The following is a 56,739-nucleotide window of genomic DNA, read 5'->3' on the forward strand; positions in this document are numbered from 1 at the left end:
TTGGGGTTGGGGTTGGGGTTGGAGTTGGGGTTGGAGTTGGGGTTGGGGTTGGGGTTGGATCTCCACTATCACCTGCAAATATGAAAGAGTCCTCCGTCCCTTCGATCAGAGGATTACTAAAAATGTCTTCAGTCAACGTAAATTTATAGAGGTCTCCTGATTGGATAGTATTACCATCTGCTGAAGCAGCTTCATCATCAAAAAGAAGGGTTTTACCGCCAGGTACCTTCTCGATCGGTCCTGAGAGTTGAAAGTTTTCGATAACTTTATTGATCCAACCCACAAAAGATCTAACTCGAACAGCACCCATCGTTGCACGATCTGTTGGATCAAAAGCCAAAACTGATTTACTGTATTTTCCAGCACCTTCCCCTGATTTTGAACCACCGCCTGTAAAAGAATTTACCCCAACAAGGACCGGAACTCCACTCTTCGTGTTGACAAACACTCCACCACCACTATCACCTCTAGTTATGTTTCCCTCCAGATTTGTCGGAAACGGTTTCTCATCATAGTTGAAAGGGTTGCCCGCTAGGTCAGGATTGTCGAAGTCAGAGGTAATCATTGTCTCCTTAACGAATCTAGCTAGTTCAATCAAATTCTGAGCAGCAAGTTTTTTATCGCCTTGAGTGCCTACAATCGCACCAGTTGAACCCGTCCCTGTCATGCCAAAACCAACGTAAGTTCCAAACCTCAAGTTTTCCTGCCGTCCAGTATATAGAGGTGCAGGATTAACACCCACGACTGGCTTGCTCTCATCAAGCTTGAATAAACCAAGGTCAAAACCAGCACGAAGAACTCTGCTTTTGGTCAACCACTCAGATTTCATGACACCCCCAACAACATTATATTTATTACCTCCAACCTCGAAGATTGCAGCATTCGCGTCCTCAAAATCAAAACCTTTCCCATCAATCTTTTCAATCTTTTTCTCTAAACAATGTGCTGCTGTTAATACCCAAGTTGAGCGAATTAAAGTTCCTGAACATACTTGCCCGTTACTGTTGGGAGAGAAGATATTTAGCTTTCCAACACTGGGATAGTTGTTAGCCAAATCCATGTACTCGGTGAAGTAGCGATCGTCGCGAATCGTAATGGCTTGTGCAGAATAATTTAGCTGGTCAGCAGAGATCGCAAAAAATGTAGAGATAGCTCCAGAGAGAGTAATAAAAAATTTCCCTGTCAGTTTTTGTGTAGGCATAACCTGTTCTCCAAAAAGTTGTTGTTGGTAGAGTCCGTTTTTGAAGTTAAAACGTCAAAATGCTTAAATAGTTTGAGGCTGAAAAAACCTCAAACTGAATGATCTAACTGTCCGTTTGCTCATTTTTTGAAGCTACAAATAACCTCTAATACCAAATCAAGGATTTTTGACAGTCCGCTCCAACCGAATTGTTAGACCATCTGGGTTTGAGAGTATTTCCCAAAATCCACTTGTAGCTGTAACTACTCTAGTTCTTCTGACCCCGCTTGCTATAACGCAGCATCATGAGACCAGATAGTAAGATTGCACCAAGTGTACTTGGCTCTGGAACTGTTTTAGTTCTTGGAGTTGGACTTGGAGTCGGAACAATTAAGTTACTGCGATAGCATCAGTTGAGGCTTGAACGTACCTAATCAACATAGATTTATGAGCTCCACAGAATAGGAATATTGGTAGAGCACTTTTTTTAACCAATTTCCAAAACGTCTCCAATAACGTCTCATAACTTCTAACGAAAAGGCTAGTATTTTTAAGTAAGATCACTTAAGCTTCATGAAATATTTGTTACATAAGGACAAGTTATACCGCAGTTGATAGTTAGAGCAATGATGTGCTACTTGGTACTTAGCTCTCTTTAGTCACTTTTACTGAGGCGAAATTCAAAAGCCTCTTCTAGGTTGGAGCTCGAATTTCATGACTTTAAACGTGGCAAAAGAGTACAACCCAGGCACAGCAGAAGTTCCAGGTTTTGCTTCTGCCAAAGTAACAAAAGAGGGCTATCGAAATCCAATACTCCTGATTTATCTCTTTCCGGTCATTACCATCCGCACTCCACCTTTAGGAGCGAGGGTGAAGCCACGGCGTTGGAGTTTCACAGGCTCGTTTTCTGCCAAGGTTAGTTGATATTGAGAGAGAACTGTGGCTAGAACCAGCTTCATTTCTAGCTGCGCCAAGGCATATCCCAGACAGCGCCGACTGCCGCCACCAAAGGGGAGATATTCGGAAGGAGAATATTGCCGCTCTAGGAACCGTTCTGGCTGGAACTGTTGAGCATTGGGATACAGTTCTTCTCGGTAATGCACTAGATAAATGCTGGGGATAAAAGTGGTTTCAGGCGCAAACTCCTGGCCTGCTATCTGCACAGGTGATTTGGCAACGCGAGGGAAAATTACTGGGAGAACGGGGTACATCCGCAATGCTTCTTGGCAAACGGCATTGAGGTAAGGAAGCTGAGCTAGCTCCATTGGAGATGAGCGATCGCCCATGCTGTCTAGTTCATGCAGTAATTTTTCTCGCACCTGAGGGTTGCGATGGATTTGATAGAAAGCCCAAGCCAGAGTGGTTGCTGTTGTTTCATGCCCTGCAAACAAGATGGTCAGGAGTTCGTCGCGGATCCCCTCATCGGTCATGGCTTGCCCCTGCTCATCTCGCACCGCCATCATCAGACTCAGGACATCCTTACGACCTGTTTCTCCTTGTGTACGTCTCTCTGCAATTTCTGCCTGAAGGAGAGCATGTACTTGGCGTTGCCGCTGCCGCATTTGGCCCCAAGGACTCCAGGTTCCCCAATCTTTTTGTAAGAATTTCAGAAATAAGAAGCTAGAGCGGAGTGGAGAATCCGTCATATCTAGCCATTGCGTGAGGAGGGGTTTAAGTTGCTCGTAGCGCTCTCCTTCACTCAAGCCAAAGACGATTTGCAGAATGATCTCTAGACTCACTCGCTGCATGGCAGTCCGAGCTACAAACGTTTGCCCCACGTGCCATTGGCTGGCAACCTGTTCTGTGATCAAACAGATCTGTTGGGCGTAGGTCTGGAGCCTTTCTCCATGAAAAGGCGGCATTAACAATTTGCGTTCGCGACGGTGGCGATCGCCATCCATCAACATCAGAGAGTTACGCCCAATTAGAGGTTCCGCGATCGCATTGGCTCGACCAATATCAAATTTGGCATCTTGGCTAAAGATGTCTTGGATCGCTTGCGGATTGCCTACCACGATTGGTCTTCCTAGACTCCCCAGCCGCAACGTGAACATATCCCCATACTGCTGGCTGTATTTCTGCTGAAATTGGATCGGGTCAGCAATCCAATTGAGCAATTGCCACCAAGCAGGTGTGTTAACCGGATTTGGTAATGGGCTCGACATGATCTCTCTGCTGATTATTGATCTATTTTTAGAGCTACTAATTCACCAAATTGGATTTGTCAGGTTAAGTGGGCAAAGCCCATCCAACCCCAAGACTAGTAGCGCCTCATGATCTGGCGCGATCGCTCAATCGGGAATCACAATCTCATTTAATCCGGGGGGTTCAGCAGGATACTGAGGATTCATAGATTCTAAAGTATCGGCGATCGTGCGAGCCACTACCAAATTGCGATACCACTTCTTGTTAGCAGGAATTGCATACCAAGGCGCATATTCCGTCGAGCAAGAATTGAGCGCATCTTGAAAGGCTATTTGGTAGTCGTCCCAAAGGAGACGTTCTTTGACATCATTTATCGAGAACTTCCAGCGTTTATCGGGTTCTGCTAAGCGAGATTCGAGGCGGCGCTTTTGCTCATCTTTGGAGATGTGGAGAAAGAACTTGAGCACCGTGATGTGATTCAGAGCCAACATGTGCTCAAACTCATTAATCAACTGGTAGCGCCCTCGCCAAATCTGTTCTGGCACTAACTGCTTCACCCGCGTCACCAACACATCTTCGTAGTGCGATCGGTTGAAGATGGCGATCATGCCTCGTCCCGGTGTGCGTTGATGATACCGCCAGAGAAAGTCGTGATTGAGTTCTTCAACACTAGGTTGCTTAAATGACCAAACTTGGCAGCCTTGGGGATTCACGCCTTGAAACACATTCTTGATCGTGCCATCTTTGCCACCAGTATCAATGGCTTGCAGCACGATCAATAGGCTTTGTTTTTGCTCAGCAAATAAGCGGGCTTGCAGTTCTTGGAGGCGTTGCCTTTGTCGTTCTAATTCTTGTTCTGCATCTTTTTTATTTTGGTAAGCATTCGACTCGTTAGGGTCGAGATCGGCTAGAACAATCGGGTGCCCAGGACGGACGCGATACCGGGGATAATCTGGCCTAGGATGGCGATCGCCGACATTATCCTCCGGAGTCATCACATCTGCGATCGCATCGGTGGCTTGATTGGCGGCTTTTTGAGCCTGATACATCTCTGCACTGATGCCATTCTCTGCCGCTGTCTTCTTGGCTGCCTGCTTCTTCTTGCCCATCTGCTTTCCCTTGGCTTACCAGCTTGACTCACCTGAGTAAGTGCATCACTTCAGGCTGTCTGTTTTCTAAGGTGAAGCGATCGCTTTCTCTTTACAATCTAGCGATCGCTCTCAGCCTTATTCTAGCGACCACACTCAGTCGCACTGTCACCTAGCAAGCTTTCTCAAGATCTACATATTTCACCGAACTGGACTTGTGGAACGGGCTTTGCGCACCCCACATAACTCCAACCGTTTACCAAGGGCTGTAACCTAGCTGGTCGATTCCTAACAATCCTTTTTGCTGTTCATAGCGCTGCAAGATTGCTAGCGTGTACTCGGCAACGCTGGGGTAGCGGTGTCCGCCATAATAGCTGGCTGTAGTGTGGTTATAACGATAAGGCTTGCCGCTGTACCAATGGGAAGCCACCCGACGAACGGCGATCGCTTCATCCCCGTTACTGGCAACTAAAGCGGCTTGCCAATATTGATTGAGTTTGAAGTCAATCACTTGGAGTTGGAGTTCAGGGCTGTTGAGAAATTCTGAAGCTGTAATGGAGTGACCTAGGGCTTCTTTCGTCCAACTGGGGATGTTGGCAGGCATGACCTGACCGTAGCCCAAGGCTCCTGAATGGCGGTTCACAGCTCGAAAATTAGCGCCACTTTCTTGTCCAATAATGGCGCGGCGGAGCGCAATCACTTGAGGAGGAAGCGAGGGGGTCGTTGATGATGGTTCTACCTGAAAATCATAGGTGCTGGCCTGAGCAGCAGGAACCACCACGGGCAGAGCTAGCCCTCCCATCAACAAACCTCGGACGACCAGAGTGGTTACGGCTGTGAGGGAGCGCGAACTTGTCCACTGTTTTAGCAAAATCTAACCTTCCTAAAATCAACTTCACACGGCATAACTTGAGTGACCAAAACTCAAGTCTCCTTACGATGCCTGGGCTCCTAAACCAGCAAATCGGTAAATCTACGGCTATTGGCTCTCTGCTGAGAGAATTTAGTGGGAATTTGTGACGCTGCGATCGCTGCAAGACTGATTCTGTGGTTCGAGTTAGCGCCAGAATTAAATCAAGAGCCGATCGCGTGTGATTGAGCTAGCGATGTTTGGGGCGATCGCTGAAGCGGAATCTTCGTGCTTATACTGAACTGAATGGAATTCCAGATTATGAGAGGCTGCGAATTAGCTTGAAGCAATCAGTGAACTACGGTGTTGAATGAATCAGGATAATTTTTTAATAAAGACTTTAATTTATGCATAGCTTTATTCCTCCGGAGCGGTTTTTCCCCTATCTCACCTGGACAGAAGTTCAAGCCATGCCCGATAAAGCCAATGTGGTGCTAGTGCAGCCTCTAGGCGCGATCGAGCAGCATGGGCCGCATTTGCCGCTAATTGTGGATGCAGCGATCGGGGAGGCTGTTTTGGGTAAAGCGTTGCAGCAGCTAGAGGCGAGCGTTCCTGCCTATGCCTTACCACCGCTGTACTATGGCAAGTCCAACGAGCACTGGCATTTTCCGGGCACAATTACGCTCAGTGCTCAAACTTTATTGGCAACAATCAGCGAAATTGCCGAAAGTGTCTACAGAGCGGGATTCCGTAAGTTAGTGCTGATGAACTCCCACGGTGGACAGCCCCAAGTACTGGAAATTGCGGCGCGGGATTTGCATGTCAAGTACGAAGATTTTAGTATCTTTCCTTTGTTCGTTTGGCAAGCTCCACACATTGCCAAAGAACTCCTCAGTCCTCAAGAACTGAAGTTGGGCATTCATGCGGGAGATGCGGAAACCAGCTTGATGCTGGCGATTTTACCAAACCAAATTCGGATGGAAAAGGCGATCGCGGAATATCCGCCAGAGCAGCCCGGAAGTCTTTTGAGCATAGAAGGTAAACTACCTTTCGCTTGGACTACGCGAGACTTGAGCCAAAGTGGAGTAATTGGTGACCCAACGACTGCCAGCGCCGAAAAGGGCGATCGCCTCCTGGAGTCGCTGGCAGCAGGTTGGGTCCAAGTTATCCGAGATGTGTATGCGTTTCAGCCGCCTCAACAACGCTAGCAGGACCATTTGCTAAAACTTCTCGACGCCGCCACACTTGGCTGATTCCCAAACCCGCTAAGGCTAGAAGCCCCCAAGCAGTCGTGGGTTCAGGGACAGAAGCTGAAGCCTGGCTGGTAGATCGCAGGGCTGTCAAAGTTGCGGAGTCTGGAGCTGACGCAGATTTGAGGGCCGCAAAGGTTGAAGTTGCCAAATCTGCGCTGGCAGGTTCAGGTGCGGCGAAAGCTGCTGCGGTTGTCGGTGAAGATAGAGCAACGAGGTTGTCGAAGGCGAAATTACCAATCAATTGGTGAGCGACTGTGGTGGGATGGATTCTATCCCAAAACAAATACTCATTGGGGTTACTACAAATGCTGAATGGTTGTTGAACAAAACAAGAATCGGTGACATTGGTCAAGCCAAACTGAGACGGTTGGTTGATGACCTGCTGAAACAAAGCATTGACATCAAGCGGAATGATATTGGCATCAAAACCAGGCGATCGCTCTAAGCGCCTCATTTGGCGAAAGAGGAAATTATTGTGAGCTTTGGATAAGGCGTTCAGCCTCGGGGCATCAGTGGTAGTACGGGTTAGCGGTAAAGTGCCTAAATCTGGTAGATTCACCACCAGAATATTTTGTGCTCCAGCCGCCTCTAGCGCACTAACTGCTGTAGTAATGTTGGTGACAGAGGGCTTGGGATTGGTAAAGGGTTGAAAAGTACTTTCTGTTGGTAGATAGTCATTCGCACCAGCCCACAGCACAAAGAGCGCATTCGGATTAGCAGGAAGCTGCAAGCTAAGAAACTGGGCAATTTGCTGTTGCAGCGCTGGGAAAAGGGGAACTACAGTATTGGCTGTGCCTGAGGTGGCACCCCCAAAAGCAAAATTGGCTCCTTGCAGCGGCGGGTTTTGAGCCGAAAGCTGAGTGATAGAGACAGGGCTAAGACCCAATTGACCTGCTAAGTATTCCGCCCAAACAGGGCCATTGCTAAATCGCTCAGCATAAGGAGGGCTAGGGGGCACTAACCCGGCTGATGCTCTATAGGCGTTACCAGGATCGCTCAGACTATCGCCAAAAAAATACACTTGATTGAAGCTTAGGGTGGCGGCAGTGCTGGGCTGGCTAATTAAGGTCAAGCTGCCGATCGCGATCGCAGCTCCCGAAATTCCTGTTAGTACTGTTCTCATAAAGCCTGTTCAATCTAACTTTGTAGAAAATTCGTTGCAAGAACGATCTTTAGTTTGTAGCAAGCTTTACGTAAAACCACTCAGTATTCGAAATAACTTCACAGGAAATTCACCACTCAATCAAAAACCGATGTTACAACAGGGGCTAAGGAAGTGAAGTCTCAGTTATGTCGCAAATGCGATCGCCAGGATGAGCTTCCTGCCCCTACCCTATCCACAGTCTAAAAATTGTAACTTTAGATACTATTCCTGTCTTGATTTGATTACATTGGAGTTAGAAGACATTTCAACTTCTGCATTTCAGCCACGGTTTTCCAGTCACAGTATTTCCAGTCACAGCATTTAGTTCTGTCAGTCGAGGTTTTAACTATGCCTGAGCTTACCTGCACAGTTCCAGTTCCCCGAACTCCTCAAGAGTTGGACCAAGCTATTAAGCGCTATCGGAATACCGATTTACACGGCTACGAACTTTTCTGCCAATGGCAAGCCATCTGCGAAGGCTCAATGCAGCAAGACTTTTCTGAGCCCGGTGCAGACACGGTTCCCGGTGAAGACAGCTATTAAGCCTTTGCTAACATAATTGGCAGATCTTTCCTGAAAAGCTAAAGCTCTAGAGCGTAGGTAATACAGTAGCGACCCCCGCAGGGTCAATGAATTACCAAGCTCTAGAACAGGTCATGAGAAATAAGTTTTTGGTATCTCTAGCAGGGCTGGCGATCGCCTTCATCGGTTTCACGGCTGCGACTGCTACTGTGCCCAGTCCTTATCAATGGCTGCTCTTAAGCAAACTAGGCGCTCAACCCAATCCCAATCTTTGCCAAGATGCTGCCGCCATGAGGCGTTATCTGAATAGTGGTGGCAATCCCAATGCAATGACTACCCTCGGCCAGGGAAGTACTGAGCAGCAAGTCTCTTTATTGGGCTGTGCCAATCCACAGGTAGCAGAGTTATTGCTGGCTCAGCCAGATTTAGATTGGTATCAAGCCTTATATGATGCTGTGTCCCGCTATAGTGGCAACAGCGGCAAGCTCACGATAGAAACGCTTCTCGAAAAAGGAGCTGATGTTAATTATAAATTTGAGTCCGGCAAGACGCTCCTGCATCTAGCCAAAACCCAAGCGATCGCCCAATTGTTAGTCACAAAAGGGGCGGAGATTAACGCCAAGGATCTAAACAACAGCACACCCCTGCATGTAGCTGCCACGGACGCAACCACCAGAAACATCGTTAAGCTACTTTTAGCACAAGATGCCGAGGTGAATGCCCGCGATCGTGAAGGCAAAACGCCATTACATGCAGCAACAGCAACAATCCAAAATACAGAAACCGTGAAGCTCCTGCTAGCTTCTGGTGCTGAGGCTGGAGCCAAAGCGCAGGACGGCAACACTCCCTTGCATGGAGCCGCCATAATGCGCCTCGATGTGGCAGACCTACTACTACGCCAGGGAGCTAACCCAATGGCTAGACGTAGAGATGGCAGAACCCCACTCTCCTTAGCCGTCGAATTCTCCTCGCCAGCAATGGTAGAACTGCTGCTGAGCCAAGGAACTAATGTCAATTTGCCAGATGGTTATGGCATGACTCTGGTGCATTGGGCAGCGAGATCTAGCCAGATGGAAACTCTCAAGCTAGTTTTGGCGAGAGAAGCTGATGTTCGGGTTAAGCGCAAAGACGGCATGACTCCTCTAGCGATCGCCGCGCAATTTCCAGATGCGAAAGGAGACAAAATCAAGTTGCTGCTGGCCCAAGGCGTAGATGTAAATGCCAATGATAACCAAGGCAAGACAGCCCTACACCATTTAGCTGCCACCCCTGCCATTGAAAAAAGAAAAGCCTTTGAGCTTCTCTTAGCCGCAGGAGCGGAAATTAACGCTAAAGATCGCGCTGGCAATACACCGATACAGTTAGCTAAAAAAGCTGGTCTTCAAGGAGAAATCAGCCTTCTCAGAAGTCGTGGCGCAATTGAATAGAGCCAACAACTCACAAGACTAATGCGACACCAAACTCTGGTCTATCCGCTTAATTGCCCGCTTAATCAGCCTGACTCCCTTAGGATTACCGTGAGCTAAACACAGCTCTTCGGCGTGCTGCAAGTGATCTAAACCTTGATCCACATCTCCTTGCTTGCTCAATGCTACACCTAGGTTGTAATGAGTTTCCGCAGAGTCAGGAGCCAGATCGAGCGCTTCTTGAAATTCCTCGATCGCCTTATCTAGTTTTCCTTGTCGCCCTAGAGCAACACCAATCTGATAATGCATTTCAGCCGAAAGCTCGTAGGTTTGCTCCAAGCTGAAGTGATGAGATCCATGCGTTGCCTGTTGCGGTTGCTGTTGCTGGCGTAGGTGCTCAGCAGCTTTTCTAGCAGCGCTAGTGAGTTGAGCTTGAGATTCCTGCACTTTTTGTTTAGCTGTCTGAGCCGTGTCAGCTAACTTCGCTTGAGATGACTGAACAACCTCCTGAGCTGAGTCAGCCATATGAGTTGCAGAAGTCTTAACTTGTTCAGAAGCATCCTTGACAGTGCTAACTACTCCTTCGATGGCATGGGTGGTACTTGGGCTGTCGTCATTGCTAATGGCCGCTCCAGCAATACCTCCCACCACAGCACCGATCGTGGCTCCGACGCGACCCGCAAATAAGCGTCCAATCGCAGCGCCTGCGACACCACCACTCACAGCCGCCGCAACTGTCGTTGTGACTGGATCTGTGCCGAGTTGCTCAGCCAAAGTATGACTTTCTGCATGGTCCAAGTGGGATGGCGCGGTCGTAAGGTCATCAGCCTCAGAGGGGTGGTTAAAAGGTTGGATGCCACTGCTAGTCATAGTTGTCTCCACTTGCTAAAAATCGGCTCGCTGCGATGTCTCGTCTGATAAATATTTATTATTTGCTTACCAATCTACCGAACTCACGCAGCTAGTTCACCGAGCAAAAGAGAGACTGTTGCACCCTGTGAGTCAGCCCACGGTTATACGCCGTAATAGGCAAAGCCCGAGAAAAGTGAAGTAAGGCGATCGCTCACCAACCGCTCACTGACCCGATTCAATTCTGATGGTTCTCTGCCAGCTAGGAACCAGAGCGCGACGCGCTGAAAGAAGAGTTTCTCAGTTCACAGAACCAGGATGGTTTAAGATGTCTGCTGATGCAATTCTATTTAATTGCTCTTAACGTCCAGCTTGGGGTTGTGCCTCAGCCTAGAGCAGGGAACTTTATGGGAATACTTTGTTTCAATCAGTGAATTGGTTGAAGAATTTGAACTGCCGTGGGCTGCATCAAGCCAGTTTTGTTTAGTCCTGTTCTTGTGCGTCTGAAGGAGTGTTCCACCTTTCCATGAGATTTTCGCGACTGTTGCCCTCTGTATGTCATCAGAGCCAAATTCCCAAGCCTCCCTCTTGGAAGTCTTACTACCGCGGTTTTGTAGCTACTGCTGCCTTGACAACCAGCCTCATCAGCCAAACCGTCTGGACCCAACCCCCTCAAGCCCAAGCAGCAGCCTACTGTCAGCTTTCAGCCGAGGCGATCGCGCAAAAAGAAGCAGCTCGCCAAGCAGCCATGAAAGGGGAAGAGAAAGCTAAAGAGCGTTACAAAGCTTTAGTTCGTGAGCATGCAGCTCAAATGCAGCAGTGCCGTAGCCGTACTTGGCCGCAAACACAAGCCGTTTGGTTGCGCCTCTATCCCTGCGATCTCCAGCCAGGGGCGCTAGAAAGCGTCATGGATCGCATCATCAATCGTGGCTACAACCAAGTCTATGTAGAAGTTTTCTACAACGGGCAAGTCTTGTTGCCAATGGCGGAGAATCCCACAGCTTGGCCTTCAGTGGTCCGAGTTCCAGGTTCGGAAAAAGCTGATTTGCTAGCGCAAGCAATCCAGAAGGGCCGTGAGCGAGGGCTGAAAGTCTATGCCTGGATGTTCACGATGAACTTTGGCTATTCTTACTCGCAACGTCCCGATCGTCAGCAAGCGATCGCTCGCAATGGCAGCGGCGAGACGACAACGACCACCCGCAGTATTTTTGACCCCAACGGGGAAACGGGGGTGGTGATTGCAGATGAAACTTTTATCGATCCTTATAGTATTCAAGCCAAACAAGATTACTACCAAATGGTGCAAGCGGTAGTCCGTCGCCGTCCAGACGGGGTGCTGTTTGACTACATTCGCTATCCCAGAGGCACAGGTGCCGCTTCGATTTCCAGTAAAGTTAAAGACTTATGGATCTATGGCGACTCAGCCCAGCAGGCTCTATATCAACGCGCTTTGAACAATAAAGGTTTAGAGCTAATGCGACGATTCTTGGGGCGCGGGTATATTACGGCGGGCGATGTAGCTGCGGCAGATAAGCTGTATCCGCAAGAGGCAGAGCCGATGTGGCAGGGGCGCACTCCCTCTAGATTACTTAAGGCATTGCCCGCCGCCCAACGCCAACCCGTGCTGCAACAGGAGTTGTGGCTCTTGACAGTCGCTCATGCGCTGCAAGGAATTGTAGACTTCTTGAACCTGGCGATCTCACAAGTGCAACAGCAAGGAATTGCGTCGGGAGCTGTCTTTTTCCCGGATGGCAATCAGACAATTGGGCAAGGGTTTGATTCTCGATTGCAGCCGTGGGAACGCTTCCCAACTTCGATCGAGTGGCACCCAATGTCCTACGGCGTTTGTGGTGACCCTAGCTGTGTGGTGTCTTTGGTGCGGCGGGTGGTGAGTATGTCTCCTCCAGGGACCAGAATTACCCCGGCGATCGCAGGAGCGTGGGGACAGTCTCTTGGCAACCGTCCGTCTCTGGAACTTCAGATGCAAGCGATTCGCCAAGCTGCTCCACAAATTAACGCAGTGAGCCACTTTGCCTATTCCTGGCAAGAACCTCAGTCTGACCGCGATCGCAAATCTTGTAAAGCGAGGTAGAGACAGAGCTAGGGCTGGTTCTCTCTGGCCCTCTCTGTGGCCCCCGTACTGGCCCATTGAGCGATCGCTTGAGTTAGCCCTGGCAAAGTGTATTCCTGCGCTTCAACCTCGACTCGGCCAAAGCGTTCTAGACAAGTTTTGGAAGTTTGGGGACCAATGGAAGCAATACAGGCCCTTTGGAGTTCGTCAATCAGAAATGAATGTCCTAGGGCTGCTTCGACGAGCTGGCAGAAATGTTTCACGGTTTTGGAGCTAGCGAAGGTGACGATATCCACAGAACCCTGTTGTAAAGCATTGAGAGCAGCAGGGGCGATCGCACCAGGGCAACCCGACTGGTAAGCCGCTACCTCCACCACTTCCGCACCTTGAGCGGTGAATTCTTTCACCAGGACTTCTCGCCCCCCACTCTCAACTCTAGGAAATAGAATTTTTGCACCTTGCAGGCTAGCTTCGGGAAAGTGAGTCACCAAGGAATCTGCGACAAAATCGGGTGGAGTGAAATCTGCGTTCAGGCCACGTTGCCCCAGGCTGGCAGCGGTTTTCTGGCCCACTACGGCAATTTTGACTCCTGCCAAGGTCCGCGCATCCTTGCCTTGAGCGGCCAAACGCTCAAAAAAGTAATCCACAGCGTTGGTTGAGGTGAGCACCAGCCAGTTAAAGGTAGAGAGCTGGGCGATCGCTTGATCCAGCTCATCCCAACTCGACGGTGGACCAATCTCCAAAGCGGGCATTTCTACCACTTGGGCACCAATGGCTTGCAAGCGATCGCAAAACTCGCTCGACTGACCCACCGAGCGAGTCACTAAAACGGTCTTACCCGCGAGGGGCAGTGGGGTTGTTAGGGCTTGTTCAGGAGTGCTAACCACAGTTTCAGTTGTAGGTAACAGAGAATGCAGCACCAAACCGTTCACAGAGTTTGGCTGTGTATCATTCTGCCTGTTTATGGGCGATCGCAGGTAGTCCCGTAGTCCCACAACTTCACCAATGGTAATTACGCAAGGAGACAGAGACACCCCTGTTGTTTGCGCCACAATGGTTGCCAAGGTGCCCACCCAAACTTGTTGCTGGGGTCGTCCTGCCCAGCGCACGATCGCGATCGGGGTATCGGATGATTTTCCTTGTTGCTGCAACCGCGCCACAATCTCAGCTAAGTTTCTGCCACCCATTAGTAAAGTGAGGGTTTCGATTTGAGCTAAAGCAGACCAATTGAGTGCTTCTAGGTCGTGAGCGGTGGCGACAGCAAAGCAGCGGCTCAAGGTTACATCGGTGAGGGGAATGCCTGCAAATAAAGGGGCCGCGATCGCAGAAGAAATCCCTGGCACGACTTCAAACGCACAATCAGCCGCAACCAAAGCCTGAATTTCTGAAGTAGAGCGACCAAAGATAAACGGATCACCACTTTTCAATCGCACTACTTGTTTTCCTTGCAGGCAATGCTCCACCAACAGGCGATCGATCTCAGCTTGAGGTGTACTCGGTTGCCCACCCCGCTTGCCCACATTCAGTTTCAAGCAGTTCTTTGGGACGAATTGCAGTAACTCTTCCTCGGCCAAGGCATCGTAAACCAGCACCTCAGCTTGCGTCAGCAGTTGGTAGCTGCGCACCGTCAGGTAAGCCACATCCCCTGGCCCCGAACCCACTAGATAAACTTTGCCTCCCTGCTCAATCATCTTCACCCCTCCCCAACCTCTCTCCGTTTCGGGGAGGAGCTTTTGGTTCCCCATATCCCTCGTATGGTTCTGGTTCCCCCTTCCCCTATAGGGAAGGGGGTTAGGGGGTTAGGTTCTCTATGTGACCGCTTCGTGTTCATTAAATCGTGCAAGTGCTGATACCAGCTAAAACAAGCTAAGTTGGGCGGGCGGCTGGTCGAAGCTATCCCACGGTAAGACAGGGACGGGTACGCCTTGTTTTTCCAGCAAGTGTTGAAAGGCTCGGGCATAACCGGGCGATTGCGCCTCTTGAGGACAGTGCATAAAGAAATAAACGCGAGTGCCTTGACGTAGCCACTGGTCTACATGCGTGACCCACTCCGCCCAATATTCCTCATTAACTTCGCGCTCTGGATGGTTGATGAAGCGAACCAAACTAAACGGAGCGGTCACACTAGGTTGGAGGGGAAGTTTAGGTTTGCGTCGTTCCGAGTTGAGCTGCGGATCATTAGAGCCATTGTAGACAGCGCGAGTGTCAAGCAAAACTCGTCCCACGCCCAACTCCTCCAGAATCGCAGTAAGTTTGGTGGCATGAGTTGGCTTAAACCAATCCAGGTGGCGCACTTCCAGAGCTAGAGGCGCTGTTTTGCGTGGCCATGCCTGGAGAAAGGCAGTGAGGTCATCAATCCAAGCAGGACTATAGCTGGGTGGCAACTGCACAAACATTGGCCCCAAGCGATCGCCCAACCCTTGCATGTGTTCTAGAAAGCCTAAGGCTGCGGGAATTTGGGGTGCTAGCAAACCTTGGTGAGTAATGTCGCGGGGTAGCTTGAGACAAAACTCAAAACCAGGGGGTGTGTCAGCCGCCCATCGAGCTACCGTTTCCGCATCAGGCACCGAGTAAAACGTGGTGTTGCCTTCAACCGTGGTGAAGCGGCGACTATAAAGTTGCAGAAAATCGGTAGGACGACTCTTGGCAGGAAACAAGTCACCCACCCAATCTTTGTAAGCCCAAACGGCACAGCCTAGAAAAAAGTTCATGTTTTTGATCCTAGACTGAAACCTCCCTCCGGATTCACTAAGACCCGCTTCACATTTTCGCTTTTCAAGCCTGGAACGTCTGGAATCTCTAGAGCAAGTAGTTAAAACGGAGAGGGTGGGATTCGAACCCACGGTCTCTTTCGAGACACTCGATTTCAAGTCGAGCGCATTCGACCACTCTGCCACCTCTCCAGGCGTTTGGTTAAGGTGCCAATCCATTTAGAGGAACCCAAACCGAAGAATATTCTAACCCGTTCGGCTGCAAACTGTTAGGTTTTTGTTGCAATCCGGTATTTTTCCTACACTGCTTCGGCTACGGCATTGGTTTTGCGGTACATCAATTGCTCTGAAACCACCTCAAAATCTTGATTCACCCAAACCAAAGACGCTTGCTCTACCACTCCCGCTTGCAGAGAAACTAAAGAGAAATTGCGTAAGCGATCGCCCTCTGCCTGCTTAATCCGAGGCACGTTGGCGGCGTTGAGGTAAATGGTGCCTTTAGCGTCTTCATAAATAGACGTTCTTAAGCGCTCTTTGGTGTGACGGAGATTATGGTGCATGTGCCCAAACGTAACCAAGGGGACTGCTTTACCAAGAAGATGGCTTTGAGCGATCGCGGCAGCAAAGTCAGGATCGCCATAATCTCCCCCAATGGGCATCCAATCTCGGCCACAAGGGTCTTCTGGGCGATCGCCGAGTCCGGTAGGGCCGCAGTGACCTAAGAAAATCACCGTTTCGTAAGCTGTACTTTGGACTGCTTCTAAAATCTTGGCAGTGGATTCTTGGAAACTGGTCACTCCATAGCGATCGCGATAAAACTGTTCGTTTTTCCAGGAGGAACCACCCCAGCTAAACGGACGACTACCCACCACAGTTAAGTTAAAAGCGGGAAAATCGAGTTTGCTGTAGCCGACATGGGTTTCACCGAGCAGGTCTAGCTGGTCTTGCACCCAGTCTTCTTTGGTGCGATCGTAGGGACACTTTTTTCTACCCCAGTCAGAGGCGCTGTACCAAGCATCGTGGTTGCCCATAATTGCGGCTTTGGGTAAGTCTACGGCAGCGATCGCCCGAACCACTTCCACGGATTCATTGCCGAAGTCGCCCACAAAGAGCGCTAAATCCACGCCTAAGTGCTTCAGGGCTTGCCCATCCTCAGCTTCCCAAGCATCGTGGACATCGCCAATCACTGCAATTTTGATAGTTTGGTTGCGATCGCTCTGACTGCTCATGCCTATTCCTTTTCGTCGCTAGGGGTTGACTAAAACAACCCTTTTCCAGGATAGGCAAGCATCGGGCTTTTTAACAGAACTTTAGGGCAGAGTTGTAAAAAGGTCTATTTTGTAGGCAAGTGGCTGAGGGTTGTAAATGAGAGATGAGTGGTGCGATCACCTGATAGTTCTAGCTAACTGAATTAATAGGTGACATAAGCATTACTATTCAGCTCTTTGGGAGCGACGCAATTCTGTTCTAGAAATAAAATTAAATATAAATCATTTCTGAGGATTTCAAGTCTAAAAATACAGTTGTTTGCTGAAGCTATGAGCCCTTCAGGAAAGCAGTCTAATTAGAAGCCAATGCTTAACTAAGCCTCAAACTTAGAAGTTTTAAATAATTTAGGCTCAGGATTTTCTTCAACATAAAATACAATTTCAGATGGCAGAGTTTACCAGGGTTTATGTATTAAACATATTTTTCAGAAGTCCAACCTAGCTCCTCAGCAATAAAAACTAGTTCATTTAAACACTTAAAAAATTCTTGAAATGTGCCTATTGGTTTAACGGCAGGCTCTTCCGAATCGCGTGTCTCCCATAAACTCAGATTGTTATATTCAAAATCCAATTTGTACTCATGAGTATTAGGGTAGACGACTACCATCAACTGCACTCCCTTCGTAAGCTTACAAAACACATCCAACTTTGGATAAGGCTCCAAAAGTGCCCACAGGATAAAGTAGTTATCTTCGTAAACTGCATCAACGCTGAATACTGCGTGAGTTCCTTCTACAAGGTATTTTAGCCAGTAAGGCAGGTCAGTCATGTTTTTACTTGAGAGTGAGATCATATAATAAAATTTTATTCTCAGTGATGGTGCAATTTAGAGAAGCAATACTGTATTTGCCTTTTGGTAGAAAATACTATAATTGAAGTACAATAGGATACTTCACACTTCTTTGCACTCTAGGCGGCTTGCAACTGTGTTTACCACTGCCCTTCCTCAGCAACGCTCCAACCCATCCACCGCTTTTCCTCAAGACTTGTTCGCAGCGATTCAAGCGCTGAAGCAAGAACTAAACGCCATTATTCTGGCTCACTACTACCAAGACCCAGACATTCAGGATGTCGCCGACTACCTAGGGGATTCACTGGGCCTTTCGCAACAAGCTGCCCAAACTGATGCGGATGTGATCGTGTTTGCCGGGGTCCACTTTATGGCGGAAACTGCCAAAATTCTCAACCCTAACAAGTTGGTGTTACTTCCCGACTTGGACGCAGGTTGTTCCTTGGCAGACAGTTGCCCACCCCAAGCCTTTGCCGAGTTCAAAGCGGCCCACCCGAATCATTTAGTGGTGTCTTACATTAACTGCACCGCTGAGATTAAGGCGATGAGCGACATTATCTGCACCAGCTCCAATGCGGTCAAGATTGTGCGCCAAATTCCTGAAGACCAACCAATCATCTTTGCACCCGATCGCAACTTAGGCCGCTATGTAATGGACCAAACTGGGCGAGATTTGGTGCTGTGGCAAGGAAGCTGCATGGTACACGAAACTTTTTCTGAGAAGAAGATTGTGCAGTTGCAGATGGAGCATCCCGACGCGGAAGTAATTGCTCACCCGGAATGTGAACCTGCTGTGTTGCGTCATGCTCAATACATTGGTTCGACTACGGCATTGCTGAAGTATGCAGAGCAAAGCGATCGCCAATCTTTTATTGTGGCGACGGAACCAGGGATTATTCACCAAATGGAGAAGCAAGCGCCTCAGAAACGGTTTATTCCTGCACCACCCATGAATAACTGTGCTTGTAATGAGTGCCCACACATGCGGTTGAATACGCTGGAGAAGTTGTATTTGGCGATGAAGCAGCGATCGCCGGAGATTACGTTACCGGAAGATGTGCGGGTAAGAGCACTGCGTCCAATTCAGCGGATGCTGGAGATGAGTTAAACGTCTTTAGTTAAATATCTTTGAGAAATCCGAGCCTTGGAGGCACTCGCTCCCAAACCCCTGCTGAGGGACGGTTGCGTCCCCCAGACCCCCTCTAAACGAACGTAACGGCAGTGTTTCGAGGCTTGGGGTCTTACCTCTTAACTTCTGGCTCCCCTTCCCTCTAGGGAAGGGGGCTGGGGGGTTAGGTTCTCTACCCATTAATAAAGTGCTGAATTTGCACGACTAACAGCTCGACAATGCCGTCTTGGGTTTCGAGGCTGGTTTGGGCTTCGGCTTCAACTCGCTGGACGGCGTCGGGTGACAGGTTTAGTAGGCTTTTTAGGCGTTCGTAGGCTTTGGCTTCTTCTTCGTTGATTTCCGGTTCGTTGGGGGTGCGAGCGCTGGAGCGGATGACTTCGTAGCCTAGGCGTAGCACTAATTCGCGTTCTTCCTGTCGATCGAGTTTTGGGATGATCTCTTCTAGGGGAATGTTTTGAAGTAGATAGTCTCGCAATTCCTGTTGCAATCTCTGCTGCTGTTTAGGGTCGTTGGCAAACAAGCGGCTGAATTGGTCGAGCATGAGGTCAATTTCTTCGGTAGCCAGGTGGCCGTCAGACCAAGCCATTGAAGCCACAGCTCGCAACAGATTCATCTGGCGAGGGGTAATGGATGGAGGCGGTTGAGTCGGCATAGTTTCCCTCCCATCGGGAAGCGTCAAGAAGTGGACAAACATCAAATGCTTGCCCTCACGCTAACATACAACTCCTGAGACGCTGAAGGAGTTGATGTGCTTCTTAATGAGTTCTGGGATTGAGCTAGGCGATCGCTTTGAGTGGAACTCCTAACCAACTCGCAAAGTTTTGTTCTTGAGTGGCTGAGGGGTTTTCAACTGCGACAATCTGGTAACGGGTAGGGCGGGGTGCCGCTAAGGTAACGGTGCTGCTGCGTAGCTCGTCTTGATGGAAGTGGGTAATCTCGACGCTTTGTCCGGGTTGATAGTCTTTAAGGCGATCGCTCAGTTGATCTGCACTGATCCGGAAGCCGTTGATCGCTAGCAATTCGTCTCCAGCATCAATCCCTGCTTGTTGAGCAGGTGAACCTGTCTCGACAAACTTGATCAGTTCGCGGCTATTTTCGGTTTTGACCGTTAAACCTAAGAATGGGGGTTGATCGTCGCTTTCGTTCTCGGTTTGCAAGCGCAAGCCAAAGGGTTCTAGGAAAGTATCAAAAGGGAGTTCTTCAGTGCCATCGACGTAGCGGGCAAAGAAGTCGGATAAGTCGGTGTCGGCGACGGTTTCTAAGGTGGCTTTTAGCTGCTCTGGTGTGAAACCAATTTCGTCTTTGCCAAACTGTTGCCACATTTGTCGCAGCACGTCGTCGAGCGATCGCTGGTTACCATGCCGTTGCCGAATCAGCAGATCCAGCAAGAATGACACCATTTCGCCTTTGAGGTAATAGGAGATTTGCGAGTTGGCGCTGTTGGCGTCGGGGCGATACAGCTTGATCCAGGCATCAAAGCTGGATTCACTGGCGGGCTGGACTTGCCGACCAGGTGTGGTTTGCAGGCGGGTAATTTCTTTGCTTAAGTTGCTGAGCAGGGTTTTGGCGTCGTAAATCTCAGCTCGGAAGGGGATGTTGAGGTCGTAATAGCTGGTGGTGCCTTCGCTAAACCACAGTGAAGTGGTGTAGTTTTCTTGCTCGTAGTCAAATACTTCTAGTGCCTTAGGCCGAATCCGCTTGACGTTCCACAAATGGAAGAATTCGTGCGCGACTAACTGCATGAACCGCTGATACTTCTCTTTCGCGCGGAAGGCAAAGCGGGGGTAGTTGAGCGAGCAAGCGTTTTTGTGTTCTAAGCCGCCGTTGCCTTGGGGGGATAGGTGTAGCAAAAATAGGTAGGAGTCGTAGGGTAGGCCACCGAATAGCTCAGCTTCTACGTCGATAATTTTTTGTGTGTCTTGAATAATCCGCTCAGGGTCTGTATTGCCTTGGCCCCAAATCACGAGTTGATGAGGCTTACCCTGGGCTTCAAATTCGTACAGGGCATGGGTGCCAATTTCAAACGGGCTATCGACTAGAGTGTCAAAATCAGCCGCGTAGAAGGTATTGACTTGACTTGGTACGGTAGGGAGTGGAGTCGCGACTTGCCAGTTGGGGGAGGGAGGGGCGATCGCAACTTGAATCGGTTGGTGCTCAAATCCGGGCAGGTAGAAGAACAGCGCAGCTCCGTTAAAGTAGCCGTGGGTACCGTCTAGATGGTTGGTGCGGACAGATAGCTCGTTGGCAAAGACGCGATAGCGAACGGTAATTTCTGACTGACCCACCGTGTCTACTTGCCAATGGTTTTTGCTGACTTTGCGCCAAGGCAAAGCCTTTTGACCTGTCGCGCTAAAGTTTTGCAGATGTTTGGCGTATTCACGCACCAAGTAGGAACCAGGCGTCCAGACAGGTAGCTTTAGATCCAAAACTGCTGAGGCCCATCCTTGTACTTGCAAGGTGACTTCAAACAGGTGAGTTTGGGGGTTGGGCATTGCCACCTGGTAGCGAATCTCCAGGTTGGTGCGGGGTGAGTTGCTAGGGCGCGTCTGCGTCGCTTCAGTCATAGTGGATAGTTAAGCAGCAAGAAGTGTCAGCAAGGGTTTGAGCTAGCAGCTCTAGCGAGCCTAAGGCATTACTCAACCCATCCCTTCAGGGTAGGTCATTCTGCAAAACTTGGCGGTTTAGGCTTTGCCAGCTAGATGGGCCAGTTGTTTCTGATGCACCAAATGAACTACTTGGTTCGCTGAGTCAATTTTGATCCACCCTTTGTCATTGAGTTTTTCCATAATCTTGGCGGTTTCTTCTACGCCAATGTCAGCCACGTCTGCCAAGTCTTGAAAGGGAATATTGAAGATCTCGGTGCCTTTGTTAGAGGCTTGACCGTAATTTTCGCCCAGAGAAACGAGGGTATTGGCGAGTTTGACGGCAGGAGGCTGATGCCGCATTTGAAACCGGATGTTGGTTTGCCGCAGCCGTCGCACCATCAGTTGCAGCATGCGATGGTGAAGCTGGGAGTCTTTGAATAAGGTTTGGATAAATCGCTGGGCCGAGATGCTCATTAGCTGAACGGCTGAGAGAGCGATGACATCGGTGGAGCGGGGAGATTCGTCCAAGATGGCCATTTCACCGAAGAAGTCCCCTTGACCCAAAATTGCCAAGGTCAACACATCTTCTCCAGCGTGACGACGCACTTTCACCCAACCGGAAACCACAAAGTAAACCGCGTTACCCCAAGCGTCTTCCATTAAAACCGCACGGCCCGCTGGGTAGTCGTGTTCTGTGGCAATGGACATGAGCCATTCCAAGGTTTCGGGGTTGGCGGCGTTAAAGAGAGGAAAAAGCTCGTTAAAAGCTTCAGTCTGCATGAAGGATCTTTAGGATAGGACGTAGGATTAGCAGCAATTCAAAACTAGAAAACCGAGGCTCTAGAGGGAGCAGTGAAGATGCTGTTCCTCTCTACGATGATAGGGCGGGTGGATGTAGCTAAAGCGGGAATTTACGGATTCTTGAGTGTGGGTCTCGGTAATATTAGCGATCGCTAGGTAGCAGAGTTTAGGAGTTAAAGTCCTAGTTTTTGCTGTCTAACCTGTTCTCTCTATGTTACAGCTTGCGGTTGAGGGCTTGAGTGAGAGTCTGTTGCTAAGGTTCATGAAGCACCCTGAAGAATATTTTTGAAATAAGAAATATTTGATGCTTTGGTGGACGGGCTGTTGGTGTTTCTCAGTGTGAAAGATCAATGGGTTTGATGAGATTACTTTGACTAAATCCGAGCCCTTGGGGGCACCCGCCCCCAAACCCCCGCTGAGGGACGGTTGCGTCCCCCGGACCCCCTCCAAAAGTGTTTTTTTGGCTTTAACCGTAATAAGCAGGTTCGTTACCTGGCTTCCATTTGATGTTGCAGCCGATGCTGGGTGTTTGGTCAGGGTTGATCGGTTGGTTGGCTAGGGCAGCGTCGATCGCGGCTCTGAGGTCTTGGCCTGTAACGAGTTTGTCGTTTCCGGGGCGGCTGTCGTCGAGTTGGCCGCGATAGATCAGTTGGCGGTTAGCGTCAAACAAGAAGAAGTCGGGGGTGCAGGCGGCGGTGTAGGCTTTGGCGATCGCTTGGGTTTCGTCGTAGCACAGGGGAAAGGTGAATCCAAGGGTTTGGGCCATTGTTTTGAGGGAGTCGGGGCCGTCATCGGGGTATTTCTTGGCGTCGTTGGCGCTGATGGCGATGATGCCGAGGTTTTGGGTGGCGTAGTCTTGGCCGAGTTGAGCAAGTTGGTCTTGAATGTGCTTGACGAAGGGGCAGTGCTGACAAATGAACATGACGAGTAGCGCTTGTTTGTCAGCAAAGGTGGATAAGGAAATGGTTTGACCAGACACGACATCGGGCAACTGAAAATCTGGGGCTTGGGTGCCTAGTGCCAGCATGGTAGAAGCGGTGCGGGCCATGTGATCAACTCCTTACAATTCATCTTGAACACCCTTGGCATCTTAACGCCTTCGCTTGGGAAGTTGAGCCAATGGCTTGTAATGTGCTCTAGAGAAACGGTAAAAATTAGAAGCCACGTCGTCTTTGTTTTGTAGCCCGATTGATCATGAAGCTATTTGTTTATCACACGCCTGAGTTGGTTCCGTCTGACGCAATTCCCGATTGCGCGATCGCGATTGATGTCTTGCGAGCCACCAGCACAATGGCGACGGCCTTGGCGGAGGGTGCGGAGGCGGTGCAAGTGTTTAGTGACTTGTCAGAGTTGCTGCAAGTGAGTGAGCAATGGCCTGCTGAGCAGCGAATTCGTGCTGGGGAGCGGGGCGGTGCAACGGTGGAAGGATTCGATATGGGTAACTCTCCGTTGGACTGCACTGCTGCTCGCGTTCAGGGGCGACGGTTGTTCATCAGCACAACTAATGGCACTCGGTGTCTGCAAAAGGTGCAGAAGGCGAAGACGGTATTGGCGGGGGCGCTGATCAATCGTCGCGCAGTGGCTAATTATCTACTAGCGCAACAACCAGAAACGGTCTGGATTGCGGGTTCTGGTTGGGAAGGTAGTTATTCGTTGGAAGATACGGTCTGTGCTGGGGCGATCGCGCATACGGTCTGGACGGAAAGTGGAGCCAAGCTGGATGAGTTGGCGGGCAATGATGAAGTAGTTGCGGCGATCGCGCTTTATACGCAATGGCAAGACCGCTTACTAGAACTACTGCACCACGCTAGCCACGGTCAACGTCTCCTCCGTCTCAATTGCCATGAAGATCTGAAGTACTGCGCTACAACGGACATTTTGGATGTATTGCCAATTCAGCGAGAGATTGGAGTCTTGGTTAGCAAGTAACTGCATCTGCTGCTAGCTCTAGGGCTGGCTCAATCTAGCCACTGCCTGCCAATCGAATTTATCGGCTTTGGGCAGTGGTTGAGGATCAAAAGGTGAGCAACCAAACATCCATCATTCAGCGCAGAGAAGTCAGTTGCTTTGCTGATGAGTTGCACCCATGAGTCATTAGATGATGACAATTGGAAACCAATACCGGTTACGTGACGGTTCGAACCACCATGAATAATGTTTCTGATTTGGTTGTATCTAGAGGCTGTCTCTTAAAAACAGAAACCATTAATGATCAAGAGTTTTACTGGCTAGAGAGTCCGCATTTTACCAGCAAGCTCTACAGCAATCTAGAGGAACTAACCGCTTTAGTCCAAACGCTACCCATTACCTTCAGCTCCGCTCAGCACTATTGGGATGATAGCTTCCGCTGTAGATTTCGCTTCAAGAGCTAGTTGTAATACTTTGGACTCAATCCGCAAGGTCTTGTTGTTAATTGAGCTGGAGAAACTTTCGTAACTGATCCGCGATCGCCTGCTTGGAGTCTCTCCCAGAGCTGTAGTACGAAGTGAGAGGGAGGAGGCGATCGCCGACGGTAAACATCAAGCTGACTCGGTAGGTGCTGCCGTCGCTGTCCCGCGATTCTTCAACTCGCACAGCTTCAATCTCGTGAATTCGCCGCTCAGAAACTTTAGTCCCAAACAAGCCATGACGTTTGAGGAGCAGGCTATCTGAGCTTCGGTCAAATTCACAGACGACAATTTCGCCCATGCCGATGGCGACAGCAAGCCCCGCGATGACAAAAACGCTGCCGAACATAAACATGAACCAGCGGTCGTCCTGTTGGAGCGTTAAGGATGAGGCTTGAGGACTGCTGAGAAAGGTACTGATTTGGGTGGCAATTTCTTGCTTGCCATTTTCTCCAGAGCTGTAGTAATCGGTGAAAGGAACCTCGCCTTGGTTAGTCACCAGCACGACTCGAAAGGTATCCCCATCGCTACTGCTACTCCGTTCCACTTTGGCGCTCTGCAAGCTATCAAGGGCCGTCTCTTGAGCAGCTAGGCCTAGTAGTCCTGCGGCTTTGAGCTGACAATTACTCTGTACGGGTGCAGTACGGTTACAGTTGAGCGTGACGACCTTGCCAAAAGTTGCGATCGCCGCTAAACCAGCCCCGGCAAATATGAGACCAAATAGCCATAACCAGATGGGGCGGTGCAACAGAGTTAATTGATTCGGGGTTTCTTTGACAACTTTCATGGCTACTTAGACGCCTGGATTTGATCAGCGTGCCCAGGTTACTCCTAAGGAATTCAACGTCAGCCATGAAGTTTCCCGAACTGTTGGGCGAGCTGAGTCGCAATACGCTGAGCCGCCCCAGGAGCGCCCATGCGATGCTGGCCGTTATCCGCAATGATTTGCAGGCGATCGGGGTTACTGAGTAAAGCTTCGATCGCTTTTGGTACTTGAGCAGGTTGCTGGACTAGCGTGATGGAACAGCCCAACAAGCGAGTTTGAGCTTCGGCAAAGGCAGGCGTAAATTGCGGCCCTTGCCCGGGTAGAGTGATCGCAGGTTTGCCCAAACCCACAAATTGCTCGGTAGCAGTGCCTGCCATTGCGATCGCCAAATCTGCCAAGTGCAAGCAGTCATTAAAAACTTGTTGGGTGAGTACGAGGGTAGCTTTACGTTGGGTGAAACACAGCGCAGTTGGGTCAGAACTAAAAATATGATTGGTGGTGCTGAGTCGCCAAGCTTGAGCTTCTAAGGGTTCGCGCAGCTTGTCTAGATCCAGGCCAGGGGCGATCGCGCCTAGAAATAACAAAGGGCGATTGGGAAAGGTTTCGAGCATTCTGGCGATCGCTTGGATGATTTGGTGCCAGTTGGCGTAGGCTTCGGGGGGCCGAGAACCGGGCAACAGGGCAATGGTCAGGGGTGGGTTTTCTTGGCTTTTGGTAGCGATCGCGGCGGCACTAGGCTCCAAGCTGTCCATCATCGGGTTGCCGAGGTCGAAAGCAGGAATTGACCAACGCTTTAGCCCAGCATTAGTTAGGTTGTCTCTCGGGAAAACCGCTCGGCATTTAGGGCGGCTCATCAACCAACGTTCCCAAGGTAAATAAACCGAGCCTGACCAAGCTTCCATTTTTTCAAACCAGGAATTCCGGGGCAGTGGGCCTACTTCATCGCGCAGATAATATTCTGACTTGGCCGTGCCCACAAAAGCGTAGGGAGCACCACTCAGCCAAGCGAATAACAGCGGCACAATATCGCCCACCGCCAGAATGACTCCTCCTTCTTTCGCCCAAGTTTTCACGATTTTGATCTGCGCTAGGGTCAGTTGCAGCAAGCCGCCTTTGACGTCCCGCGCCAGTTGGCGACCATCCATATAGACAAAGCCACCGGAAGGCATGGGTTTGACGGGACCAACGATCGCAATATTGTGGTTGATGTAGGCTTGACCTTTGCCGACGAGAGGTAGAGCGGCAATTTCTGGCGCTTGCGGCTGTTGCTGCAAGGCTTGCAAGATCCGCACCGCGATCGCATCTTCTCCGTGACCGTTACTTAGGCAAAGTATCTTCATCTGGTTCAATTAGCAGGCGTAGCAGATTGTAGCAGGCGATTCTCTATGAAGAGGCAGGCCAAGACTCACAACTCTTCTAGACTATCTCAGGGGCTGGCAACTACCGCCAATTGGCTGCAAGACGACCACCGAGATTTTGGTAAGCTAAAGAGTCTCTGGAGCCGCACTCACCCGCGATCGCCCCTTCAAGTTCTCACAAGTTCTCACCAAGTTCTCGCCTCTGCGCCTGCGATCGCCATCAGCGGGGTAGCGAGGCAATGGGTAGCCAAGATGGAATCAATGTCAGCGAACCTCCTAGCCACACCAACTCAATTCTCCTCACTAGAACAAGCGCTGAAACATTTCTTCGGCTATGAAACGTTTCGTCCGGGCCAGCGTGAGATTGTCGAGGCTGCCTTAGAAAACCGAGATGCTTTGATTGTGATGCCGACGGGTGGTGGCAAATCTCTCTGTTTTCAGTTGCCTGCCCTGCTCAAACCCGGTTTAACGGTGGTGGTGTCGCCGCTGATCGCCTTGATGCAAGACCAGGTGCAGGCATTGCAAGACAACGGCATTGGGGCCACGTTCCTCAACAGTAGCTTGCATCCGATGGAGGCGCGATCGCGAGAGGTAGCAATTCTAGATGGCGAAATCAAGCTGCTCTATTTGGCTCCAGAGCGCTTGTTGAATGAGCGCTGCTTGCCGTTTTTAGACTATGTGCGATCGCGCTTGGGCATCGCTGGGTTTGCCATCGACGAGGCTCACTGCGTTTCCGATTGGGGCCACGACTTTCGACCGGAATATCGGCAGTTGCAGCAATTGCGCCAGCGCTACCCAGATGTATCCATCATGGCTCTGACCGCTACAGCCACGGAGCGGGTACGGCAAGACATTATCGAACAGTTGTGGCTGCATGAGCCTTACATACACACCGCCAGCTTCAATCGGCCCAATCTTTACTACGAAGTACGGCCCAAACCTAGCCCTAAGCAAGCTTACAAAGAGTTACTGCACCAAGTTCAACAAACCGATGGTTCAGGGATTATTTACTGTCTCAGTCGCCGCAAAGTCGAAGAGTTGGCCAGCAAGTTGCAGCAAGACGGAGTAGAGGCGTTGCCCTATCATGCGGGGTTGAGCGACGAAGCCCGCGCTACGAACCAAACCCGGTTCATTCGAGATGATGTGCGGGTAATGGTGGCGACGATCGCCTTTGGCATGGGCATTAACAAGCCAGATGTGCGGTTTGTGATTCACTACGATTTGCCCCGCAGCATCGAGAGTTACTACCAGGAATCGGGCCGCGCCGGGCGAGATGGGGAACCTGCTCACTGTACGTTGTTCTTTGGCTTAGGTGACATTAAAACTGTTGAGTATTTGATTGATCAAAAAAACGACGCGCAAGACCAGTTAATTGCACGACAGCAGTTACGGCAGGTCGTAGGGTATGCCGAGGGCACCGTGTGTCGCCGCACGATTCAACTCAGTTATTTTGGCGAAGGCTTTCCAGGGAACTGTGGCAATTGTGATCATTGCCTGTACCCACAACCGATTGAAGATTGGACAATTGAAGCGCAAAAATTTCTCTCTTGCATTGCTCGCTGCCAAGAGCGTTTTGGCATGAACCACATTATTGATGTGTTGCGCGGCTCGAAAAATCAAAAGGTTTTACAAAATAATCACGACAAACTCTCCACCTACGGCATTGGCAAAGACAAGACCGCTGATGCATGGCGAATTTTAGGGCGGGCGTTGCTGCACCAAGGCTTAGTTGAAGAAACCAGCGACGGCTACTCGGTACTCAAACTCAATGCCCAAAGCTGGGAGATCTTGAAGAAGCAGCGATCGCTCTTAATTGCCGTACCCCCCGCTCCTACCTATGCCGATGAAATTGATGCCGATGGCTTGAGAGCTGATGTAGAAGTCCTGTTTCAACGGTTGCGATCGCTGCGGAAGCAATTGGCCGACCAGCAAGCCGTGCCTCCCTACGTGGTTTTCAGTGATTCCAGCTTGAAACTAATGGCCCAACAGCAACCGCAAACCTTGACCGAGTTCGCCAGGATTTCGGGAGTGGGTAGCCGCAAGCTAGAGCAATATGGCGAAAAGTTTACGGCTGAAATCCGGGCTTATCGGCAAGAGCAAGGCTGAGTTTAGCAGGCCAAGTTTAGCGATGATCTCTCTTGGTGCTGATTAACAAGCAAATTTCCTGAAGCTAGTCTGATGGCGACCAGCACAAGCCTAGAGTGATATTCATGACAGCCAATCCTCCCCAAACTCCCTTGGATAGCCTAAACCCATTAGATAGGGCAAACCAGAAGGGCGATCGCAAATCAGTTGTTGCTGCTGGAGTTTTGTTCGGCTTGGGGTTTAGTGGATTTTTTGATGGCGTGGTTCTGCACCAAATCTTGCAGTGGCATCATATGCTCACCAGTGCAGGCTATGCCGATACCACCGTGGCGGGCCTGAAGCTGAATACCCTAGCCGACGGACTGTTTCATGTTGTCACTTATGCTTTTACCCTCAGCGGGCTAGTGGTATTGTGGCGGGCTTTAGAGCGTGGTAATTTGGCTTGGTCGTCAAAAGTGTTTGGGGGAGCCTTGCTGATTGGAGCGGGGACATTTGATGTGGTAGAGGGCATCATCGATCACCACATTCTAGGTATCCACCACGTCAAATCAGGCCCTAATGAATTGGCCTGGGATTTGGGGTTTCTCGCGTTGGGAGCGACTTTAGCCATTCTGGGTTGGCTGCTGCTACGCGCTGGTCAGCAACAACCAACTTACAAATAAAGCAACGCTAGCTTTACTGCTGAGTGGCAGAGCGGCCTTGCTTGGACAGCTTCACCAAGACGAAATAGCTAAGGCAGGCCACGTAGACGAGTAGACCCACCACTCCGAGAAAGCCGAGAAATCGGACGCTGGTGTTGGCATGAAAATACTGCTTGAATAGCAGCGGTGGATCAAACCAAACTCGACAAAATCTTGTATTTAAGGCTGTCTGAGAAATAGCGCATTGCAGGAAAGGCAAGCTGGCTAAAGCTCCTAAAGCGCTATAGACCGTCATGGCCCAACGCCAAGAATTAAATGCCAGCTTTAAAGGAGTCCGGGATTGATCGTTAATCTCTTCGTTGAGATCAACCCAAAACCACAGCGCAATGGGAATGAGTACCCGCGCCATGAGCCCTGAGATAAAACTGAGGGGCACTGCTGCAATCATCAAGTAGACCGTGACGGCTAGCAAGCTCGAAACCCGCCAGTAAATGGTTAACAGATGCTGAATGGTTTCATTTTTTTGCACGAAAGCCCAAATCAGCAGAATTAAAGGAAAGAGGACAGCAAACAGAAGGGCCAGTCGGTAGTCTGTCCAAACTAGCGGTTCAAACCAGAGTTGATCTTGCATAACTCATCTACGGCGGAGTTCACACGGAAAACAATGGCCTCAGTAGAGGCCAAGATTTGCCCCTCTTATCTTAAGACCCTCTGGCGGTCTTCAACAGGCGCATGAACCGAATACAACAAACTACGTAATAAAGTCAGAAGAAGTTACAACTTTAGAAACCAGCACTTGAGGAGCGATCGCAGCTCTAGAATTAGGGCTGTTGTAGTTGGGAGTCTGAGACGAATCAAATACTTGCAATACCTTTAACAACACGGCCACACCTAGGCCAACGATGAGGACCCAAGATATATCATTGCCACGCTCTGCTTCAGAGAGGTCGCGACTAAAGTTGCAAGACAGGCATTGAAACACGTCATTACCGCGTTGCACGAGTCCTTTCTTGCCGCAATTGGGACATTCTGTGATTTGTGCCATAAGTGCCTCCCTGAAATCAGGGCGGTTCTCCTAAAACAGGTTAAAAAATGGTTTGGTCTGTAAAATCAGCGGTCTGTAAAGTCAGGATTTATTAAAATCGCACCTATCTCCATTGCAACAAAATCAACAGCAAGTCCCCTGAGCCTTGCGAGGGAATTCAGCTAGTTCGAGCGACGTATCCTGGGTTGCCATTACTTCCGTCGTCGTGGAGAGCGGGAGATGACCCAAAGGAGACTGGCGCTCAGGAGAGTAAAGGCGATCGCAGCTCCTTGCCATTGCGTTGGACTTGGAGGTTCTGCTTGAGCGAACGGTAGGTTGAAGAAAGCGATCGCGGCTCCGACGACACCCAGCAAAGCGGCTCCAGCAATCAGTCCTGATGCATACAAAACTCCTGCTTCCCGGCGTCGCTCTAAGCTCCGAGGGGGCGACCAAGTTTCCACAGCTAGACGGATTAGACCACCCACCATAATCGGAATTGAAAGGTGAATTGGCAGATACAACCCCACCGCAAACGCGAGCGTGGGCAGGCGCATCATTTCCACACAAGCGGCTAAAGCTGCACCCACTAGCACCAAGCCCCACGGTAAGTTGCCACCCAAAACGCCATCAATCACCAGCCGAATCAAGTTGGCTTGGGGCGCTTTGAAAGCTCCAGAGACAATATCGGCCCGGAACAGCTCCAAAACTGCACTCATCACCAACCCAGTGGTGACGACCCCAACAATTTCGCCAATTTGTTGATTCTGGGGACTGGCTCCGATTAGAAACCCAGTCTTTAAATCTTGAGAAGTATCCCCTGCATTAGCTGCGGCAATACAAACCAAAGCGCCGATGGTGAGCACAGCGACTTTAGCTTCTTGGAGACTATAGGCTGAGCCAAACAACAGCGCACAAATCAGCACTGTCACAATCGTCATTCCCGAAATTGGGTTAGAAGAGCTGCCGATGATGCCAACAATCCGCGAGGAGACCGTGACGAAAAAGAAGGAAAACACGACCACCGCTAAACCTGCTAATAGTCCTAGCGGGCCCGCTCCTCCGGTTCGCAACGGTAAAAACGCCACGAGCAAGCCAATCACAATTAAGCTGGCTGCTACCAGTGACAGCGGCAGATCACGATCCGTCCGCTCAGCTTGCTGAGTACTGCGTTGCTTGAGAGCGATCGCGGTTAATCGAACCGATTCCCACAGTGTCGGGGCAGACTTGACCAAGCTAAACAAGCCGCCAAACGCCACGGCCCCCGCACCGATATAGCGAATGTAGCGGCTCCAAATGCTGAAGCTATCCATATCGGCAATGCGAGCCACGGTTTCCGGTGGAATGGGTGTCGGTACGCCACTACCAAACAAGTAGATCAAGGGCATGATTACCAGCCAACCGATCGCCCCTCCTGCCAAAATCACCGCCGCGATCGCAGGGCCAATAATGTAACCTACCCCCAGCAATTCCGGAGTCACACTCGCCCCAATCGAAGTCCGAAAGCCCGCTTGCGCGATCGCCACATCAGGTTCCGCCGGCCAAAGTCGGCCAAAGCGCTCTAGAGCTGAGTACAAAGCACCCACACCCAGACCGCTAAACAACAGCTTGGCTTGTGGCCCTCCTGCCTGCGATGCCACTAAAATTTCGGCGCAAGCAGTTCCTTCCGGGTAGGTGAGCCGTCCATGTTCCTGCACGATCAGAAATCGGCGCAGCGGGATCATAAACAGCACGCCCAGCAGCCCGCCCAAAAGCGACAGCGGGAAAATCGGCCAGAAACCCGGTGTTTCGCCCCAAAGATACAACACGGGCAAGGTGAAAATTACCCCAGCCGCCAAAGATTCCCCGGTCGAGCCAATGGTTTGAACCATATTGGTTTCGAGCAAACTGCCTTGCCGCAACGCCCGAAACACTGCTACCCCGATCACCGCCGCCGGAATTGAAGCCGAAACTGTCAGCCCCACCTTCAACCCCAGATAAGCATTCGCCGCGCCAAAAAGAATCCCTACCGCCACCCCCACCAGTAACGACTTGGGTGTCAACTCAGGCATCTCGGATTCATTGGGCACCACAGGTGTATAACGTTCCCCTGGAGGCAACGCCTGGTAAGCTTCCCGTGGTAGTACCATCTTCGGCTGCGTCTTGCTTGGCATAGAAACTGATTTTTGTGTTTAGTGAATCGCTAAATTCCGTTTTGCGAAATAGATTATTCAAAATTCTTGACGAATCGCGGTGTCGGAAGTGACGAACTGACTCTAGAAGCGAAGCGATCGCCTGATCCCATCAATTTCTAGCCATGTGACCGCATCCAGTCAGACCCCTAAAACGCTAAACTTTGGAGCGTTAGATCCGCATGACATTCTCGACATTGTCTATGACCGTTTTGCTTGCTGCCGTCGCACCGCAGGTTGCCCAAAACCTGATTGATCAAAACCTGATTAAATTGGCGTTTGACATTGTGCCGAGAGTCTTTGGGGCCGTTGGTATTTTGGTCCTGACTCGCTTGGCGATCGGTTTGGTAGGGCGCATTATGCGGCGAACCCTCAACCGCACCGAACCCACCATCCGCAAATTCCTGGTACAAGCATCCGAAATCGTCACCCTAGTTGTAGGCATCAGCGCTGCCCTGACCGCTCTAGCAATTCCCACCGCCACCCTAGTCACTGTCGTGGGTGCCGCAGGTTTGGCGATTGGCTTAGCGCTGCAAAACACCCTGTCCCACTTCGCAGCAGGCATCATGCTCATCACCTTTCGTCCCTTTGAAGTCGGCGACTATGTAGAAGGAGCAGGCGTATTCGGTGTGGTAGATAGCATCGGCCTGTTCTACACCACCCTCGTCACGCGCGACAACGTCAAAATTACCGTTCCCAACAGCAACCTGTTCAGCGGCACCCTGAAAAACATGACCACCTTGGGCACCCGCCGCGTCGATCTAGAAATAGATATTGGCGATCGCCCCATCGACTCCACAATCACGCTGCTGCTAGCCCTAGTACTCCCCCACCCTTTAGTCCTCAACGATCCCAAACCCACCTGCCACGTCCACTCAGTTTCCCCAACCACCACAATTTTGTACCTACGACCCTGGTGCGCCGCCGAAGCTTACGAACAAGTGCGATCGGAAATCCAGCAAATGGTGAAAGAAACCCTACAACAACCCGATCCCGACATAGCCTCAGACCCAGAATCCGAAATCATCGACTAATAAAACAGACCAGTAGCCATAACAATCAAACCAACCCCACAACCTCCGCCAATTCGAGGCGACATATTCACCATGCGCTCTGGAGGGGGTTTGGGGGACGCAGCCGTCCCTCAATCGAGGGTTTGGGGGAGAATCCCCCAAGGCTGTTTCCCACAGAGGTGAGCAACTAACCAAAAAAGTAAAAAACCTGACAACTGCACCAAAGCACAGCTATCAGGTTTGAGCGACTTATCACCTCAAGAATTTGCGGGTTACGCTCCCACCTTTTGCAACTCCTTCTCAGCAGCAGGTTGGCTCATCAACTTCTGATATAACTCACTTAATTGTGAAGCTACACCTTCCCAACTGAAGTAAGTTTCTACCCGATGTCTCGCCGCCACCCCTAGCTGATTGCGCCAAGTTGCATCACTCAAGATCCGATCGATCGCCTCAGCGAAGGCAGCATCATCTTGAGCAGGTGCCAGCAGACCCGTCTCTTCCGGGACTACCGTAAACTGCAACCCACCCACATCACTCGCAACCACAGGCGTACCGCTGGCCATTGCCTCAATCGCTACCAGACCGAACGGTTCGTAATGGCTAGGCACCACACACACATCCGCCGCAGCGTAGAAGGCGGGTAACGTGTCGTCACCTAGACGACCAGGGAAAATAGTCATGTCGCTCAGACCTAGCTCCTTGACAATCCCCTCAATGCGATCGCGCTCCATGCCATCGCTTTGTCCCGGACGACTACCGCCACCAATCACCAACTTCAGGTTCGCTTGATCGCGAAACTTCGAGCGACCTACCGCCCGTACTAAGGTTTCAATGCCTTTGCGAGGGTCAAATCGTCCCACATAAAACACCACCTTATCTTCAGGATTAAGGCCTAGCTTTTCCCGTGCTTCTAATTGTGAGAACGAGCCAAACCGCTGAATATCAGTACCACAAGGAATAATGTCAATTTTGCCGCGAGTGGAAACCAGCGATCGCATGTGCTCTCGCTCTTGAGGGCTAGTTGCCACAATACGCTCAGCCGTTTCTAGACAAGTTTTTTCTGTAGCTAGACGAGTGCTAGCAATCAGAGGAATTGTAGAAATTGACTTGTACTTCACCGCTCCTAGGGAGTGGTAGGTATGCACTTGTTGAATTTTTTTGCGTTTTTTTAGCTCCATTCCTACCCAGGAAGACATCCAGTAGTTGGTGTGAACAACCGGATACTCAATCCCAGACTCTGCCTGAAAATCAAGAAACTTTTGCAAAAATTCTGGCAGAAACTCGAAGATTTCATCCCGAGGTACAAAATCCTCAGGGCCTGCAACTAAACGAATGGTGCGGCAGTTAGGAGCATGCTCCACAATAGCGGGTTGGTCGGCGCTGCTCTGGCGGGTAAACATATCTACCTGCCACCCTTGGCGGGCTAGTGCTTCACCCACTTGCCGTACGTAAACGTTTTGTCCCCCAGCCTCTTCTTTGCCAATCTCGATTGCAGGGTCGCCGTGGACGGAAATCAGGGCGACATGCTGATTTTTCAGAGAAAACATGGCTTTAAGCTTATACCTAAAGTTAATAAAAAACTGAGCGAAATGGCTCTCAAAAATTGCTTTTGCTCTTACGATTCAAATACTAGGATTAGCGGCTGCTGAAGGCATCAGTCAGAGGATATATCTTGCTAAATCCAGGCTTTTGATAGCAAATAGAATCGAAAGACTAACTGAGGATATACCTATAAAAACAGCTCCGGAGAACCACGTTTTGTCTTGTGCATGGAACCTCTCCCGTTCGCTAAACTTCAATGAACTTCTTGCTTGAAAACCTGACGTAGCCTATAAAAACTACAAATTGAGCACAGAGCTATCTCAGATCTTGGAATCACTGATTGAGTGATTCAGCATTGCGGTATCAGAAGGTTTATTAAGTTTGCTCGATAGTATACTACGTTAATTCATTATTTTTCAAAAAAAAGTGAAATTGCTGGCTGCGATGGAAATTCAATTAATTTTGAATCTAAATTTTATTGCTGTTATCTAAAAAAGCGATCGCCTTTACCATTACGTATTAAATTCAAGCAACATATTGGCGAATTACAGTTAGTAAGTTCACTGGGGATCACGCCATAATCGAACCTTTAGCTGGTTAACCGTGAAAATGAGTTGTGCCCACACAGGATTTATTGGTGCAATGTAGCCCATCCGTGCTAGCCGAGAGATAATCTCAGTAGAATTTAGATAAATAAAGAAAACATTAATTTTTGAGTAGCCAAATATGTTTATTAACAACTGAAAAGTCGCGTTGGAAGATGCAGTGGACTAGCGCTAGACTGCTTGAATTTGCTAGGTCATGGTCAACTCTAATTATGAGTTGAGGGATAGAAGGCGCGATCGCTGGCGTTTAGCAGCATAGCCACGCAAGCAAATCCAAACTGTATCACTCTGAACAATGAGCGATAGACATTTAGCTTCGGCATGAGTTGCAGTGAGGTCAACAACAACCAGTTTTGCTGGCAAACGCCCGGTAACTGACCAAGATGAACTTTTTAGACATTCTCTGCAAAAAAATAGTCAAATAATTCCAACAGTACGGTAGAATGATTGAGCTTCATGGCTACGGCTTGCCGCAGAGCCAGCAAACTATCTACCAAAAGTTATAGGTTGCTGTGTTCATTCTGAAAAAAGTCTGCTATGATAGTTTACCGTCACCCTGGAGAGGTGGCTGAGTGGTCGAAAGCGGCAGATTGCTAATCTGTTGTACGAATCGTAAGACCGTACCGAGGGTTCGAATCCCTCCCTCTCCGTTCAAAAAGAACATTCAAGACTGAGGCTCAGGACTATCTGGGTCTTTTTTGTTTGTAGCGCTCTGCTCGCAACAAACTTGAGTTTCCCCAGCAATTCAGTCATGATTCATTTGCACCATAGAAGAGTACTAGGTCCAAATGAAAAATTTTGCTTCAGCAAGTGGTCTGAGGCCTCGCCTAGCAATCACTTTAGCCATCACAACTTTAATTACAGGTTTACTCGCGACTGCTTGCCAAGATGCCACCAACACCAATCAAGGCAACCAAGGCCAGACCAGCTCGACGGGTTCGACTCCCGCTGCCTCTACTGCTAATGCCAAGGGCTTGAAAATTGGTTCCTTACTACCCGCTACAGGTGACTTAGCGCCGATCGGCCAGGCCATGCTAGCTTCTGTGCCCTTGGCCGTGGACCAAGCGAACCAATGTGGGGGCGTGAATGGTGAACCTGTGACGTTGGTAGCAGAGGATGACCAGACTGATCCCACCGCAGGTGCTGAAGGGATGACCAAACTGGCTGAAGCAGACAAAGTTGCTGGTGTAGTCGGCTCGTTTGCTAGTAGCGTTTCTAGTGCCGCTGTGGATGTAGCGGCTCGCAACAAGGTGATGCTGATTTCGCCGGGAAGCACTAGCCCTGTGTTTACAGAACGGGCGAAAAAAGGTGACTTTCAAGGGTATTGGGCTCGAACCGCACCCCCCGATACCTATCAAGCCAGAGCTTTGGCGAAGTTGGCGAGCGATCGCGGCTTCAAACGAGTTTCAACGGTCGTGATTAACAACGACTACGGCGTTGGGTTTGAAAAAGAATTTGTGGAAGCCTTTAAGAAACAAGGTGGCACCGTAGTCAATGAAGCCAAGCCCACTCGCTACGACCCTAAAGCCACCACCTTTGAAACGGAAGCTGCCGCTGCTTTTGGCGGTAAACCCGATGCGGTCGTGGCTGTACTTTACGCTGAGACAGGTAGCCTACTGCTGAAATCTGCTTATGAGCAAGGCTTGACGGAAGGAGTCCAGGTCATGTTGACCGACGGCGTCAAGAGCGATGAATTTCCGAAACAGGTAGGCAAAACGAGTGACGGCAAATTCATCATTACCAACGCGATCGGGACAGTGCCTGGAGCCGATGGCAAGTCTCTGGATGCATTAGCTAAACTTTGGCAAGAAAAGAAAGGACAATCCGTCAGCGCCTACGTACCGCACTCTTGGGATGCGGCAGTGCTGTTGATGCTAGCGGCAGAAGCAGCCAAGGCGAATACTGGGGAGGGAGTACAGAGCAAGTTGCGGGATGTAGCTAATGCGCCCGGCACAGAAGTTTCGGATGTTTGTGAAGGGTTGAAGCTATTGCGTGCTGGCCAAGATATTAACTACCAGGGTGCTAGCGGCAATGTGGATATTGACGAAAACGGGGATGTCATCGGTAGCTACGATGTCTGGAGTGTCAAGGATGATGGCACGTTAGCCAATATCAGCAAAGTGAAACCTGAATAAGGGAGCCTTAGAGAAAGGAAGAGCCAAGCGATCGCCCTCAAGCTGAAATAAAATCAAGCACCTAAAACGGAACCCCCCTGTCAGCTAACCACAGCTTCAGGGGGGTTCAATTAACTTAGGCTCACTCAACGAGCAAGACCTTAGCGAGAAGTGAAGTTATAGCCAACGCCTAGTAGCAGACCAATATCCGTATCATCAAACACGGCAGCGTTGACAGCAGCAGTTGCAGTGAACTGTGGAGTGAGAGGCACATCAACACCGCCAGTCAGCAACAGTCTGACTACATCACTGTCCCCAGTTGTAATCGCGACACCTGCGCCTACATAAGGAGCGGCTGAGATGCCAATCTCATCAGCAGTGTAGCTCGGAAAGTCTAGTGTGACTGGGATCAAGATGTCTGCATCATCCCCGATCATCACGGAAGGTCTGACCGAAATGGTTCTGGTTAAACCAATTTTGCTGAGGACCGTGAAATTCGTATCGCCCAGCGCGGTATCTCCAGTAATGCCCACGTTAAGACCGACACCGACGTAGCTAGAACCAGAACGAGTGCCACGACCAGGCTCAACAGATTGAGCAATTTTTGGTGCTTCTGTTTCGGTGGTAGGCACTGCCGCTTCATCCGTGGTAGGAGCGATCGCAGGTTGATCGTTCAAAACTTGAGCAGAAGTAACAGTGGTTCCAGGAACGGGAGCTGTCTTAGCCGTCTCTACAGACATCTCCGTAGACATTTCTGCGGATGCTTTCGGCAGTGCTTCTGTCGCTGCCAATGGAGCAGCTTCTACTTGAGCGGCAGCAGAACTAGTAGACTCCGTGTGGTTGGCAAACAACGTCGGCGCAGTGGCGCTGAAAGAATAAGTATTGGCAGACTCAGAAACTTGAGTCGCAGTGACTGTCGTGTTAGCCGTATCAGGCTGGGGCGCTACTTCTGGCTGAGTAGACGGCGTTGCTAAAGTTGCCTCAAGGGGCGTGGTGGTTTCGGCTTGAGCTGACAAGGTACCACAAATCACCAATAGAGCGCTGAGGCTGAGTAGGGAAGAAACGCGTCTAAAAAAAGTCATATTCACAAGCACTCCTCAATGTATCTTGAACTAAAACTTAGGCCAACCTAAAGCTTTAGCTAGCTCTCGTTATCTTTCGCTATAGGTAAATGTATCGGCAAATTGACCGCCATACCGCTAATTTAGGGAATTTTGAACAATTTCGCCACTTCCTAAGACATAGATTCTGCTTTAATTCGTTTTGAGAGGATTACTAGCTTGTAGCCAGTTTTACCAACATCCAGCTACTTCTAGGGGATAATCTTAAGCACTGTCAGCCGCGATAGAAGCGATCGCAGCGGCAACTTGCTGCGACACAAATGGCAGAATCGCTTCGCTCTGGCTATGGGCTTTGCCTTCCGTAAAAACAACTAGAAGATAAGGCCGCTTCCCAGCAAGCTCAACATAAGCAGCGTCATGCCGCACCTGACTGGTTAAACCTGCTTTCGACCAAACCTGGGCCGCCTGAGGTAAACCTCCGCCTAAGAAGCCAGTAACTTGATTTTCTGGATCAGCCGCTAGGTCGTTCGGGTCGAGGCTGCGCTTCATTAAGGCCATCATGGCTTGCGATCGCTCGGATGACACTGCTACCCCTCCCACAATGCTGTGTACCAGACGGGCCGATGCTTCTGTCGTCAGCATATTGCGGTTTTCCATCAATTCTCCTAAGAACGCCCGCTCGCGGCCATAGGCACCATCACACCAAGTTTTCTGGTTGAGATTGATGGTTTCCAGTTCTGGCCAACCCAACGATTGAAAATAGCGGTTAACTAGATTGCGCTGCTGTTTCCAGGTTTCGAAAGGCCCAAGGGGTAGTTCCGGGCCGCTAGTTGTGCCAGTCAAAACATCAACTACTAAGCTAGTCGCATCATTGCTGGAATCCACAATCATGTCGCGGGCAGCTCGCTCCAACTCGGCTGACGGCTGAATCATGCCTTTTTCTAGCCATTCATGCATTGCCACTAGGTAGAACAATTTCACTACGCTCGCTGGGTAGATTCGCTCCACTCCTCGATAGCTAAACCCTCTCACGGCATGGTTCCAGAAGGCGTCTGGACTCAAGGCACCTCCAGTATTGACGGGGACTGGGGGATCATAAACTACCCAGGTAAGCGCGATTTGGTTGCGAGCCAATCCGGGAAACTCGGCCCAAGTCGTTTCTAGGACGCGATCGCCCAGGGTTTCAAGCTGTTCGTCTTTACGGAAAAATGCCATTGTGACTCGATGGGTAACTTACTTAGTAGAGGAATAGGATATAGCAGTCCTAAAGGATTTATCAGGTTGGTGGGGTGTGCCTCTGACAACCCATTTGAGATTGCTCTAGCAGTATCACTTATACCAGTCCGGCTGACTCTGGGTAGCGGCACGAGTCAGCAGTTTTTCGCGGCCTTTGGTTTTAGACCCGATTATGCATAAAACTAAGTGATTACTACTAAGTGCTTCTCTCCCAATTTTTGATTCATGGTTTCTCTCACCGATTTACAAGCAGCTTTCGAGGCTAGCTCCTCTCAGCTAGTAGAGTATCAGTGCCAAGCTCACTTAAACCTTTACGACGGACCAGAAAGCGATCGCTTAGCCAGCCAAGCGGCCAAAGGCAGGCATTTACAGATCCTATCGATTCCAGCAACAAGCTCTAATGGTGCGACAGCTATCCCAGTGCGCTTGTGCGAGGACGACTACCCCGGCTGGCTGCGAGTTGAAGATGTTGCGGAACTGGCGATTGCAACCACAGCGTATCAAGCGATCGCTTTGAGCGCAGCAGAAATTCAAACTCGACTACCAGAGGCGATCGCCTTTACCTATGCAGCGATGCAGCAAGCAAACTATTATCTCTGGGGTGGCACTGTGGGACCGAATTATGATTGCTCTGGATTAATGCAGGCGGCTTTCACCTCTGTGGGTATCCAGCTACCAAGAGACGCTTATCAGCAAGAAGCATTTATTCAGCCTGTGGCGATCGAAGAGTTGCAGCCAGGAGATTTAGTTTTCTTTGGCTCTCCTGCCAAGGCAACTCATGTGGGCTTATATGTTGGGGATCATTCCTACATCCATAGCTCAGGTAAAGAGCAGGGCCGAAATGGTATTGGCATCGATCGCCTGTCTGAGCAAGGAGATATTGTGAGCCAAACTTATTATCGACAATTACGAGGTGCAGGCCGTGTAATGGCTAGTTATCAACCGCAGAGTTGAGTTGGATGCGGTAAAGATAATTGCGATCCTGAAACCATTGCGACTGTCCTACTACAACTGTAGTTTTGTAATCGCTTGGCTGGTTCATTTGCTCTAGCAACTGAAGCAATTGTTTTGAAGGAGAGTATAGAAAAACATATTTAAATTTCTGGACTGAGTTTTTTAGCTCAGTCTGAAAATTTTGCTCTTCTAGTCTTGACCTTTCAAATAGTTGAAATTGAGTTTCAGGCTTTAGAAGATAACTTAAGGGCAATATAAAGGTAAGGTTGCTATCACTAATAATCAGAGGTTGAGGGGCTTGATTGATTAGTGGTGTCACTTGTAAGTTGATCGAGCTAGAACCCTTCCACCAGTCTTTGGCCTGAGCGCTAGCGGCACAAGACATGATGCCAACAGAGAGTAAAACCGCAAAAATAGAGCGCCATAGCCGTTGCTGGCTTACTTTTGCCTGGACCCTAAAAAGTTGTTGAGTGAATAAGTAAGCAACCGCTAGATGGACACCTAAATAAGAAGGCACTAAATACCGAGAAAGGATCGATCGCCTCCCTCCCCAAATCAAGTCAGGAATTATTTGGGCTAGAGCTGTAATACCAATTAGTAGTAAGACAAATAGCCAAACTTTTTTAGGAGCGTGGCGGCAAAGAAAATAAATGGCATATAAAACTAGAATCAGAAAAACAAAAGAAACAAGTTGATTGATTTTGGGATCGTTAAAATCCGAAAAAATACTACTTAAGTTAGCTTGCCAATAAGTAAAACGTTTAAATAAACCAATCTTAAAAGAAGCTACCCAACTAGTCGTAGTTTTTACCCGACTAGAGCTACTTAAAATCACCCAAACCCAAGGAGTAAAAGTAATACAGCCACAGAAAGAAGCAATTAAGTAGAATATTGTAGGTTTGCTTTTGAGTTTTTCAGTCAGTAAAACGTATAATCCGTGGGTTAATAAAACAAAAACAAAAAATAAATGGGTATAAAGCCCTAATGCGATCGCTGCTGTGTAAATTATCCAACTATTTCTCGATAAAGTACGTAGTCCCCGAAGCAGTGAGGCACTAGATATTAGAATAAAAACCGTCCATAAACTATACTGGCGCGCCTCTTGAGCCAGCATTAAATAAAAAGGAGAGACTGCAACAAGGGCGATCGCAATCCAACCCGATAAAGGACTCTCGAATAACTCTATACAAAGCCAGTACAAAGTAGGAAATATGAAGAGACTGACGAGAGCAGACAAAACTCTAGCACCAACAGGATGATCTAACCACTCTATCCAAAATCGGCTAATTAAGTAGTACAGAGGAGGATGCTCTGGATTACCTGCCAAAGCCTTGACAGTATCAGAAAAGCTTTTTTCTAAACTAGGATATTGATATCGTTGGATTTCCTGATTGCTAATAATCTTGCCGTTGTAAACTTGGTCAGTAAATTCTTGGCTAGTATAACCTTCAATCCGAAGAATACCCCGCACTTCATCAACAGTGTAGACTTTCTGATCAAGATTAATAAACCGAAAAAAAATACTCAAACTCAAAGTTAGAATAACTAAAGCTTTAAACCAAGTGAATGATGAAAACCATTTGGAGAACGTCATAACGAGTGGCTGCTTAAGAAAGTATTAGTCTTTCGTGATTCTTTTGCCTATCAAGCTTGAAAGCAGAATATGTCAATTAAAAAAGCAAATTTGGTTGATTGCATTTACTGTCTTCTTGTTCGTGCAGTTTGCTTGAAATAAACTGTGACTTCATTGCATTAATGAGGAGTGCCTTATTAATTGACTGAATCTCAAAAGTTAATTCATGCTCAGACATGAAAAACTTCCTGTCTTAGCTGTAAAGATTGCAAGAGAATAGTAGTTATTATTCTGGCTTTTGTATTGATTGATGCAGTTTACGAATCAATATATGTCCTGGCTGGATTTTGTTTAATAATTTCTTGCTTGTTTTAGTCGCTTGGTTACACTAAACTAACCAAGCATCTTATTCGAACATATTAAATTGATTCTATAGTTTCACAATGACTTTATTAACTCTTTAACTCAGTTAGCCGTTCTGAGAAATTTGTGAGACTTTAGTGAATAAGCTAACAGCCAATCAGTTAATGCTGGGATACTGATAGCATTGCCGCAAGCCATCTTTAGGTATCTTGAAGAGTCAAGAGGATTAGTAATTACCACAATGAGCAACTTACTTAGCACCCGCTCTCAAGCTTCAAATCCTGCCTTCTCTAATCCGCCACCTCAAGTGTCTGTCATCGTGCCGATTTACAATGAAGTCCAGAGTCTCCCTCACCTAATCGAAGCGATCGCCACGGCTGTCACTGAGAGCCAGATTAGTTATGAAATTGTGTGCGTGGATGATGGCTCCAGTGATGGCTCGACTGATTTGCTCAAGCAGCTAGCCCAGGCTCGGACTGATTTGCGGGCTGTCATCCTGCGACGCAACTATGGGCAAACAGCAGCAATGTCAGCTGGCTTCAAGCATGCCTCTGGTAAGGTGCTGATTACCTTGGATGGCGATTTGCAGAACGATCCAGCCGATATTCCTCACTTGCTGGCTCGTTTAGATGAAGGATATGATTTGGTAAGTGGCTGGCGCAAAGCAAGGCAAGACGCGGCTTTGACTAGACTTTTACCTTCCAAAATTGCTAACTGGCTAATCGGCAATGTAACTGGAGTAAAACTGCACGATTATGGCTGCTCTCTGAAGGCCTATCGAGCGGAACTCGTTGCAGACATGAATCTCTACGGAGAACTACACCGCTTCTTGCCAGCCTTAGCTTTTATTGAAGGGGCGCGGATCACTGAAATTCCAGTGCGTCATCATGCGCGGCGCTTTGGTCAAAGTAAGTATGGCTTAGGTCGGACCCTACGAGTCCTGATGGACTTGTTTACCATCTTCTTTATGAAGAAGTTTTTGACTCGCCCAATGCATGTCTTCGGCACCTTTGGTCTGGCATCAATGATAGGTGGTGTACTGCTGGGCAGCTATTTGACGTTTCTGAAGTTAGGTTTGGGACGAAGCATTGGCGATCGCCCGTTGCTGATTCTGGCGGTGGTATTGTTCCTAGCAGGAATCCAGTTATTTAGTTTTGGTTTGCTCGCAGAACTGCTGATGCGGACTTATCATGAATCTCAAAATAGACCTATCTACCGGGTGCGTGAAGTCGTAGGCACAGAGACAGAAACTGTTTAGCGATCGCTAAGTCAAAAATTTCGCTACGCAAAGGAATCGTGTTCTGGCTCGACTCCAATTGCATGGTGAGCATCGAGGGCTTGAGCGATAAACCATTGCAACCTATCTACAAAAACAGATTCGGCAAATTCTTCAGCCCGCTCAATACAAGCAACAGAGGAGAACCGGAGTCCTTCAAATTCCTTGAGGGCATCCACCAAGCTTTCGACTGTGGGTTGAGGAAAGAGTAGTCCAGTTCGGTAATCTAAGACGACTTCTCGCAATCCACTTTGCTGGGACGCAATGACAGGAATACCATGTCCCATTGCTTCAACCGCTTCTCGGCTAAAGTCAGCACTGCTACAAGGAAAAACTAAAGCTTTGGCTTCTGCATAGAGACTGGGCAAAGCATCTTCGGGAGCTTCTCCTAAAAACTTCACCCCAGGGCCAGCCAGACTACGGAGCGAGTCTAAATATTCCGCATCATCGCCTGTGCCTACAATCCACAGGGGGCGATCTAGCTGCGTGCAAGCTCTAACCACCAGATCCACTTGCATTTGACGAGTTAGTTTGCCGACATAGAGGTAGTAGCGATCGCCTGCTTGACCTGCGCCATGTACTTTAATCGGGGGCGGAATCACCTCTGCTGGACGGTTATAAAATTTACTAATGCGGCGGGCCGCAGTGTGGGAACTGGTGATGTAGCGATCGACTCTTTGTGAGGCGTAAAAGTCATATTGCCGCAAACGAGTATCTACCCAAGTGTCATACCAGCGAGAAGATTGGGAGTGCGATCGCAACCGTTCCCATAGATGGCGGGGTGGTGTGTGGCAATAACTAACGTGCAATGTTTCGGCTCTGGTCAAGACTGACTTACTCACGAAATCACCAGACGAAGAAATCACTAAATCAAATTCGGATAGGTCTATGTTTTCCCAGAGGTAGGGAAGCAAGCCTTTCCAGCGATGAGGATGAGCGATGCCAGGTAGCTTTTGGGCAAATGTGGTTCTAATGTCCCAGCCTGCAAAGCGTTTTGCCTCAGTGCCTAATTGCTGATAGTCCACAAAAGCCGTGTAAAGTGGTGCGTCTGGATAAAGACGATGGATAACCTGGAGCACCCGCTCTGCATCTCCATACTCACGCAGGTAGTCATGCACCAAAGCGACTTTGATGTTGGCTGCCATCCTCTGCTACTCCCCTCGCCTTAATTGCTAGCAAACATCGCCGATCGCAGATGCTTCCTGGTTACTTAGTTACTTATAGCAAGAGCTGAAGTAAAGCGAGTAGGTTGAACTATGCCCTTGCTGGGGCGATCGCTTCATCAGCTAGCCAAAATCTCGTTACCAAATTTATCCATTTGGAGCAGCCTATTGGGCGGAACGTGCAAGCGCGAAACGGATTCTTAATCAGTAGCGATCGCTTTAGTGGAGGAACTGTGATGCGATTCCCAATGTTTCTGAGTCTGGGTTTGCTGCTAGCCTTAAGCCCCAATGTTTTAGCTACGTCTGCTGCTATGTCTCCGTTCTTAACAGCTGACAACTCAACTTTGTTAGCTCAACTCTTCTCGCAACCTCGCCGTGGACTCCAACAACCTGTGGTTACTCTGGAGCGAACCGCTTGTTTTGGGTTCTGCCCAATGTACAAGCTAACCATCTACGCTGATGGCAGAGTTATTTATGAAGGTAATCAGTTCGTCAAAGTTAAAGGAACCAAAACGACCCGCATCAGCCCCCTGAAGGCTAGACAACTAATGCTGGAGTTTCAGCGAATGCAATACTTCAGTTTGCAAGATCGATATGAAGGCGGACCTACGGACGCTCCTTCGGCGATTACTTCTTTCCAAATGGGTCGCAGGTTCAAAACGGTACATCATTACCTAGCCTCACCGGATGCGCCTCAAACGTTGACAGATTTAGAAGCCAAAATAGATGTGACTGTCAACGTGCAGCAATGGATTGGCCTAGATGCAATTATCAACGTGCATCATGTGGATTGGGACGGAAAGTGAGCGTATCCCGGTTAATAGAACTAAATAAGTTGTTGAGCTAAACCCATAGCGCGATCGCCCTTTATGCCTTAGCCATAATTCGCGATTGCCAAAGAATAAAATCAACATTACGTATCGCTAGCGACGTCAGCAATTAGGGAATTTTAGGAGCAGCATCCGCAATCAGCCACTAATAGACGGTAGTTATGGCTCGAAGTGGTGCTAAATGGCACTCAAAACTCAGCGATCGCGACACGACGAGAACCCTAAATGAAACTATTAACCTCCCTTACGCTAACTGCTATTACGTTCGCGATCGGTACGGTGGTGGCTCCGCCGACTCAGGCTTGGTGGCCTGAAGGCGCAACCCTATCGGAAATGATTCCGCTGGGCACTTATATGCGAAACGATGGTAAAGAAACCATTACCCTCACCAATACCACGACGAAAACCTGTAATGCCCGTGGTTGCTTGACTCGTAAGATCGCCAGCAAAGAGTTAGGCCCCTATTGGATGGCTTTTGATGATGATGCTTCCGAGGCCAACGGCTACTTTCGTTATGAGCCACGTCAAGGCTACTTAGAGTATCTCACCAAGACTCGGCAGTACAAATATTATCAGTCTCGCTAGGGCATGGACATCCAGATCCGTCTAGCTCGACCAGAAGACCTCGATCGCGTGATTGAGTTACAAACCCAAGCTCTAGAAATCCTCAGTTCTGCTAACTACAATGCCCAGCAAATTCAGGCGTTGGTCACAGGACAAGCAGCTTGGCGGGGACGCGATGAGGTGATCTTTCTGGCGGAGTCCGCAGGTGAGCTAGTCGGTTTCTCTGGTTTGTCAACGCAGAGACCACAAATTACCGCAGTTTATACTCATCCTCAGTTTGCTCGCCAGGGGATTGGGACTCAAATTTTACAAGCACTAGAAGCAGCCGCGATCGAAAAAAGATATCCCTCCATCTGGGTCATCTCATCGCTCACAGCTGTTGCTTTTTATCAAGCCAGAGGCTACAAACTGCTCCGCAAAACTGGGTTTCGGGCTGAGGGAGGTGAGTGGATTGATTGCGTTGTATTAGACAAGCAGCTTTTCTCAACTGCTAACCCAGCAAAACATTCTACCTATATCCCTTTGATCGTGTTGATGAGTTTGCTAATAGCAGCTTTGATTTTGGCGTTGCTTCGGTAGCATTAGCGATCGCAAAGTTGGCACTGCCTGTTCTAGGGGCTGAAAAAAGAGATCAAAAAATCAGAGAGGATAGATGGCTACCCTCTCCAATCGTACAAATTTAGCTTTGCTGTTGGTTTAGACCAGCCGCTCATAACAAGAACGAAACTTGCGTTTGGCTAACTTGCCAGAGCCTGTGGAGTAAGAACTCTAGGCGATCGCTCATTACGGCAACGAAGATACCTTCATGAGCATCTACTTCTGGGGCGATCCACATCCCACGCAAGCTGACTTCAACGTAGTCATTACAGACTGAGCAGAGCGCGATCGCCTTTCCTTCTCGCCGAATTGCAGCTTCTAGGATTGGTAACTCAGGGAGATCCGCAGGCAGCAAAAAGGCAGCTCGGCTGGGTTCCAGATGCAAGTTCTGAGACATTCGCAGCGCTAAGATGGCACGTCGGGCTACCAGCTCTTCGGGTGATTGAGCTAGCCGCTCTAAGTGCAAACCCATGTCAGTGTAGGTGAGTTTCAGCATGGAGGTTTCCTCTAGTGCATACCATTAGGGGCGAGGATGCAATTCCTCTGTTCTAGTCAGTGTGGGCTTGCCAGAACTGTTCGGCAAAGGCGATTGTGGGATGGATAGGCGCTTTGGGTTTAGTTCGGAGGGTCATGCCTGCTTCATGGGGAGTGCGGTCTCCTTTGTGCTGATTACACCGTTCGCAGGCTATAACTACGTTGTCCCAAGTGTGTTTTCCGCCTTTTGACCGGGGAAGAATGTGGTCGATCGTCAGACGCTTTGTGCTGCCGCAGTACTGGCAGGTGTGGTGGTCTCGCCGCAATATCTCTCTCCGACTCACAGCAGGAATTCTCCAGAGCCGTTCTGTACTGGCAACCGTGAGGCGAATGTGATTAGGTACATAAAAGATCGCGTTGGGAGAACGAACTTGCCAACCTGCCGGATCTTCTGCTGTATCTTCTAAGAGCATCGGTTCTGCTTTGCCGATGACCAAGAGGGAAATTGCCCGCTTGATATTGATGCGGCTGAGGGGGAGGTAGTTCTTGGAGAACACCACCACCGATTGATCTAAAACACTCGTTGTCATCCTCACGGTTTGACTCCTCATACTAAAAACCCCCACTTCTGCTGGGTAGAAGCGGGGGCTGGAAAACACTACTGGTGGGTTTTCTAGTTTTGTATGGGTACAGCATCTCTCACCTGTACCTCCCGCTTCGTGGCTCTACCTCGTTTTGGAGGCCAAGCTGATCATTAATGCCATCAAATGCTCGCTGCGATCCTGCCAATCCTTTGCCTATCCCCGTTTCTGTTATCGATAGGCCATGGCCTGCCGCAAACAAAAATTCCACGGGCATGTTGCTCGGGTTCCAACTGCTGATGCAATTGGCCGTATGCCGTGGATTGTGGGTGGTGGATAAAAGACTCACTGAAGACTCGCTCAACCGATAAATTTGCATTTGACTATTTACATACTACACTTGTATTACAAGCATGTCCAGATCTTGGAGGAAAAAAATCATGCATACGATTACTCGCACCCCCACCACCGAAATGGAAGTTACCAGCATTCGTTTAGAACGGGAGCTAAAAGAGCACCTGAAAGAATTGTCAGGCAATCAAGGCTATCAGGCATTGATTCGGGATATTTTGTGGGATTTTGTCCAGCAGAAATCTGGTAACTCTCAGCCCCAGATTGCACTCTCAGATATTCGGGCCAGTGTCGATGCGACTGCTCAACAGGAAGAACGCTGCGCTCTGACAGGCAAGGTAATTCGACCGCAAGAAGCAATGCTATTGGGCTTTACCACCAAAGGAGAGATGGTGCCTTTGAGTATAGGAAGTTTATCCAGATAAATTTTTGGGGAGGCTGCTTGAGACGCTAAGGCAGATAGCGATCGCAACATTAAAACGAGTCACCACTGTATGACAGGCCCCTCAGCTAAGGTCACTTCCAATCAAGCAGCCTCCAAACTAAGCATTATCTATTTAATTAGCAACGCTGCATAACAATTGCGTTGAAACGGACTGAAGGAAACTGCTGGTGCTAAATTGAAGGTTACTGCAACCGCTGACCGCAATCGTTAGGAGACGAACCTTTCGTGCAGTATCAACAGGAAGATGCAGAAGAAGTGTTATCGGCGGTAAGGCAGGTTGCCCAGTCGGTCAGTTCTGGTCGTGAAGCAGTTGCTGATATATCAGTGTTGGTGGCTGTAACATCAAATCTATCATTGACGAATTTGGATATGTGGGAACGACTACTTCGGTGGGAATTCAGTAGAGAGCTGAAAGCCTCTATGCCCGCTAAGTGGATCTTTTGGACTCAACCTACCCCATTCCTAGCATGGATAGATTTATGCAGCGAGGACGGCTTTAAACGTGAGAAAACGTTGCGCACTCTATCTGGAGCCGCTCCTAATAGCTTTTTCTTTGCGATCGCCGTACGCCGGCTTAACGATTGGGTTCCTCAGGTTCGAGAGGCAGCCCGTGCAAAACTTCCGATCATTGCAAAAGACACCGATCCAGAACTTGTTGTTGATGTTTTATGCGCAACCCTCCCTCATTGGAGTTCATGGGGCCGCATGGAAGACAAAGATAAACAAGCGTTAGTAGAGATTGCATCTATCGAAAAAGTCGGTCACTCACTTAAATCAAGAATTTTGTCGGCCACCTCCGGTCCGATGGTATCAGTACTATCGCAGGCAGCTTGCACCGAAACACTAGATCGGTATCTCGACGAAATTGCAAGAAAAGCTATCCAACCATCAGTGCGAGCAAAAGCATATAAGTGCTTACTCGAAGGAAAAATAGTGTGGTGCGATGGGAGAAAATGGGAGTGGACTGACAAACGTTATTGCAAGGGGCAGTTCAAGCCAATACTCTGCGAGCGAACTGTACGTGTCACGACCCCATTTCTAGGAACCTTAGAGTCAGCAGCAATGGATCGGTCACCAATAGTTCGGCGTGTTGCTGGCGAAATGCTTATTCGTGAGCTAGAGAAAATTGGCACTGAGTCTTTAGGATTGGCAGAACTGCTTGCATCTGACCCCTCACCATCAGTGGCAGAGCGCGGAAAGTTTGCATTGAAAAAATTGGTTAATCCTCTTTTATGATTTCTCTTCTACACCTCCTAACAAGCCAATCCAGCAGACGCCCTATCGGCAACACTGATCTCCAACGTTAACGCTGTAACAATGCCAAAAATGAGTCACTGCGGCATTGCTTGATTTATGCTCGCTTGAACTGTCAGTAGTTTGAGGCTTCCCACAAAAAATACGCCATTATTCATTTTCAGCAATGTTTCTCAAAAGTCCATGCCCCCCTCGCAGACATAAATCTCAGCACTCAGTACCCAGCACTACGCAGTATTCAGCACTCCGCAGTCAGCACGCAGCACTCCCCACACACTCAACCCTCTCTCAAAGACCTAGGCACTTGTTTCCCCAGCATCAAAGCTCTTGTTGTCATAAATAGAGTCAGCGCTAACCACAACAAATGGGTGTTTTGCCAGTACCAAGCCGCGATCGCCACAGGTGCAAAACCTACCAAAGTCGCTACGACGACTGACTGCCGCAGTATTTTCCCTTCCGTTAAGCCAATAAAATAGCCATCCAGCATATAAGCAATCGAGCCAAAAGCTAGGACAGGTAACAGCCACACCACATATTGATTGATGCGCTCTAGAACATCTCTGTGGTTGGTAAGTAGTCCAAAAAAGAGATCGGGATTGAGGATAAAGGCGATCGCAAATCCTAACCCAAACACGAAACTGGTTCCACCAGAGATCCACAGCAACAACCGTAATTGCTCGTTGGTGCCTTGACCCCGAAAGATTCCTGCTAGGCTCTCGGTGGCAAAAGCGAGGCCATCAATAAAGTAAGCGGCCAGCGTTACCACTTGCAGCAAGACTGTATTAGTTGCCAAGACATTGGTACCAAAGGTAGAACTGAGGTTGGTAAAAACAGCGAAAGTAGAAATTAGCACAAAGGTGCGGATGAGAATTTCACGATTTAGAGTGAAGGCTGCTTTGAGGGCGATAGGTTCCCAAATTCTAGAGGCGATCGCCTGTATCTGCGACCAATGGAACTCTCGACATATAAGCCACATGCCAGTAAATAACATGAGATATTGGCTTAAGGCGGTAGAATATCCTGCTCCTGCACTTTCCCAGCCCCAACGCACCACAAAGAAATAATCCATAAAGGAGTTTGTCAGGTTGCTAATGGCAGAGAGTAACAGAACTTTGCCGCTCTGCTCTCGTCCTAAAAACCAACCGATAAGCACAAAGTTAATCAGTGTGGCTGGAGCGCCCCAAATTAAGGCGTTGTAATAATCTTGGCCCGCGAGTTTGACCTCTGCGGTGGCGCTAAGCAGAGTAAATCCAATGGCTCTCAATGGCAACTGTAAAAGGAGAATTACTAGCCCTATCCCTAAAGCTACTAATCCATGCCGCAAACCCACTAAAAGAGCTGAATCGCGATCGCCCCGTCCAATGGCTTGAGCAGTCATCCCAGTGGTACCCATGCGGAGAAAGCCAAAGGTCCAATAGAGATAGTTGAACAATACTGTCGCCAATGCCACCCCTGCCAAATGTCGAATCTCGGCTAAACGCCCCAAAAAGGCGACATCTACCAATCCTGCCAATGGCACCATCAAATTAGAAAGGATATTGACGATCGCCAACCGAGAAAAACGACGTAGAAAATCAGTAGTTGATAGATTGGTATACATCAATGGAAGCTACTCGGTAGAACCCAATCTTTGAAGGATAGATTCAGAGAGGAAAACTATACCTAATTAATAGTTAGGCAAACATCTACAGAATTTAAATAATTTCATTAAGGATGAGACCGAATGTTTTGGGTTATTCAGGAAAACTTAAAGAATGAGATTGGTTTTGAAAGGTTGCTTCGGGCGATTAATTTAAGATCGCTACCTTTTGAGATCATCAAGATAATTCCATTTTCCCATGACTTTGTATCAGAACCGCATATCACTGAGGACGCTGTCATCGTTTCCGGCTCAACGGCGCTCTCGAAAATTGCTATGGAGCGAGGCTGGAAGCCTGGTGCGTTCCTTAACGATAACTTTGACTTTTCTGTATGGAAGGAAGCGTATAAAGGGCTGCTTCTGAATGAGGATGGCACCATCGAAGAATTCGGTAAACTTGACCCTAAAGAACCTATTTTTGTGCGACCTTGCTCTGACCACAAAACTTTTGCGGGTTTCATTATTGAGCCTGATAAGTTGCAAGCTTGGCAAGAACAAATATTCGGTATTTCCGATGGCTATGCTACGTTGACACCTGAAACTCTCGTTTTGTCAGCAACACCAAAACTGATCTATGAAGAATACAGGTTCTTTGTAATTGACGGACAAGTGATTACAGGTTCGCTTTACAAAGCTGGAGACCATCTACGTTATTCTCAAGATTGCGATGAAGAGGCAAGGGCTTTTGCTGAGTCTGCCGCGCAAGTGTGGCAACCTGACAGGGCATTCGTGATAGATATAGCCACAACACCAAACGGACCGAAGATCATCGAGATAAATTGTTTGACTTCGTCAGGATTTTATGAGGCAGATGTAGATTGCCTTGTGAGTGCTTTGGAGAAAAGTTTTGGATGAACTTGATCGATCGCTGCACTACTACATGCAGCGAAGCACGATCGCCCTAGCACACAAAACATGAGCCATCGCCCAGCCCAAGAGCTTGCAATAGCTCCATCAAATTAGAAGGGAGATTGGCGATCGCCAACCAATAAAAGCGATGCAGAAAATGAGGAGATGGCGAATTGGCAGCCATACACCCTATAGCTTTCCTTCAAACCGCTGATACCAGATAATATTCGCCGCTATGGTGATAATGAGAGCAACTCCTCCTCCAAGTTCCGCCAACATAGGGTTGTAATCACCACGGCTGAGAGTTTTCATCCAAAGATGGGTGCGCTCCGAGGAGACAACTAGATCTGCAATTACGGGAAAAAGATATATCAGTGCTGCACCCACAATGAGCCAGCCCACCATAGAGGCAAGGATAAAAATGGTTTTAGCTTTAGATTGGCTACCCATAAGCGATTGCACTAGACAACTAAAGTCGAGATTAGCATGGAAGATGTGCTGTGTCGGCCCCACTGTAAATTGCGGTTATATTAGGAATGCAAACTCTGCAAAAGTTTCTAACTTTCAAGAATGAACGATATTGAAATTCTTAAAAAGTTTCTAGAAGTTCCATTAGAAAATTCAGAACCTATTTTTCAATACTTTCTAAGTATTCCCGATAAGGAGATCGTTTTTCGAGGCGAGCGGCCAGAGCGATTTCTTTACATCCGAGGACAGCGAAAGGATAAAGTTTTGCTGGTGGCTCATGCTGATACAGTTTGGGATAATTCTATTGAAATACCTGAAAATGCAAAACATGAGCTGATTTTCTCCAACGGTGTTTTTCAATCTTCAAGCTCAGTCTATGGGATTGGAGCTGATGACAGAGCAGGATGTGCAATATTATGGTTGCTTAAAGACTTAGGCCATTCACTATTAATAACTGATGGCGAGGAAGCAGGAGGTTTAGGAAGTAGTTGGTTGATGAGTGATCCAAAAAATTCTGATATTGCAGACGAGATTAATACTCAACACCAATTTATGATTCAACTAGATCGTCGGCATGGCTCAGACTTTAAATGTTACTCGGTTGGCACAGATAAATTTCGGGACTATGTGCAGCGTATGACCGGATATACAGAGCCCGATCGCTTTGCCTATACTGATATTGTCACGTTGTGCCGAGAGATTACTGGCGTTAATCTCAGTGTGGGATATCGTAACGAACATTCGCACAAGGAAAACTTGTTTGTAGATGAATGGCTAAACACACTGAACATATGCCGAAAATGGCTTTCTGAAGAAGATCTACCACGCTTTCTTCTCGGGAAAACTTCTGCTTAAGCTGAATGATAAGTCACTGCGGATTAGAATCAAAACATTGCTTCTTGGTTTAGGTCGCAAAGGTTACTTGCCGTTGTTAGTTTTCACTGTTAGGCGTTATCTATGAACGAGAAGGATGTGCTCGGAAAATTCGTCAATGTAGGTGGCTCCGTTGGGATTATCGTGGGGCTTCCAGATGATGAAAACATTCCGGAAGACCATTACGCTATTTGGTATGGGCAAGTTTCTGATACGGTTCTTGGCAGACCACGAGTGAGAACCGTTCCCACCGAATACTGTGAATTCATTAACGAAATTGACTATTACCACTAACGGATTTATCACAGCAGCAAATGTCGTATATTATTTGCCGCCAAACTTAGGCATACACCGGAGCGATCGATGTAGGACTTACTCTTCAACCAACTCTTCCACTCGCACCCGGTGATGCTGGGCGTTATCAGAAAAATATCATTGCTTAGGTTGTTGAAATGGATTTTGGGGCGATCGCTTGCTTCGGCTGGCAAAACAGGTTGTGAAGCATCGCCTATTTTGATCGATGAGATGGGTTTGAGGCGATCGCTGTCTATTATTGATGGTTTTAGGAACTACCGCGATATTTACTTCACCAACTCCATCGATTTGAGAATGCGTTCATATTCAGCGCGATTGAGGGCTTTGCAGAACTCATGGCTACCCGTTGCTGAATTCAACTGCCAAACTGGGGAAATCATCACGGGATTGCCTTTGACAGGAATGAAACTTTGTATAGAACTTCTTCCTTCATAGGTTTCCTCATACATTTTCACAGCGCCAACCACAGATTCCACTTCCCCAATCTGCTTCAATTTGCGGGGGCTATCTTTTGAGGAAGCGATCGCAAAACAAGTGCCATCTTCTCCTTCGTAGGCGATCGAATATCCTGTATCATCACCTCCATTGGCATACTTCACGCTAGCCCCATCAGCGCTGATAAGTCGAAAGCCTTTTGGAACATAGGTCGGAGCGACGATTGGAATTGGTAATTTTGTTAATTTTGCCACTTGTCCTGGAGAGAGTAGATTTCCGGTTGAGGCAGGCGATCGCTGTTCTACACTACTGGGCTGTTCTACACGACTAAGAGGTGTCGCGCTTGCTTCAACTGACGGCGTTAGCAAGGTTTCCCTAGGCTGTTTGGTACAACTGGACAGCGTAAGCAAAAAAATGCTAGTTAAAAGCATCAGTCTTTTCAGATAGAGCGAGTGCATCTCAACATGACTCCTTACAAAGTATCTACTCGGCTGCAAATATAAATCTCTACAAAAGCCAAGCAGATTTTTCGGAAGCTTGTTCACATTGTCTTGGCACTGGCTTAGCCATCCCTTTTGCTAAGATGGATTCTGAAACGATCGCCTAACATTGTTTTGGAGAAATTGTTCCACAAATATCCATCAAATAGTTAGCAGCTTCTATTAGGAATGTCAGGATACAGCCTAGCGAAAGAAATTATCACCCGCGCTTTCCCTCAGGAGCGGCTAGTCCCGCAACCGGAACGAGAGTGGTGCGGAGATTTTTCTCTGCCCGTTGAGGTCGCTTGCTACTACGCTGAACTAGGTCCGAATAATGTGACCATCGATGCCTACGGCAATCCCTTCTTCCTTCCCTCTCTAGCTAGCTTATGGGATTTTCAGGTAGGCTACCGCTTTCACCCTAAGACGATGGAGCGGTTCGAGGGTTGGTCGGCTGATTGGTTCGTTGTCGGTTATCAGGGCGGCGATCCCTTCATCTTTTCACGTTCTTCTAGCAGGATCTTGTACGCACTGCATGGACGGGGAGCTTGGGATGCCAATGAGTTATTCAGGAGCTTGGAGGCAATGGTGACGACGTTCGCCATCATTGGGGATGTAGTCGTTGGGGCGGGTGATGATCTGACGGATGAGGAGAGCTACCTAAAAGGGAGATACGTGAAGAAAGTAGAGGAGAGGGTCGTGGATGCCTTGGGTTCTAAAGGAGAAGCCGAGATAGTGCTGAACAGCCTCAGTTGGGTAAGTCGCAGCTAACCGCAGCACGAGTTTGACTTGCACCCAGCATGCACTTTGGCTGCCAAGAACTTAGGGTGGGGTTATGCTAGGCGTTAGCTCAAAGGAATGAGAGTAGATTCCGAGGCGATCGATTCACAGTTTTTCGTGACACTTAAGAACTGATTTAACATGGTATAGAGGGTAGACCTCTTCACTTCAGAAGTGGGCAATCTATAGAAAGAGTATTTTGTCGATCAACTTTCGAGCAACCTAATCTCAGAGGGATTGTAGGCAAACTACGCAGCAGTTTGAAACAGCACCACAGGAGCTTTTATGTACGGCTTAGTCAACAAAGCAATTCACGACATGGTGTGTGCTCGTTTCGGTGAAGAAACTTGGAATGAGATCCAGGGTAAAGCGGAAGTCGAGATTGATACGTTTATCAGCATGGAGTCTTACCCAGATGACTTAACCCACAGACTGGTGAAGGCTGCGAGTCAAGTTTTGAACCTGCCTGCTTCAGCAATCATGCAAGCCTTTGGCGAGTTTTGGGTGCAATACACTTCTGAGGAAGGGTATGGTGAACTGATGGCCATGAGCGGTGATACACTGCCCGAATTTTTACAGAACCTAGACGACCTGCATACCCGTGTCGGAGTCAGTTTTCCAAAACTTCAGCCACCATCTTTTGCCTGTGAGGAATTGGAGGAACAAACGCTGCATCTTCACTAT

The 56,739-nt window shown here is 48.8% G+C and carries 56 protein-coding genes and 2 tRNA genes (2 of these 58 cut by a window edge); 25 read left to right on the forward strand and 33 right to left on the reverse strand.

Annotated features, from left to right (window positions below; genetic code table 11):
• From NDA01_RS11525 to NDA01_RS11535, 4 genes are all read right to left on the reverse strand, one after another.
• Positions 1-1,201: the 5' portion of a trypsin-like serine protease gene (locus NDA01_RS11525; RefSeq protein WP_348228047.1), read on the reverse strand. 131 nt of this gene lie to the left of the window's left edge; the window shows 1,201 of its 1,332 coding nt (coding positions 1-1,201); the start codon lies at positions 1,199-1,201; its stop codon lies beyond the left edge, outside the window.
• Between the two features lie 247 nt (positions 1,202-1,448).
• Complete coding sequence (locus tag NDA01_RS31895; RefSeq protein ID WP_431193384.1) at positions 1,449-1,571, reverse strand: PEP-CTERM sorting domain-containing protein; 123 nt, start codon at positions 1,569-1,571, stop codon at positions 1,449-1,451.
• A 430-nt stretch (positions 1,572-2,001) separates the two neighbouring features.
• Complete coding sequence (locus NDA01_RS11530; protein ID WP_348228048.1) at positions 2,002-3,345, reverse strand: cytochrome P450; 1,344 nt, start codon at positions 3,343-3,345, stop codon at positions 2,002-2,004.
• 126 nt (positions 3,346-3,471) lie between these two features.
• Positions 3,472-4,434: a polyphosphate kinase 2 family protein gene (locus tag NDA01_RS11535; RefSeq protein WP_431193379.1), complete on the reverse strand. Its 963-nt coding sequence runs from the start codon at positions 4,432-4,434 to the stop codon at positions 3,472-3,474.
• Positions 4,435-4,457: 23 nt separating this feature from the next.
• Here NDA01_RS11535 and NDA01_RS11540 point away from each other — a divergent pair, with 23 nt between their 5' ends.
• Entirely contained in the window at positions 4,458-4,589 is a 132-nt protein-coding gene (locus NDA01_RS11540) for a hypothetical protein (RefSeq protein ID WP_348228049.1), read from the forward strand.
• 80 nt (positions 4,590-4,669) lie between these two features.
• Here the strand turns inward: NDA01_RS11540 and NDA01_RS11545 are convergent, their stop codons facing one another.
• A complete protein-coding gene (locus NDA01_RS11545) occupies positions 4,670-5,284 on the reverse strand; it encodes a lysozyme family protein (RefSeq protein ID WP_190439235.1) in 615 nt (204 codons plus the stop codon).
• Between the two features lie 386 nt (positions 5,285-5,670).
• On the opposite strand from NDA01_RS11545, the gene NDA01_RS11550 reads away from it, so the two are divergent.
• On the forward strand, positions 5,671-6,471 hold the full coding sequence (locus NDA01_RS11550) for a creatininase family protein (RefSeq protein WP_348228050.1): 801 nt from the start codon (positions 5,671-5,673) through the stop codon (positions 6,469-6,471).
• Here the strand turns inward: NDA01_RS11550 and NDA01_RS11555 are convergent.
• Positions 6,428-7,639: an SGNH/GDSL hydrolase family protein gene (locus tag NDA01_RS11555; RefSeq protein ID WP_348228051.1), complete on the reverse strand. Its 1,212-nt coding sequence runs from the start codon at positions 7,637-7,639 to the stop codon at positions 6,428-6,430. The two genes, NDA01_RS11550 and NDA01_RS11555, sit on opposite strands and share 44 nt — an antisense overlap.
• A 369-nt stretch (positions 7,640-8,008) precedes the next feature.
• Here NDA01_RS11555 and NDA01_RS11560 point away from each other — a divergent pair, with 369 nt between their 5' ends.
• Both NDA01_RS11560 and NDA01_RS11565 read left to right on the forward strand, forming a co-directional pair.
• Complete coding sequence (locus NDA01_RS11560; RefSeq protein ID WP_190439226.1) at positions 8,009-8,203, forward strand: hypothetical protein; 195 nt, start codon at positions 8,009-8,011, stop codon at positions 8,201-8,203.
• Between the two features lie 86 nt (positions 8,204-8,289).
• Positions 8,290-9,609, forward strand: a complete 1,320-nt coding sequence (locus tag NDA01_RS11565) for an ankyrin repeat domain-containing protein (RefSeq protein WP_348228052.1) — start codon at positions 8,290-8,292, stop codon at positions 9,607-9,609.
• Between the two features lie 18 nt (positions 9,610-9,627).
• On the opposite strand, the gene NDA01_RS11570 is transcribed toward NDA01_RS11565, so the two are convergent.
• Positions 9,628-10,458 carry a tetratricopeptide repeat protein gene (locus NDA01_RS11570; RefSeq protein WP_348228053.1) on the reverse strand — a complete coding sequence of 277 codons (831 nt, stop codon included), beginning with the start codon at positions 10,456-10,458 and terminating at the stop codon, positions 9,628-9,630.
• A 505-nt stretch (positions 10,459-10,963) separates the two neighbouring features.
• On the opposite strand from NDA01_RS11570, the gene NDA01_RS11575 reads away from it, so the two are divergent.
• On the forward strand, positions 10,964-12,529 hold the full coding sequence (locus NDA01_RS11575; RefSeq protein WP_348228054.1) for a glycoside hydrolase family protein: 1,566 nt from the start codon (positions 10,964-10,966) through the stop codon (positions 12,527-12,529).
• 8 nt (positions 12,530-12,537) lie between these two features.
• Here the strand turns inward: NDA01_RS11575 and cobA are convergent, their stop codons facing one another.
• The 5 genes from cobA to NDA01_RS11600 form a co-directional block, all read right to left on the reverse strand.
• Complete coding sequence (cobA, locus tag NDA01_RS11580) at positions 12,538-14,199, reverse strand: uroporphyrinogen-III C-methyltransferase (protein ID WP_348228055.1); 1,662 nt, start codon at positions 14,197-14,199, stop codon at positions 12,538-12,540.
• 165 nt (positions 14,200-14,364) lie between these two features.
• Positions 14,365-15,219: a DUF72 domain-containing protein gene (locus NDA01_RS11585; RefSeq protein WP_348228056.1), complete on the reverse strand. Its 855-nt coding sequence runs from the start codon at positions 15,217-15,219 to the stop codon at positions 14,365-14,367.
• Between the two features lie 107 nt (positions 15,220-15,326).
• Positions 15,327-15,411, reverse strand: a tRNA-Ser gene (locus NDA01_RS11590).
• 107 nt (positions 15,412-15,518) lie between these two features.
• Positions 15,519-16,448, reverse strand: coding sequence for a TIGR04168 family protein (locus NDA01_RS11595; protein WP_348228057.1), 930 nt, complete (start codon positions 16,446-16,448; stop codon positions 15,519-15,521).
• 451 nt (positions 16,449-16,899) lie between these two features.
• Positions 16,900-17,256 carry a hypothetical protein gene (locus tag NDA01_RS11600; RefSeq protein ID WP_348228058.1) on the reverse strand — a complete coding sequence of 119 codons (357 nt, stop codon included), beginning with the start codon at positions 17,254-17,256 and terminating at the stop codon, positions 16,900-16,902.
• 157 nt (positions 17,257-17,413) lie between these two features.
• On the opposite strand from NDA01_RS11600, the gene nadA reads away from it, so the two are divergent.
• Positions 17,414-18,385, forward strand: a complete 972-nt coding sequence (gene nadA, locus NDA01_RS11605) for a quinolinate synthase NadA (protein ID WP_348228059.1) — start codon at positions 17,414-17,416, stop codon at positions 18,383-18,385.
• 193 nt (positions 18,386-18,578) lie between these two features.
• Here nadA and NDA01_RS11610 read toward each other — a convergent pair whose 3' ends face one another.
• The 4 genes from NDA01_RS11610 to NDA01_RS11625 all read right to left on the reverse strand — a co-directional run bounded on the left by NDA01_RS11610 (position 18,579) and on the right by NDA01_RS11625 (position 22,840).
• Positions 18,579-19,058 carry a tellurite resistance TerB family protein gene (locus NDA01_RS11610; protein ID WP_190439207.1) on the reverse strand — a complete coding sequence of 160 codons (480 nt, stop codon included), beginning with the start codon at positions 19,056-19,058 and terminating at the stop codon, positions 18,579-18,581.
• A gap of 124 nt (positions 19,059-19,182) precedes the next feature.
• A complete protein-coding gene (locus tag NDA01_RS11615; RefSeq protein WP_348228060.1) occupies positions 19,183-20,970 on the reverse strand; it encodes a M61 family metallopeptidase in 1,788 nt (595 codons plus the stop codon).
• Between the two features lie 117 nt (positions 20,971-21,087).
• A complete protein-coding gene (locus NDA01_RS11620; protein ID WP_190439202.1) occupies positions 21,088-21,771 on the reverse strand; it encodes a Crp/Fnr family transcriptional regulator in 684 nt (227 codons plus the stop codon).
• A gap of 487 nt (positions 21,772-22,258) precedes the next feature.
• Positions 22,259-22,840, reverse strand: coding sequence for a thioredoxin family protein (locus NDA01_RS11625; RefSeq protein WP_348228061.1), 582 nt, complete (start codon positions 22,838-22,840; stop codon positions 22,259-22,261).
• Positions 22,841-22,986: 146 nt separating this feature from the next.
• On the opposite strand from NDA01_RS11625, the gene NDA01_RS11630 reads away from it, so the two are divergent.
• Positions 22,987-23,721 (forward strand): 2-phosphosulfolactate phosphatase family protein, encoded by a 735-nt coding sequence (locus tag NDA01_RS11630; RefSeq protein WP_348228062.1) that lies wholly within the window; start codon positions 22,987-22,989, stop codon positions 23,719-23,721.
• Between the two features lie 218 nt (positions 23,722-23,939).
• Entirely contained in the window at positions 23,940-24,164 is a 225-nt protein-coding gene (locus tag NDA01_RS11635; protein ID WP_190439189.1) for a hypothetical protein, read from the forward strand.
• A 37-nt stretch (positions 24,165-24,201) separates the two neighbouring features.
• Here NDA01_RS11635 and NDA01_RS11640 read toward each other — a convergent pair whose 3' ends face one another.
• On the reverse strand, positions 24,202-24,966 hold the full coding sequence (locus tag NDA01_RS11640; protein WP_348228063.1) for a hypothetical protein: 765 nt from the start codon (positions 24,964-24,966) through the stop codon (positions 24,202-24,204).
• 59 nt (positions 24,967-25,025) lie between these two features.
• Positions 25,026-26,285, reverse strand: coding sequence for a lipid-A-disaccharide synthase-related protein (locus NDA01_RS11645; protein ID WP_348228064.1), 1,260 nt, complete (start codon positions 26,283-26,285; stop codon positions 25,026-25,028).
• 45 nt (positions 26,286-26,330) lie between these two features.
• Between NDA01_RS11645 and recQ the strand changes: the two genes are divergently transcribed.
• Positions 26,331-28,409 (forward strand): DNA helicase RecQ, encoded by a 2,079-nt coding sequence (gene recQ, locus NDA01_RS11650; RefSeq protein WP_431193380.1) that lies wholly within the window; start codon positions 26,331-26,333, stop codon positions 28,407-28,409.
• A 104-nt stretch (positions 28,410-28,513) separates the two neighbouring features.
• Positions 28,514-29,050: a DUF2243 domain-containing protein gene (locus NDA01_RS11655; protein WP_348228065.1), complete on the forward strand. Its 537-nt coding sequence runs from the start codon at positions 28,514-28,516 to the stop codon at positions 29,048-29,050.
• Positions 29,051-29,063: 13 nt separating this feature from the next.
• Here NDA01_RS11655 and NDA01_RS11660 read toward each other — a convergent pair whose 3' ends face one another.
• The 3 genes from NDA01_RS11660 to NDA01_RS11670 form a co-directional block, all read right to left on the reverse strand.
• Positions 29,064-29,660: a DUF3177 family protein gene (locus tag NDA01_RS11660; protein ID WP_190439174.1), complete on the reverse strand. Its 597-nt coding sequence runs from the start codon at positions 29,658-29,660 to the stop codon at positions 29,064-29,066.
• 120 nt (positions 29,661-29,780) lie between these two features.
• Positions 29,781-30,074: a hypothetical protein gene (locus NDA01_RS11665; protein WP_190439173.1), complete on the reverse strand. Its 294-nt coding sequence runs from the start codon at positions 30,072-30,074 to the stop codon at positions 29,781-29,783.
• A 191-nt stretch (positions 30,075-30,265) separates the two neighbouring features.
• Positions 30,266-32,203: an OPT family oligopeptide transporter gene (locus NDA01_RS11670; RefSeq protein WP_348228066.1), complete on the reverse strand. Its 1,938-nt coding sequence runs from the start codon at positions 32,201-32,203 to the stop codon at positions 30,266-30,268.
• A 200-nt stretch (positions 32,204-32,403) separates the two neighbouring features.
• Here NDA01_RS11670 and NDA01_RS11675 point away from each other — a divergent pair, with 200 nt between their 5' ends.
• The gene (locus NDA01_RS11675) at positions 32,404-33,255 is read left to right on the forward strand and encodes a mechanosensitive ion channel family protein (protein WP_348228067.1); all 852 of its coding nucleotides are present in this window, start codon (positions 32,404-32,406) and stop codon (positions 33,253-33,255) included.
• Between the two features lie 251 nt (positions 33,256-33,506).
• Here the strand turns inward: NDA01_RS11675 and NDA01_RS11680 are convergent, their stop codons facing one another.
• On the reverse strand, positions 33,507-34,781 hold the full coding sequence (locus NDA01_RS11680) for a glycosyltransferase family 4 protein (protein ID WP_190439168.1): 1,275 nt from the start codon (positions 34,779-34,781) through the stop codon (positions 33,507-33,509).
• Between the two features lie 1,158 nt (positions 34,782-35,939).
• Between NDA01_RS11680 and NDA01_RS11685 the strand changes: the two genes are divergently transcribed.
• Together NDA01_RS11685 and NDA01_RS11690 are read left to right on the forward strand one after the other, a co-directional pair.
• Positions 35,940-36,031: transfer RNA gene (locus tag NDA01_RS11685), tRNA-Ser, on the forward strand.
• A 138-nt stretch (positions 36,032-36,169) separates the two neighbouring features.
• Positions 36,170-37,516 (forward strand): ABC transporter substrate-binding protein, encoded by a 1,347-nt coding sequence (locus NDA01_RS11690; protein WP_348228068.1) that lies wholly within the window; start codon positions 36,170-36,172, stop codon positions 37,514-37,516.
• A gap of 140 nt (positions 37,517-37,656) precedes the next feature.
• Here the strand turns inward: NDA01_RS11690 and NDA01_RS11695 are convergent, their stop codons facing one another.
• On the reverse strand, positions 37,657-38,577 hold the full coding sequence (locus NDA01_RS11695) for a hypothetical protein (protein WP_348228069.1): 921 nt from the start codon (positions 38,575-38,577) through the stop codon (positions 37,657-37,659).
• Positions 38,578-38,820: 243 nt separating this feature from the next.
• Complete coding sequence (locus NDA01_RS11700) at positions 38,821-39,771, reverse strand: serine hydrolase (RefSeq protein WP_348228070.1); 951 nt, start codon at positions 39,769-39,771, stop codon at positions 38,821-38,823.
• Positions 39,772-40,017: 246 nt separating this feature from the next.
• Here NDA01_RS11700 and NDA01_RS11705 point away from each other — a divergent pair, with 246 nt between their 5' ends.
• Positions 40,018-40,746, forward strand: coding sequence for a C40 family peptidase (locus NDA01_RS11705; RefSeq protein ID WP_348228071.1), 729 nt, complete (start codon positions 40,018-40,020; stop codon positions 40,744-40,746).
• On the opposite strand, the gene NDA01_RS11710 is transcribed toward NDA01_RS11705, so the two are convergent.
• Positions 40,724-42,340: a glycosyltransferase family 39 protein gene (locus NDA01_RS11710; RefSeq protein WP_348228072.1), complete on the reverse strand. Its 1,617-nt coding sequence runs from the start codon at positions 42,338-42,340 to the stop codon at positions 40,724-40,726. The two genes, NDA01_RS11705 and NDA01_RS11710, sit on opposite strands and share 23 nt — an antisense overlap.
• A gap of 583 nt (positions 42,341-42,923) precedes the next feature.
• Here NDA01_RS11710 and NDA01_RS11715 point away from each other — a divergent pair.
• On the forward strand, positions 42,924-43,940 hold the full coding sequence (locus NDA01_RS11715) for a glycosyltransferase family 2 protein (RefSeq protein WP_348228073.1): 1,017 nt from the start codon (positions 42,924-42,926) through the stop codon (positions 43,938-43,940).
• 23 nt (positions 43,941-43,963) lie between these two features.
• Here NDA01_RS11715 and NDA01_RS11720 read toward each other — a convergent pair whose 3' ends face one another.
• The gene (locus tag NDA01_RS11720; RefSeq protein WP_348228074.1) at positions 43,964-45,103 is read right to left on the reverse strand and encodes a glycosyltransferase; all 1,140 of its coding nucleotides are present in this window, start codon (positions 45,101-45,103) and stop codon (positions 43,964-43,966) included.
• Positions 45,104-45,207: 104 nt separating this feature from the next.
• On the opposite strand from NDA01_RS11720, the gene NDA01_RS11725 reads away from it, so the two are divergent.
• The 3 genes from NDA01_RS11725 (at position 45,208) to NDA01_RS11735 (ending at position 47,094) form a co-directional block, all read left to right on the forward strand.
• Positions 45,208-45,927, forward strand: coding sequence for a DUF6438 domain-containing protein (locus NDA01_RS11725; RefSeq protein WP_348228075.1), 720 nt, complete (start codon positions 45,208-45,210; stop codon positions 45,925-45,927).
• 249 nt (positions 45,928-46,176) lie between these two features.
• Complete coding sequence (locus tag NDA01_RS11730; protein WP_190552076.1) at positions 46,177-46,536, forward strand: hypothetical protein; 360 nt, start codon at positions 46,177-46,179, stop codon at positions 46,534-46,536.
• Positions 46,537-46,539: 3 nt separating this feature from the next.
• Positions 46,540-47,094: a GNAT family N-acetyltransferase gene (locus tag NDA01_RS11735; protein WP_348228076.1), complete on the forward strand. Its 555-nt coding sequence runs from the start codon at positions 46,540-46,542 to the stop codon at positions 47,092-47,094.
• A gap of 130 nt (positions 47,095-47,224) precedes the next feature.
• Here NDA01_RS11735 and NDA01_RS11740 read toward each other — a convergent pair whose 3' ends face one another.
• Entirely contained in the window at positions 47,225-47,608 is a 384-nt protein-coding gene (locus tag NDA01_RS11740) for an alr0857 family protein (protein WP_348228077.1), read from the reverse strand.
• Positions 47,609-47,660: 52 nt separating this feature from the next.
• Positions 47,661-48,176 (reverse strand): HNH endonuclease, encoded by a 516-nt coding sequence (locus tag NDA01_RS11745; protein WP_431193381.1) that lies wholly within the window; start codon positions 48,174-48,176, stop codon positions 47,661-47,663.
• A 431-nt stretch (positions 48,177-48,607) separates the two neighbouring features.
• Here NDA01_RS11745 and NDA01_RS11750 point away from each other — a divergent pair, with 431 nt between their 5' ends.
• Both NDA01_RS11750 and NDA01_RS11755 read left to right on the forward strand, forming a co-directional pair.
• Positions 48,608-48,943 carry a hypothetical protein gene (locus tag NDA01_RS11750; RefSeq protein WP_190439136.1) on the forward strand — a complete coding sequence of 112 codons (336 nt, stop codon included), beginning with the start codon at positions 48,608-48,610 and terminating at the stop codon, positions 48,941-48,943.
• A gap of 245 nt (positions 48,944-49,188) precedes the next feature.
• Positions 49,189-50,199, forward strand: a complete 1,011-nt coding sequence (locus NDA01_RS11755) for a hypothetical protein (protein ID WP_348228079.1) — start codon at positions 49,189-49,191, stop codon at positions 50,197-50,199.
• A 295-nt stretch (positions 50,200-50,494) separates the two neighbouring features.
• Here the strand turns inward: NDA01_RS11755 and gntT are convergent, their stop codons facing one another.
• Positions 50,495-51,817, reverse strand: coding sequence for a guanitoxin biosynthesis MATE family efflux transporter GntT (gntT, locus tag NDA01_RS11760; RefSeq protein WP_348228080.1), 1,323 nt, complete (start codon positions 51,815-51,817; stop codon positions 50,495-50,497).
• Between the two features lie 123 nt (positions 51,818-51,940).
• On the opposite strand from gntT, the gene NDA01_RS11765 reads away from it, so the two are divergent.
• Positions 51,941-52,711 (forward strand): ATP-grasp domain-containing protein, encoded by a 771-nt coding sequence (locus NDA01_RS11765; RefSeq protein ID WP_348228081.1) that lies wholly within the window; start codon positions 51,941-51,943, stop codon positions 52,709-52,711.
• 46 nt (positions 52,712-52,757) lie between these two features.
• On the opposite strand, the gene NDA01_RS11770 is transcribed toward NDA01_RS11765, so the two are convergent.
• Both NDA01_RS11770 and NDA01_RS11775 read right to left on the reverse strand, forming a co-directional pair.
• Positions 52,758-52,889, reverse strand: coding sequence for a hypothetical protein (locus tag NDA01_RS11770; RefSeq protein ID WP_348228082.1), 132 nt, complete (start codon positions 52,887-52,889; stop codon positions 52,758-52,760).
• A 5-nt stretch (positions 52,890-52,894) separates the two neighbouring features.
• Positions 52,895-53,155 (reverse strand): hypothetical protein, encoded by a 261-nt coding sequence (locus tag NDA01_RS11775; protein ID WP_348228083.1) that lies wholly within the window; start codon positions 53,153-53,155, stop codon positions 52,895-52,897.
• 120 nt (positions 53,156-53,275) lie between these two features.
• Between NDA01_RS11775 and NDA01_RS11780 the strand changes: the two genes are divergently transcribed.
• Together NDA01_RS11780 and NDA01_RS11785 are read left to right on the forward strand one after the other, a co-directional pair.
• Positions 53,276-54,028: a zinc-binding metallopeptidase family protein gene (locus NDA01_RS11780; RefSeq protein ID WP_190439124.1), complete on the forward strand. Its 753-nt coding sequence runs from the start codon at positions 53,276-53,278 to the stop codon at positions 54,026-54,028.
• Positions 54,029-54,130: 102 nt separating this feature from the next.
• The gene (locus NDA01_RS11785) at positions 54,131-54,340 is read left to right on the forward strand and encodes a hypothetical protein (protein WP_190439122.1); all 210 of its coding nucleotides are present in this window, start codon (positions 54,131-54,133) and stop codon (positions 54,338-54,340) included.
• Positions 54,341-54,348: 8 nt separating this feature from the next.
• Here NDA01_RS11785 and NDA01_RS11790 read toward each other — a convergent pair whose 3' ends face one another.
• Together NDA01_RS11790 and NDA01_RS11795 are read right to left on the reverse strand one after the other, a co-directional pair.
• Positions 54,349-54,534 carry a hypothetical protein gene (locus NDA01_RS11790; protein WP_348228084.1) on the reverse strand — a complete coding sequence of 62 codons (186 nt, stop codon included), beginning with the start codon at positions 54,532-54,534 and terminating at the stop codon, positions 54,349-54,351.
• 93 nt (positions 54,535-54,627) lie between these two features.
• Positions 54,628-55,164, reverse strand: coding sequence for a hypothetical protein (locus tag NDA01_RS11795; protein WP_190552064.1), 537 nt, complete (start codon positions 55,162-55,164; stop codon positions 54,628-54,630).
• A gap of 300 nt (positions 55,165-55,464) precedes the next feature.
• On the opposite strand from NDA01_RS11795, the gene NDA01_RS11800 reads away from it, so the two are divergent.
• Positions 55,465-56,046, forward strand: a complete 582-nt coding sequence (locus NDA01_RS11800) for a hypothetical protein (protein ID WP_348228085.1) — start codon at positions 55,465-55,467, stop codon at positions 56,044-56,046.
• Between the two features lie 294 nt (positions 56,047-56,340).
• Positions 56,341-56,739 carry the 5' portion of a heme NO-binding domain-containing protein gene (locus NDA01_RS11805; RefSeq protein ID WP_348228086.1) on the forward strand. It continues 153 nt past the right edge of the window, so only the first 399 of its 552 coding nucleotides appear in the window; it begins with the start codon at positions 56,341-56,343; its stop codon lies beyond the right edge, outside the window.

The sequence above is a fragment of the Trichocoleus desertorum AS-A10 genome (assembly GCF_039962155.1).
In the GTDB taxonomy this organism is placed as follows: Bacteria; Cyanobacteriota; Cyanobacteriia; order FACHB-46; family FACHB-46; genus Trichocoleus.

Coding starts and splice junctions, on each gene's coding strand:
- NDA01_RS11645 (WP_348228064.1), bottom strand. CDS start 26,285: ATGAAGATACTTTGCCTAAGTAACGGTCACGGAGAAGATGCGATCGCG.
- NDA01_RS11585 (WP_348228056.1), bottom strand. CDS start 15,219: ATGAACTTTTTTCTAGGCTGTGCCGTTTGGGCTTACAAAGATTGGGTG.
- gntT (WP_348228080.1), bottom strand. CDS start 51,817: ATGTATACCAATCTATCAACTACTGATTTTCTACGTCGTTTTTCTCGG.
- NDA01_RS11530 (WP_348228048.1), bottom strand. CDS start 3,345: ATGTCGAGCCCATTACCAAATCCGGTTAACACACCTGCTTGGTGGCAA.
- NDA01_RS11570 (WP_348228053.1), bottom strand. CDS start 10,458: ATGACTAGCAGTGGCATCCAACCTTTTAACCACCCCTCTGAGGCTGAT.
- NDA01_RS11680 (WP_190439168.1), bottom strand. CDS start 34,781: ATGTTTTCTCTGAAAAATCAGCATGTCGCCCTGATTTCCGTCCACGGC.
- NDA01_RS11595 (WP_348228057.1), bottom strand. CDS start 16,448: ATGAGCAGTCAGAGCGATCGCAACCAAACTATCAAAATTGCAGTGATT.
- NDA01_RS11745 (WP_431193381.1), bottom strand. CDS start 48,176: ATGACAACGAGTGTTTTAGATCAATCGGTGGTGGTGTTCTCCAAGAAC.
- NDA01_RS11630 (WP_348228062.1), top strand. CDS start 22,987: ATGAAGCTATTTGTTTATCACACGCCTGAGTTGGTTCCGTCTGACGCA.
- NDA01_RS11610 (WP_190439207.1), bottom strand. CDS start 19,058: ATGCCGACTCAACCGCCTCCATCCATTACCCCTCGCCAGATGAATCTG.
- NDA01_RS11705 (WP_348228071.1), top strand. CDS start 40,018: ATGGTTTCTCTCACCGATTTACAAGCAGCTTTCGAGGCTAGCTCCTCT.
- NDA01_RS11640 (WP_348228063.1), bottom strand. CDS start 24,966: ATGAAAGTTGTCAAAGAAACCCCGAATCAATTAACTCTGTTGCACCGC.
- NDA01_RS11665 (WP_190439173.1), bottom strand. CDS start 30,074: ATGGCACAAATCACAGAATGTCCCAATTGCGGCAAGAAAGGACTCGTG.
- NDA01_RS11730 (WP_190552076.1), top strand. CDS start 46,177: ATGAAACTATTAACCTCCCTTACGCTAACTGCTATTACGTTCGCGATC.
- NDA01_RS11620 (WP_190439202.1), bottom strand. CDS start 21,771: ATGCAGACTGAAGCTTTTAACGAGCTTTTTCCTCTCTTTAACGCCGCC.
- NDA01_RS11600 (WP_348228058.1), bottom strand. CDS start 17,256: ATGACTGACCTGCCTTACTGGCTAAAATACCTTGTAGAAGGAACTCAC.
- NDA01_RS11775 (WP_348228083.1), bottom strand. CDS start 53,155: ATGGGTAGCCAATCTAAAGCTAAAACCATTTTTATCCTTGCCTCTATG.
- NDA01_RS11690 (WP_348228068.1), top strand. CDS start 36,170: ATGAAAAATTTTGCTTCAGCAAGTGGTCTGAGGCCTCGCCTAGCAATC.
- NDA01_RS11535 (WP_431193379.1), bottom strand. CDS start 4,434: ATGGGCAAGAAGAAGCAGGCAGCCAAGAAGACAGCGGCAGAGAATGGC.
- NDA01_RS11655 (WP_348228065.1), top strand. CDS start 28,514: ATGACAGCCAATCCTCCCCAAACTCCCTTGGATAGCCTAAACCCATTA.
- NDA01_RS11625 (WP_348228061.1), bottom strand. CDS start 22,840: ATGGCCCGCACCGCTTCTACCATGCTGGCACTAGGCACCCAAGCCCCA.
- NDA01_RS11675 (WP_348228067.1), top strand. CDS start 32,404: ATGACATTCTCGACATTGTCTATGACCGTTTTGCTTGCTGCCGTCGCA.
- NDA01_RS11750 (WP_190439136.1), top strand. CDS start 48,608: ATGCATACGATTACTCGCACCCCCACCACCGAAATGGAAGTTACCAGC.
- NDA01_RS11785 (WP_190439122.1), top strand. CDS start 54,131: ATGAACGAGAAGGATGTGCTCGGAAAATTCGTCAATGTAGGTGGCTCC.
- NDA01_RS11555 (WP_348228051.1), bottom strand. CDS start 7,639: ATGAGAACAGTACTAACAGGAATTTCGGGAGCTGCGATCGCGATCGGC.
- cobA (WP_348228055.1), bottom strand. CDS start 14,199: ATGATTGAGCAGGGAGGCAAAGTTTATCTAGTGGGTTCGGGGCCAGGG.
- NDA01_RS11710 (WP_348228072.1), bottom strand. CDS start 42,340: ATGACGTTCTCCAAATGGTTTTCATCATTCACTTGGTTTAAAGCTTTA.
- NDA01_RS11635 (WP_190439189.1), top strand. CDS start 23,940: ATGAATAATGTTTCTGATTTGGTTGTATCTAGAGGCTGTCTCTTAAAA.
- NDA01_RS11720 (WP_348228074.1), bottom strand. CDS start 45,103: ATGGCAGCCAACATCAAAGTCGCTTTGGTGCATGACTACCTGCGTGAG.
- NDA01_RS11670 (WP_348228066.1), bottom strand. CDS start 32,203: ATGCCAAGCAAGACGCAGCCGAAGATGGTACTACCACGGGAAGCTTAC.
- NDA01_RS11780 (WP_190439124.1), top strand. CDS start 53,276: ATGAACGATATTGAAATTCTTAAAAAGTTTCTAGAAGTTCCATTAGAA.
- NDA01_RS11735 (WP_348228076.1), top strand. CDS start 46,540: ATGGACATCCAGATCCGTCTAGCTCGACCAGAAGACCTCGATCGCGTG.
- NDA01_RS11560 (WP_190439226.1), top strand. CDS start 8,009: ATGCCTGAGCTTACCTGCACAGTTCCAGTTCCCCGAACTCCTCAAGAG.
- NDA01_RS11740 (WP_348228077.1), bottom strand. CDS start 47,608: ATGCTGAAACTCACCTACACTGACATGGGTTTGCACTTAGAGCGGCTA.
- NDA01_RS11700 (WP_348228070.1), bottom strand. CDS start 39,771: ATGGCATTTTTCCGTAAAGACGAACAGCTTGAAACCCTGGGCGATCGC.
- NDA01_RS11770 (WP_348228082.1), bottom strand. CDS start 52,889: ATGGCTGCCAATTCGCCATCTCCTCATTTTCTGCATCGCTTTTATTGG.
- NDA01_RS11695 (WP_348228069.1), bottom strand. CDS start 38,577: ATGACTTTTTTTAGACGCGTTTCTTCCCTACTCAGCCTCAGCGCTCTA.
- NDA01_RS11615 (WP_348228060.1), bottom strand. CDS start 20,970: ATGACTGAAGCGACGCAGACGCGCCCTAGCAACTCACCCCGCACCAAC.
- NDA01_RS11800 (WP_348228085.1), top strand. CDS start 55,465: ATGTCAGGATACAGCCTAGCGAAAGAAATTATCACCCGCGCTTTCCCT.
- recQ (WP_431193380.1), top strand. CDS start 26,331: ATGAAGAGGCAGGCCAAGACTCACAACTCTTCTAGACTATCTCAGGGG.
- NDA01_RS11550 (WP_348228050.1), top strand. CDS start 5,671: ATGCATAGCTTTATTCCTCCGGAGCGGTTTTTCCCCTATCTCACCTGG.
- NDA01_RS11715 (WP_348228073.1), top strand. CDS start 42,924: ATGAGCAACTTACTTAGCACCCGCTCTCAAGCTTCAAATCCTGCCTTC.
- NDA01_RS11765 (WP_348228081.1), top strand. CDS start 51,941: ATGTTTTGGGTTATTCAGGAAAACTTAAAGAATGAGATTGGTTTTGAA.
- NDA01_RS11565 (WP_348228052.1), top strand. CDS start 8,290: ATGAATTACCAAGCTCTAGAACAGGTCATGAGAAATAAGTTTTTGGTA.
- NDA01_RS11575 (WP_348228054.1), top strand. CDS start 10,964: ATGAGATTTTCGCGACTGTTGCCCTCTGTATGTCATCAGAGCCAAATT.
- NDA01_RS11660 (WP_190439174.1), bottom strand. CDS start 29,660: ATGCAAGATCAACTCTGGTTTGAACCGCTAGTTTGGACAGACTACCGA.